Source organism: Devosia geojensis, assembly GCF_000969415.1.
Lineage (GTDB): Bacteria > Pseudomonadota > Alphaproteobacteria > Rhizobiales > Devosiaceae > Devosia > Devosia geojensis.
This window is the reverse complement of record NZ_JZEX01000113.1, coordinates 1-57,671: the sequence shown is the minus strand read 5'-3', so window position 1 is coordinate 57,671 and position 57,671 is coordinate 1. Positions and strand designations below refer to the sequence as shown.

Annotated in this window: 49 protein-coding genes and 3 tRNA genes (1 of these 52 running past the window's edge); 28 read left to right on the top strand and 24 right to left on the bottom strand. The window is 65.8% G+C overall.

The features are described 5' to 3' along the window. Positions 1–1,148, top strand: partial view of a single-stranded-DNA-specific exonuclease RecJ gene (gene recJ / locus VE25_RS12280; RefSeq protein WP_046108918.1) — the 3' portion only. It extends 640 nt beyond the left edge of the window; 1,148 of the gene's 1,788 nt are visible here — the last part of the coding sequence; the start codon falls outside the window, past its left edge; its stop codon occupies positions 1,146–1,148. Between the two features lie 160 nt (positions 1,149–1,308). Beyond that, a complete protein-coding gene (locus VE25_RS12275; protein ID WP_083988902.1) occupies positions 1,309–2,544 on the top strand; it encodes an SAM-dependent methyltransferase in 1,236 nt (411 codons plus the stop codon). A 54-nt stretch (positions 2,545–2,598) separates the two neighbouring features. On the opposite strand, the gene VE25_RS12270 is transcribed toward VE25_RS12275, so the two are convergent. Beyond that, entirely contained in the window at positions 2,599–3,504 is a 906-nt protein-coding gene (locus VE25_RS12270) for an ABC transporter substrate-binding protein (protein WP_046108917.1), read from the bottom strand. Between the two features lie 159 nt (positions 3,505–3,663). On the opposite strand from VE25_RS12270, the gene VE25_RS12265 reads away from it, so the two are divergent. The 8 genes from VE25_RS12265 to VE25_RS12230 all read left to right on the top strand — a co-directional run bounded on the left by VE25_RS12265 (position 3,664) and on the right by VE25_RS12230 (position 13,163). Then, positions 3,664–4,623: an ABC transporter substrate-binding protein gene (locus VE25_RS12265; RefSeq protein ID WP_046108916.1), complete on the top strand. Its 960-nt coding sequence runs from the start codon at positions 3,664–3,666 to the stop codon at positions 4,621–4,623. Positions 4,624–4,704: 81 nt separating this feature from the next. After that, complete coding sequence (locus VE25_RS12260; protein WP_046108915.1) at positions 4,705–5,670, top strand: ABC transporter substrate-binding protein; 966 nt, start codon at positions 4,705–4,707, stop codon at positions 5,668–5,670. Beyond that, positions 5,670–6,701 (top strand): FecCD family ABC transporter permease, encoded by a 1,032-nt coding sequence (locus VE25_RS12255; RefSeq protein ID WP_046108914.1) that lies wholly within the window; start codon positions 5,670–5,672, stop codon positions 6,699–6,701. Before VE25_RS12260 ends, VE25_RS12255 begins: the two co-directional genes overlap by 1 nt. Beyond that, on the top strand, positions 6,701–7,753 hold the full coding sequence (locus VE25_RS12250; protein ID WP_046108913.1) for a FecCD family ABC transporter permease: 1,053 nt from the start codon (positions 6,701–6,703) through the stop codon (positions 7,751–7,753). The genes VE25_RS12255 and VE25_RS12250 overlap by 1 nt, the downstream gene beginning before the upstream one ends. A gap of 5 nt (positions 7,754–7,758) precedes the next feature. Further along, complete coding sequence (locus VE25_RS12245) at positions 7,759–8,589, top strand: ABC transporter ATP-binding protein (RefSeq protein ID WP_046108912.1); 831 nt, start codon at positions 7,759–7,761, stop codon at positions 8,587–8,589. Between the two features lie 250 nt (positions 8,590–8,839). Next, positions 8,840–10,564 (top strand): ABC transporter ATP-binding protein, encoded by a 1,725-nt coding sequence (locus VE25_RS12240; protein ID WP_046108911.1) that lies wholly within the window; start codon positions 8,840–8,842, stop codon positions 10,562–10,564. A gap of 11 nt (positions 10,565–10,575) precedes the next feature. Continuing rightward, complete coding sequence (ilvA, locus tag VE25_RS12235; RefSeq protein ID WP_046108910.1) at positions 10,576–12,099, top strand: threonine ammonia-lyase, biosynthetic; 1,524 nt, start codon at positions 10,576–10,578, stop codon at positions 12,097–12,099. Positions 12,100–12,338: 239 nt separating this feature from the next. After that, positions 12,339–13,163 (top strand): inositol monophosphatase family protein, encoded by an 825-nt coding sequence (locus VE25_RS12230; RefSeq protein WP_046108909.1) that lies wholly within the window; start codon positions 12,339–12,341, stop codon positions 13,161–13,163. Between the two features lie 8 nt (positions 13,164–13,171). On the opposite strand, the gene VE25_RS12225 is transcribed toward VE25_RS12230, so the two are convergent. The 9 genes from VE25_RS12225 to VE25_RS12185 form a co-directional block, all read right to left on the bottom strand. Further along, positions 13,172–14,023 carry a glycerophosphodiester phosphodiesterase gene (locus VE25_RS12225; protein ID WP_046108908.1) on the bottom strand — a complete coding sequence of 284 codons (852 nt, stop codon included), beginning with the start codon at positions 14,021–14,023 and terminating at the stop codon, positions 13,172–13,174. Further along, positions 14,016–15,107 (bottom strand): ABC transporter ATP-binding protein, encoded by a 1,092-nt coding sequence (locus tag VE25_RS12220; RefSeq protein ID WP_046108907.1) that lies wholly within the window; start codon positions 15,105–15,107, stop codon positions 14,016–14,018. The genes VE25_RS12225 and VE25_RS12220 overlap by 8 nt, the downstream gene beginning before the upstream one ends. Before the next feature lie 18 nt (positions 15,108–15,125). Further along, complete coding sequence (locus tag VE25_RS12215) at positions 15,126–15,953, bottom strand: ABC transporter permease (protein ID WP_439328908.1); 828 nt, start codon at positions 15,951–15,953, stop codon at positions 15,126–15,128. A 2-nt stretch (positions 15,954–15,955) separates the two neighbouring features. Beyond that, entirely contained in the window at positions 15,956–16,840 is an 885-nt protein-coding gene (locus tag VE25_RS12210) for an ABC transporter permease (RefSeq protein ID WP_046108905.1), read from the bottom strand. After that, positions 16,837–17,985 (bottom strand): extracellular solute-binding protein, encoded by a 1,149-nt coding sequence (locus VE25_RS12205; protein WP_046108904.1) that lies wholly within the window; start codon positions 17,983–17,985, stop codon positions 16,837–16,839. Before VE25_RS12205 ends, VE25_RS12210 begins: the two co-directional genes overlap by 4 nt. A 335-nt stretch (positions 17,986–18,320) precedes the next feature. Next, positions 18,321–19,736, bottom strand: coding sequence for a CehA/McbA family metallohydrolase (locus VE25_RS12200; protein WP_244466913.1), 1,416 nt, complete (start codon positions 19,734–19,736; stop codon positions 18,321–18,323). 8 nt (positions 19,737–19,744) lie between these two features. Further along, positions 19,745–20,590, bottom strand: a complete 846-nt coding sequence (locus VE25_RS12195; protein ID WP_046108903.1) for a carbohydrate ABC transporter permease — start codon at positions 20,588–20,590, stop codon at positions 19,745–19,747. Position 20,591: 1 nt separating this feature from the next. Continuing rightward, positions 20,592–21,470, bottom strand: coding sequence for a carbohydrate ABC transporter permease (locus tag VE25_RS12190; protein WP_160299984.1), 879 nt, complete (start codon positions 21,468–21,470; stop codon positions 20,592–20,594). Between the two features lie 68 nt (positions 21,471–21,538). Continuing rightward, positions 21,539–22,873: an extracellular solute-binding protein gene (locus tag VE25_RS12185; RefSeq protein WP_052731927.1), complete on the bottom strand. Its 1,335-nt coding sequence runs from the start codon at positions 22,871–22,873 to the stop codon at positions 21,539–21,541. 266 nt (positions 22,874–23,139) lie between these two features. Here VE25_RS12185 and VE25_RS12180 point away from each other — a divergent pair, with 266 nt between their 5' ends. Continuing rightward, on the top strand, positions 23,140–24,207 hold the full coding sequence (locus VE25_RS12180; RefSeq protein WP_046108901.1) for a LacI family DNA-binding transcriptional regulator: 1,068 nt from the start codon (positions 23,140–23,142) through the stop codon (positions 24,205–24,207). 4 nt (positions 24,208–24,211) lie between these two features. Next, positions 24,212–26,158 carry a DUF5054 domain-containing protein gene (locus VE25_RS12175; RefSeq protein WP_046108900.1) on the top strand — a complete coding sequence of 649 codons (1,947 nt, stop codon included), beginning with the start codon at positions 24,212–24,214 and terminating at the stop codon, positions 26,156–26,158. 188 nt (positions 26,159–26,346) lie between these two features. Here VE25_RS12175 and VE25_RS12170 read toward each other — a convergent pair whose 3' ends face one another. From VE25_RS12170 to VE25_RS12135, 8 genes are all read right to left on the bottom strand, one after another. Next, the gene (locus VE25_RS12170) at positions 26,347–27,594 is read right to left on the bottom strand and encodes an OpgC family protein (protein WP_201776082.1); all 1,248 of its coding nucleotides are present in this window, start codon (positions 27,592–27,594) and stop codon (positions 26,347–26,349) included. After that, positions 27,591–29,324 (bottom strand): glucans biosynthesis glucosyltransferase MdoH, encoded by a 1,734-nt coding sequence (gene mdoH, locus VE25_RS12165; protein ID WP_046108899.1) that lies wholly within the window; start codon positions 29,322–29,324, stop codon positions 27,591–27,593. Before mdoH ends, VE25_RS12170 begins: the two co-directional genes overlap by 4 nt. A 176-nt stretch (positions 29,325–29,500) precedes the next feature. Beyond that, a complete protein-coding gene (locus VE25_RS12160; RefSeq protein WP_046108898.1) occupies positions 29,501–31,114 on the bottom strand; it encodes an OpgD/OpgG family glucan biosynthesis protein in 1,614 nt (537 codons plus the stop codon). 319 nt (positions 31,115–31,433) lie between these two features. Then, entirely contained in the window at positions 31,434–31,805 is a 372-nt protein-coding gene (locus VE25_RS12155) for a SpoIIAA family protein (protein WP_046108897.1), read from the bottom strand. A 165-nt stretch (positions 31,806–31,970) separates the two neighbouring features. Next, positions 31,971–32,045, bottom strand: a tRNA-Glu gene (locus tag VE25_RS12150). Positions 32,046–32,105: 60 nt separating this feature from the next. Then, positions 32,106–32,180: transfer RNA gene (locus VE25_RS12145), tRNA-Glu, on the bottom strand. 73 nt (positions 32,181–32,253) lie between these two features. Beyond that, entirely contained in the window at positions 32,254–32,718 is a 465-nt protein-coding gene (locus VE25_RS12140; protein ID WP_046108896.1) for a YcbK family protein, read from the bottom strand. A 129-nt stretch (positions 32,719–32,847) separates the two neighbouring features. Further along, positions 32,848–33,264, bottom strand: a complete 417-nt coding sequence (locus VE25_RS12135; RefSeq protein WP_046108895.1) for a VOC family protein — start codon at positions 33,262–33,264, stop codon at positions 32,848–32,850. A gap of 201 nt (positions 33,265–33,465) precedes the next feature. On the opposite strand from VE25_RS12135, the gene VE25_RS12130 reads away from it, so the two are divergent. After that, positions 33,466–34,086: a cold-shock protein gene (locus VE25_RS12130; RefSeq protein ID WP_046108894.1), complete on the top strand. Its 621-nt coding sequence runs from the start codon at positions 33,466–33,468 to the stop codon at positions 34,084–34,086. A 119-nt stretch (positions 34,087–34,205) separates the two neighbouring features. Next, entirely contained in the window at positions 34,206–34,691 is a 486-nt protein-coding gene (locus VE25_RS12125) for a DUF192 domain-containing protein (RefSeq protein WP_083988898.1), read from the top strand. A gap of 196 nt (positions 34,692–34,887) precedes the next feature. On the opposite strand, the gene trhA is transcribed toward VE25_RS12125, so the two are convergent. Then, a complete protein-coding gene (gene trhA / locus VE25_RS12120; RefSeq protein WP_046108893.1) occupies positions 34,888–35,580 on the bottom strand; it encodes a PAQR family membrane homeostasis protein TrhA in 693 nt (230 codons plus the stop codon). Between the two features lie 240 nt (positions 35,581–35,820). Here trhA and VE25_RS21880 point away from each other — a divergent pair, with 240 nt between their 5' ends. From VE25_RS21880 to VE25_RS12110, 3 genes are all read left to right on the top strand, one after another. Then, positions 35,821–36,246, top strand: a complete 426-nt coding sequence (locus tag VE25_RS21880) for an ArsR/SmtB family transcription factor (RefSeq protein ID WP_052731925.1) — start codon at positions 35,821–35,823, stop codon at positions 36,244–36,246. A 172-nt stretch (positions 36,247–36,418) separates the two neighbouring features. Continuing rightward, complete coding sequence (locus tag VE25_RS22995) at positions 36,419–36,559, top strand: hypothetical protein (RefSeq protein WP_160299983.1); 141 nt, start codon at positions 36,419–36,421, stop codon at positions 36,557–36,559. A gap of 131 nt (positions 36,560–36,690) precedes the next feature. Next, positions 36,691–37,680: a serine hydrolase domain-containing protein gene (locus tag VE25_RS12110; RefSeq protein WP_046108892.1), complete on the top strand. Its 990-nt coding sequence runs from the start codon at positions 36,691–36,693 to the stop codon at positions 37,678–37,680. 203 nt (positions 37,681–37,883) lie between these two features. Here the strand turns inward: VE25_RS12110 and VE25_RS12105 are convergent, their stop codons facing one another. Together VE25_RS12105 and VE25_RS12100 are read right to left on the bottom strand one after the other, a co-directional pair. After that, positions 37,884–38,942 (bottom strand): Gfo/Idh/MocA family protein, encoded by a 1,059-nt coding sequence (locus VE25_RS12105; RefSeq protein ID WP_046108891.1) that lies wholly within the window; start codon positions 38,940–38,942, stop codon positions 37,884–37,886. Between the two features lie 27 nt (positions 38,943–38,969). Further along, positions 38,970–40,463: a GMC oxidoreductase gene (locus tag VE25_RS12100; RefSeq protein WP_046108890.1), complete on the bottom strand. Its 1,494-nt coding sequence runs from the start codon at positions 40,461–40,463 to the stop codon at positions 38,970–38,972. Between the two features lie 147 nt (positions 40,464–40,610). On the opposite strand from VE25_RS12100, the gene VE25_RS12095 reads away from it, so the two are divergent. Then, a complete protein-coding gene (locus VE25_RS12095) occupies positions 40,611–41,501 on the top strand; it encodes a sugar phosphate isomerase/epimerase family protein (protein WP_046108889.1) in 891 nt (296 codons plus the stop codon). Between the two features lie 3 nt (positions 41,502–41,504). Here VE25_RS12095 and VE25_RS12090 read toward each other — a convergent pair whose 3' ends face one another. From VE25_RS12090 to VE25_RS12080, 3 genes are all read right to left on the bottom strand, one after another. Next, positions 41,505–42,365: a sugar phosphate isomerase/epimerase family protein gene (locus VE25_RS12090; protein ID WP_046108923.1), complete on the bottom strand. Its 861-nt coding sequence runs from the start codon at positions 42,363–42,365 to the stop codon at positions 41,505–41,507. A gap of 42 nt (positions 42,366–42,407) precedes the next feature. After that, positions 42,408–42,484, bottom strand: a tRNA-Arg gene (locus tag VE25_RS12085). Positions 42,485–42,551: 67 nt separating this feature from the next. Next, the gene (locus VE25_RS12080) at positions 42,552–43,616 is read right to left on the bottom strand and encodes a LacI family DNA-binding transcriptional regulator (RefSeq protein WP_046108888.1); all 1,065 of its coding nucleotides are present in this window, start codon (positions 43,614–43,616) and stop codon (positions 42,552–42,554) included. Between the two features lie 217 nt (positions 43,617–43,833). On the opposite strand from VE25_RS12080, the gene VE25_RS12075 reads away from it, so the two are divergent. From VE25_RS12075 to dnaE, 10 genes are all read left to right on the top strand, one after another. Then, a complete protein-coding gene (locus VE25_RS12075) occupies positions 43,834–45,075 on the top strand; it encodes an ABC transporter substrate-binding protein (RefSeq protein ID WP_046108887.1) in 1,242 nt (413 codons plus the stop codon). 89 nt (positions 45,076–45,164) lie between these two features. After that, entirely contained in the window at positions 45,165–46,103 is a 939-nt protein-coding gene (locus VE25_RS12070) for a carbohydrate ABC transporter permease (RefSeq protein ID WP_083988896.1), read from the top strand. Next, on the top strand, positions 46,100–47,041 hold the full coding sequence (locus VE25_RS12065) for a carbohydrate ABC transporter permease (protein ID WP_046108886.1): 942 nt from the start codon (positions 46,100–46,102) through the stop codon (positions 47,039–47,041). Before VE25_RS12070 ends, VE25_RS12065 begins: the two co-directional genes overlap by 4 nt. A 4-nt stretch (positions 47,042–47,045) precedes the next feature. Next, entirely contained in the window at positions 47,046–48,140 is a 1,095-nt protein-coding gene (locus VE25_RS12060; protein ID WP_046108885.1) for an ABC transporter ATP-binding protein, read from the top strand. A 187-nt stretch (positions 48,141–48,327) separates the two neighbouring features. Continuing rightward, positions 48,328–49,074: a sugar phosphate isomerase/epimerase family protein gene (locus tag VE25_RS12055; protein ID WP_046108884.1), complete on the top strand. Its 747-nt coding sequence runs from the start codon at positions 48,328–48,330 to the stop codon at positions 49,072–49,074. Between the two features lie 6 nt (positions 49,075–49,080). Continuing rightward, the gene (locus tag VE25_RS12050; RefSeq protein ID WP_046108883.1) at positions 49,081–50,223 is read left to right on the top strand and encodes a Gfo/Idh/MocA family protein; all 1,143 of its coding nucleotides are present in this window, start codon (positions 49,081–49,083) and stop codon (positions 50,221–50,223) included. Between the two features lie 388 nt (positions 50,224–50,611). Beyond that, entirely contained in the window at positions 50,612–51,667 is a 1,056-nt protein-coding gene (locus VE25_RS12045; RefSeq protein WP_046108882.1) for a sugar phosphate isomerase/epimerase family protein, read from the top strand. A 15-nt stretch (positions 51,668–51,682) separates the two neighbouring features. Then, positions 51,683–52,834 carry a Gfo/Idh/MocA family protein gene (locus tag VE25_RS12040; RefSeq protein ID WP_046108881.1) on the top strand — a complete coding sequence of 384 codons (1,152 nt, stop codon included), beginning with the start codon at positions 51,683–51,685 and terminating at the stop codon, positions 52,832–52,834. A 187-nt stretch (positions 52,835–53,021) separates the two neighbouring features. Continuing rightward, positions 53,022–53,429, top strand: a complete 408-nt coding sequence (locus VE25_RS12035) for a GFA family protein (RefSeq protein WP_083988895.1) — start codon at positions 53,022–53,024, stop codon at positions 53,427–53,429. Positions 53,430–53,778: 349 nt separating this feature from the next. Then, entirely contained in the window at positions 53,779–57,234 is a 3,456-nt protein-coding gene (gene dnaE, locus VE25_RS12030; protein ID WP_046108879.1) for a DNA polymerase III subunit alpha, read from the top strand. Positions 57,235–57,671 lie beyond the last annotated feature (437 nt).

Sequence of the window (57,671 nt, the reverse complement as noted above, 5' to 3'; positions counted from 1 at the left end):
CCGGGGTGACGTTCATGGTGCTGGTCGCCGTCAACCGGCTGCTGCGCCAGCGCGGCGACACCAACCTGCCGGATCTGATGGGCTTTCTCGATCTCGTGGCGCTCGCGACGGTCTGCGACGTGGTGCCGTTGACCGGGCTCAACCGCGCCTTCGTCCTGCGCGGTCTCGAGGTTGCGCGCTCCGGCCGCAACCGGGGCGTTTCGGCTCTGGCTCTCGCCGCCCGCATCAATGGTCCGCTCAATCCCTATCACCTCGGCTTTCTCATCGGCCCGCGCATCAATGCCGGCGGGCGCATCGGCGATGCGGCGCTCGGTGCGCGTCTGCTGAGCCTTGACGACGAGCACCAGGCGCTGGCCATCGCCGCCCGGCTCGACGAGCTCAATGTCGAGCGCCAGCGCATCGAGGTCGAGGCGGTCGAGGAAGCTGCGGCCGCCGCCGAGGCCGAGATCGGAGGCGGGGAGGGGCCGCCGGTCCTCGTTTTGGCCTCCGCCAACTGGCATGCCGGCGTGGTCGGCCTTGTCGCCTCGCGCCTGCGCGAACGCTTCGAGCGGCCGGTCGTCGCCGTCGCCCTCAATCCGGATGGCACCGGCACCGGCTCGGGCCGCTCCATGCCGGGGGTCGATCTCGGCCGGGCGATCATCGACGCGGTCGAGACCGGCCTCATCGCCAAGGGCGGCGGGCACGCGATGGCTGCGGGCGTGACGCTGCGCAACGGGGAGCTCGCGGCTCTGCGCGCCCATCTCAATGCGGCTCTCGCCGAGGCCGTCGCCGCCGCTCGCGCCGCCACGGCCCTGAAGATCGACGCGGCGCTGACGGCTCGTGGCGCGACGCCCGAGCTCGTGCACGAGATCGAGCGGGCAGGGCCTTATGGCGCCGGCAATCCGACGCCGGTCTTTGCTTTTCCCGCCCATTGGATCCGTTTCCCGCAGGTCGTCGGCAAGGGCGGGCACGTCAGCTTCTCGCTCGGCAGCGACGACGGCGCCAGGCTCAAGGCCATCGCCTTCCGCGCCGCCAACAACGCCATCGGCGATGCCCTGATGCGCGGCCCCGACGGCGGCCCCCTCCACGTCGCCGGCACGCTCTCGCTCGACCACTGGCAGGGCCGCGAGCAGGTCCAGGTGCGGGTCGTCGACCTCGCGAAGCCGTGAAAGAGCGTCTTGCATATCCGTTTTCGGGAGCTAAACTATTGGAAGGCATGACACCGGCAGCGTCCGCGGGGCGCGGGCCATGGTGCCTTTCGCCGCCCCTGTAACTCCAGCGGCTGCCACATTGAAGGCGGCGCCGCGCAAGTTCGGACCCGTCAGCAGTATGACCAAGACAGCCGTAGACCAGTCTCGCAGCGGCACCTCGCTTTGGACGCACCTCTTCTCGCGATTCGTGGAATGGGCGGGCCTGCGCCTCATCGGTAACCCGAAATACGGCGCAGTGACCGTCATTCTGCCCAACGGACGCACCCGCACGCTGGGCAACCCGGCCACCGGGCAGCATGCGGTCCTGCGTCTCAAGAACTTCCGCGTGCTCTCCGAAGCCATGAAGCGCGGTACGGTCGGTTTTTCCGCCGCCTACATGAACGGCGATATCGAAGTCGACGACCTGACCGCGCTGTTCCGGTTCTTCCTGCAGAACCGCGACATGTTCGACAACGCCAATCCCGGCTTCTTCCGCAAGGCCGCCCAGGACCTGCACTACCACATCTCGCGTCGCAACACACTCGAAGGGTCCAAGAAGAACATCGCCGAGCACTACGACCTCGGCAACGACTTCTACGGCCAGTGGCTCGACCCTTCGATGACCTATTCGTCGGCCGTCTTCACCTCCGGCGACCAGAGCCTCGAGGAAGCCCAACTCGTCAAATACCGGCGCGTGGCCGACATGGCCGGCGTGACCGAGGGCTCGACGGTGCTCGAGATCGGCTGCGGCTGGGGCGGGTTCGCCGAAACGGTGGCGCGCCACTACAAGGCGAAGCTGCGCGGCATCACCCTTTCGGCCGAACAGCTCAAGTTCGGCCTCGAACGCCTAAAGAGCCAGGGCCTCGACAAGTTCGCCGAGCTGGTGTTCGAGGACTACCGGCATACAGAGGGCCAGTTCGACCACATCGCTTCCATCGAGATGATCGAGGCGGTGGGCGAGGATAACTGGCCGAGCTACTTCCAGACGCTCCATGACCGTCTGAAGCCCGGCGGCACCGCCGCCATCCAGGCCATCACCATCAACGAGGCCGATTTCGAGCACTACCGCAGCGGTCCCGACTTCATCCAACGTTATATCTTCCCGGGCGGCATGCTGCTGACCAAGACGGTGATGAAGGAGTTCGGCGAGAAGGTGGGGCTGGTGCTGGAGAATGCCGAGAACTTCCGGCTCTCCTATGCGCGCACGCTGGCCCTCTGGCGCGAGCGGTTCCTGGAGCGCTGGCCGATGATCGCCCCGCTCGGATACGACGAGCACTTCAAGCGCAAGTGGGTCTACTATCTCAGCTACTGCGAGGCGGGCTTCACCGAAGGGTCGATCGACGTCGGCATCTACCAGTACCGCAAGCCGGCCTGATCAGGCCGGTCGCGCGAGTGAATGAGGGCGGTCCCCCGTGGACCGCCCTTTGCTTTATGGTGCGGGAACGCCGTAGGCGCGCGCGATGTCGTCGAGCAGCAGGTGCGCGCAATAGATGCCGATGCCTGCGTTCCAGATCAGGTTGTCCGCCGCATGCGCCTTGCCGGCCTCGACAGCTGCGAGCGATTGCCAGAGCGGCTCACCGGTCCAGTCGGCGAGATAGGCGACCGAATCCGCATCGGCGTCCGAGAAATAGAAGATCCGGTCGCCCGCCATGTCGGAGATGCGCTCCTTGCCGATCTCCTCGCCGACGCCCGGCTTGTCCTGCGCCGCCGGGCGCGTGAATCCGATCTCGGCAAGGATCACGCCGGGGAAGTTGTCGCGGAAATAGAGCCGCGTGCGGCCGGGCGAGAACCGCACCAGCGAAATCTCCTCCTCGACCGCCGGCCCGAGTTCTTCGCGCAGGCGCTCCACCCGCGCATCGAACGCGGCGAGGTCCGCCGTCCCCTTCTCGGCAAGACCCAGCGCATCGGCATAGAGCTCGTAGTTCTCCCGCCAGACGCCGCCTATGGTCTGCGAGAAGACCGTGGGCGCGATGGCCGAGAGCTGGTCGTAAAGCTTTTCCTGCCGGACCTTGGAGCCGATGATGAGATCGGGCTCGAGCGCGGCGAGCCGCTCGAGATCGACGGCGGTTTCCGTGCCGAGCGGGACGGTCTCGGCCAGGCCGGCGGCGATATGCTCGTACCAGGGGTCGGCGTACCAGGATTGCACCGCACCGACCGGCGCCACACCCAGATGCACCACAGCCTCGGTGCCTTCATTCGTCAACACCACGACGCGTTGCGGATTGTCCGGCACGTCCGTGACCCCCATGGCATGGGTGATCTCGCGCGCCTCTGCGGATGCGGTGAAGGTGGCGGCAATCATCAGCGTCGCCAGCGTCGTGCGGGTCGTGGGCATTGCATTCTCTTTCCGGTCTGGGCGGCAAACACAGCCAAAGTTAATATGACTGTCAACATCCGCTTATTGAAGCGTCGTCGGACCGCAGGCGGCTTGACAGGTCCGGTGCGGACCGGAATAGGTGCGAGGAATTCTTGTGCTCGACAATCAGGTTTGACAATGCAGCATCGGACCCTCCTCGCCGCCGCCATGGCCGCCGCCGTCGCGCTTTCATCGGCTGCCCATGCGCAGTCCTGGAGCTATACGGACGACTCGGGTCAGACCGTCACCCTCGACGAGGTGCCGACGCGGATCGTCGCCAGCGCCGACGCGGCCGCGGGGCTCATTCCGCTCGGCATCCGCCCGGTCGGCATCTATGCGGACAGCGCGGTCGCCGACAGCAAGCCGCTGCAGGGGCTTGACCTCGCCGGCATCGAGATCGTGGGGCAGGCCTGGGGCGAGATCGACATCGAGAAGGTCGCGGCGCTGGAGCCGGACATCGTCATCGCCGAATACTGGCCGCTCGACGACGCCTGGAGCGGCGGACCGGGCGTGACCGGGGCCGAGAGTCCGTTGCGCGCCCTGGCGCCAATCACCGGCCCGACGGTCGGCGATTCGATCCTTGCCCTCGTCGAAGACTACGAGGACCTCGCCACGAGCCTCGGCGCCGACCTCAGCGAACCGCAGGTCGCCGCCGACAAGGCGGCGTTCGAAGAGGCCCGTGCCGCTTTCGAGGAGGCCGTCGCCGCAAAGCCGGGCCTAACCGTGCTCGCCGTGTGGGCCGGCGCCGACGCACTCTATGTTGCCGCGCCTGCCGGCGCCTCCGAACTGGTGGATTTCGAGCGCTGGGGACTCGACATCATCACGCCCGAGGTGGCCGACGACCGCGGTTACTTTGAAACGCTGAGCTGGGAGCAGGCCGACAAATACCAGCCGGATCTGATCCTCGTCGACAACCGCTCCGCCACCACGCTCGAGACTGCCCTCGCACAGCCGACCTGGACGACGATCAAGGCGGCGCAAGCCGGCGCGGTCGCCGAATGGCCCGCCTACTGGCTGCGCAATTACGGCGCCTATGCCGGCGAACTGGAAAAGCTCACCGCCGCGATCAGCGCCGCCGACGAGAACCTGACCGACTAGGAGCACGACGCCTGTAACATGACTTGACTATTCATGTTTGGGCTCGATAGGTGAGGCGATCGCCCAGCCATGGAGGGCTCGATGGCCTCTCGTCGCTACCTCGTTCCGCTCATTGCCACCCTGCACCTCGCGCTGGCGGCTTCCGTGCAGGCCCAGCAATGGAGCTATATCGACGGGTCGGGCGCGACCATCACGCTCGATGACGTTCCTCAGCGCCTCATCACCAGCGCCGTTGCCGCCGCCGCGCTGATCCCGCTCGGCATCCGTCCGGTCGGCATCTTCGCCGATAGCCCCGCCGAAGAGAACAAGCCGCTGCAGGGGCTCGATCTCACCGGCATCGAGATGGTCGGCACCGCTTTCAACGAGATCGATATCGAGAAGGTCGCCGCGCTCGATCCGGACCTCGTCGTCGCCGAGTTCTACCCGATCAACAGGACCTGGGCCGGCGGCAAGTCCGTGACCGGGGAGGGCAGCCCCCTGCGCGACCTGGCTCCCGTGACCGGCCCGGCGCAGGCCGACAGCATCGTCACCCTCATCGAGGATTACGAGGAGCTGGCCGAAAGCCTCGGCGCCGATCTCTCGGCGCCGCAGATCGCCGCCGACAAGGCTGAGTTCGAGCGCGCGCGTGACGCCTTCCAGGCGGCCGTGGCGGCGAAGCCTGGCCTCACGGCGCTGGCGGTCTGGGCCGGTACCGACGCGTTGCACGTCGCCGCGCCTGAAGGCGCTGCCGAGCTCATGGACATGCGCGACTGGGGACTCGACCTCATCACGCCCGAGACCGCCAACGACCGCGGTTATTGGGAAACGGTGAGCTGGGAGAACGCCGACAAGTACCAGCCGGACCTCGTCCTCATCGACAACCGTGTCGCCAGCAACCGCGACGACGCCTTCGCCCAGCCGATGTTCACCGCCATCAAGGCGGCGGAAGCCGGCGCAGTGGGCGAGTGGCCCGCGTTCTGGCTGCGCAATTATCGCTCCTACGCCGAGCAGCTCGACAATCTCACGGCCGCGATCGAGGCCGCCGACGAGAACCTGGTCGCGCAGTGATGGAGGCGTCCGTCCGTCCCACGGTGATGCGCTACCAGGCGACGCTCGCTCTCGGCCTTCTGGGGCTGGCGGTGATCGTTGCCATGGTGGCCTTCCTGTCGATGACGGTCGGCGCGCGCGCCATTCCGCTCGACATGGTGTGGACGGCACTCACCGCTTTCGATCCGGATTCCACCGACCACCGCATCATCTGGGACCTGCGCCTGCCGCGCACGCTGATCGGCCTGCTGGTCGGCGCCGCCCTCGGCCTCTCGGGCGCCGTGCTGCAGGGCGCGACGCGCAACCCCCTCGCCGACACCTCGATTCTCGGCATCCACGCCGGCGCGGCCGTCTTCGTGGTCATGGGCATCACGCTCTTCGGCATCACTCAACTCAGCATCTACGTCTGGCTGGCCTTTGCCGGGGCGGGGGTGGCGATGTTCGTCGTCTACGGCATCGCCTCCATCGGACGCGAGGGTGCGACCCCGGTGAAGCTCGCCCTCGTCGGCGCCGCCATGACCGCGGCGCTCACCTCCGTCGTCAGCGCCGTGCTGCTGATGAGCCCGACGACCTTTGATCAGTTGCGCTTCTGGCAGGTCGGCTCGCTCGCCGGTCGCGACATGGCCGTGCTCATGCAGGTGCTGCCGTTCCTCCTCGCCGGCATCGTGCTGGCGCTCGCTACCGCCCGTATGCTCGATGGCCTGTCGCTCGGCGAGGACGTCGCCCGCTCCCTCGGGCAGAACGTCAAAATCTCGCGCGCCATCGCCGGACTTGCCGCTGTGATCCTCGCCGGCTCGGCGACTGCGGCGGCCGGTCCGATAGCCTTCGTCGGCCTCACCGTGCCGCATGTCGCGCGCGCTGTCACCGGGCCCAACTACCGCTGGATCCTGCCTTATTCCATGCTGCTGGCGCCGATCCTGCTGCTGGGTGCCGACATCATCGGGCGCGTCGTGGCGCCGCCCGGCGAGGTGCAGGTCGGCATCGTCACCGCCGCCATCGGCGCGCCGTTCTTCATCGCGCTGGTGCGGCGCCGGAAACTGGCGACCCTGTGATGACGACACTTGTAGAAGCCAGCGGCATCTCCGCCATCCGCCAGTCCCTCGCGGCGCGCCGCCGGCGTGTCACGACACTGCTGGTCGTCGCGCTGCTCGCCGCCATCGCCGCCTCGCTCTATCTCGGTGACTATCCCGTCGCCCCGGATGCGATCGTGCGCTCGCTGCTCTCGCCGCTGACCGGCGAGGTCAACCGCGGCGTTGATTTCATCGTCCTCAACGTGCGCCTGCCGCGCACGACGCTCGCCATCCTCACCGGCGTCGCCTTCGGCCTTTCCGGCGCCATCTTCCAGACGCTGCTGCGCAATCCGCTGGCGAGCCCCGACATCATCGGCATCTCGCACGGGGCGAGCGCGGCGGCGGTGATCTGCATGCTGGTCTTCGGCATAACCGGCGTCGGCGTCTCCCTGGGCGCGCTCGCCGGCGCCATGCTCACCGCCTTCGCCATCTACGCGCTTGCCTGGCGCGGCGGCGTCACACCCTACCGCGTCGTGCTCGTCGGCATCGCCATCGCTGCGATCATGGGCGCCATCATCAGCTATCTCTTCACCCGCGCCCGCCTGCAGGAAGCCCAGGAGGCGCTCGCCTGGCTGGTCGGCAGCCTCAATGCCGCCAACCTCAACGATATCCTGCCGCTCGCCGGGGCGCTGGTGCTGCTGATCCCGGCGACCGTCTATCTCGTGCGCTCGCTCGATGTCCTCCAGCTCGGCGACGACGCGGCCACGGCCCTCGGCAACCGGGTGGAACCCACCAAGCTTGCCCTCATCGTCGTCGCCGTCGCCCATGCCGCCTTCGCCACCGCCGCGGCGGGACCCGTCGGCTTCGTCGCGTTCGTCGCCGGCCCCATCGCGCGCGCACTCCTCGCCGGGGCCGGCGGCGGCTTCCTGCAATCGGCGCTTGTCGGCGCCATCGTCATGCTGGGGTCCGACATGGTCGCCCAGCACGCGCTGCCGGCAACGCAACTGCCCGTCGGCGTCGTCACCGGCATTTTCGGGGCCGGATTCCTGCTGTGGTTCCTGGCGGCCGCCAACCGGCAGGGACGGGGAGGGTAGAAGAAATGACCGGAGCCAAGCCCATGACCACCCGCCACACCCTCGCGGCCACCGGCATGCACCTCGCCTATGGCACGCGCGAGGTCGTCAGCAACCTCGATATCGCCATCCCGCCCGGCAAGCTGACAGTGATCGTCGGCGCCAACGCCTGCGGCAAGTCGACCATGCTGCGCGGGCTTGCGCGTCTGCTGGCGCCGACCCACGGCACTGTGCTCCTCGACGGCAAGTCGATCCACGCGATGTCGACGCGCGAGGTCGCGACCATTCTCGGCGTGCTGCCGCAGTCGCCGACCGCGCCCGAAAGCATCGTCGTCGCCGACCTCGTCGGGCGCGGCCGCTATCCCCACCAGGGATGGTTCCGCCGCTGGACCGCCGAGGACGATGCCGCCGTCGCCGAGGCGCTTGCCGCGACCGACACCCTCGAGCTCGCCGACCGCCCGGTGGACGAACTCTCCGGCGGCCAGCGCCAGCGCGTCTGGATCGCCATGGCTCTCGCCCAGAAAACGGACCTGCTGCTGCTCGACGAGCCGACGACTTTCCTCGACATCAACCATCAGGTCGAGGTGCTGGATCTCCTCACCGACCTCGTGCGCGGCGGGCGCACTGTCGTCGTCGTGCTGCACGACCTCAATCTCGCCTGCCGCTACGCCGACCATATCGTCGCGATGAAGGCCGGCCGGCTTGTTGCCGAAGGGCGGCCGGTGGAGGTGGTGACCGAAGAACTGGTGCGCGACGTCTTCTCGATGGACTCGCGCGTGGTCGTCGATCCCATCTCGCAGACGCCCATGATCGTGCCGATCGGGCGGCATCATGCGCAGGCGCGGGAGAACGCGTAGGGTTCGTTGAAGGCCCCCTCACCCGGCGGCTACGCGCCGACCTCTCCCCCGAGGGAGAGGTGGTGGACGCCCAGGCGAAGTGCCCTCTTCACCTCTCCCTTTGGGGGAGAGGTCGCCCGAAGGGCGGGTGAGGGGCCTTTCATTCACTAAAGCTGATCAACCTGATCATCTTTCAAGCTGACCTTGCGGAACGATGGTGCTAGGGGGTAGGGCAATTGCATTGCCCTGACGCGCGCCTGTTGCAGAAAAAATGATCCGCCAGTTCTTCGCTTACTATGCGCCCTACAAGGGGCTGTTCTTTCTCGATTTCGGCTGCGCCATCGTCGTCGGCCTGCTTGAGCTCGGCTTTCCCATGGCCGTGCAGGTCTTCATCGACCGGCTGCTGCCAAGCGGGGATTGGGCGTTGATCCTGCTGGCGGCCGGCGCGCTGCTCGCGATTTACGCCGTCAGCGCAGGATTGCAGGCGATCGTCACCTATTGGGGCCATGCGCTCGGCATCGGCATCGAAACGGACATGCGCCGCAAGGCCTTCGATCATTTGCAGAAGCTCTCGTTCAGCTTCTTCGACAATCACAAGACCGGCCACCTCATCACCCACGTCACCAAGGACCTGGAGGAGGTGGGCGAGGTCGCCCATCACGGGCCCGAAGATCTCTTCATCGCGATCATGACCTTCATCGGTGCCCTGGCGCTGATGATCTCGATCAACTGGCAGCTGGCGCTCATCACCGCAACGGTCGTGCCGTTCATGACGTGGCTCGCCAGCCGCTATGGCGCGCGCATGACCTCGGTCTGGCGGCAGGTGTTCGGGCGCGTCGGCGATTTCAACACCCGCATCGAAGAGAGCATCGGCGGCATCCGCGTGGTCAAGGCCTTCGCCAACGAGGACCACGAGCGGGTGATGTTCGAGGCCGACAACCAGAGCTACAGGCGCACCAAGCTCGAGGGCTACCGCGCCATGGCCGCCTCGACCACCATGACGTACCTGGCGACCCGCCTCATCTATGTCGTGGTGATGGTCGCCGGCACCTGGTTCGTCATGGACGGCAGCCTCTCCTATGGCGGGTTCGTGAGCTTCCTCCTCTTGATCAACGTCTTCTTCCGGCCGATCGACAAGATCACCAGCGTGCTCGAAACCTACCCCAAGGGTGTCGCCGGGTTCCGGCGCTACCTCAACCTGCTGGCGACCGAGCCGGACATTGCCGACCGCAAGGGCGCGCGGGCGGTCGATCACCTCGACGGCGACATCGTCTACGACAATGTGAGCTTCGGCTATACCGGCGAGCGCAAGGTATTCAGCGGGCTCAACCTCTCGGTCAAGGCCGGCGAGACGCTGGCTTTCGTCGGCCCGTCGGGCGCCGGCAAGACGACGATCTGCTCGCTGCTGCCGCGCTTCTATGAGATCGACGAGGGCGCGATCACCGTCGACGGCATCGATATCCGCGACATGACGCAGATGTCGCTGCGCAGCCAGATCGGCATCGTCCAGCAGGACGTGTTCCTCTTCGGCGGCACGCTGCGCGAGAACATCGCCTACGGCCGCCTGGGGGCGAGTGACGAGGAAATCATGGATGCCGCCCGCCGCGCGCGGCTGGAGCCGGTCATCGCCATGCTTCCGGAGGGCCTCGACACGATCGTCGGCGAGCGCGGCGTCAAGCTCTCGGGCGGACAGAAGCAGCGCGTCGCCATAGCCCGCATGTTCCTGAAGAACCCGCCGATCCTCATCCTCGACGAGGCGACCTCCGCGCTTGATACCGCCACCGAACAGGCCATCCAGAAGTCTCTCGGCGAGCTGGCCGAGGGCCGCACGACGCTGGTCATCGCCCACCGGCTGGCGACCATCCAGAACGCCGATCGCATCGTCGTCGTCGACGAGACCGGTATCGTCGAGCAGGGCACGCACGAGGAGCTGCTGGCCCGGGGCGGCGCCTATGCGCACCTCTACCGCGCCCAGTTCGGCTCGCTGGTGGCGTGAGGAGAAACCGAGTGGAACCCGACTATATCCGCCGCATCCTCTCCGCCTCGGTCTATGACGTCGCCGTCGAAACGCCGCTCGAGCGCATGAAGCGCCTCTCCGAACGTCTGGGCGTCGATGTGCTCCTGAAACGAGAGGACCTGCAGCCGGTCTTCTCGTTCAAGATCCGCGGCGCCCACAACCGCATCGCCATGCTCACGGAAGATGAGAAGGCGCGCGGCGTCATTTGCGCCTCGGCCGGCAATCATGCCCAGGGCGTAGCGCTCTCGGCCGGCCGGCTAGGTGTGCGCGCTGTGATCGTCATGCCCAAGACGACGCCTTCCATCAAGGTCGAGGCGGTGCGCGCCATGGGCGGCGAGGTCGTGCTCTTCGGCGACAATTTCGATGCGGCCCGTGATCACGCGAACGGGATTGCCGAGCGCGAGGGACTGGTCTTCATCCACCCCTTCGACGATCCGGACGTCATCGCCGGCCAGGCGACCATCGGCGTCGAGCTCCTGCGCCAGCACTCGGGCCCGCTCGGCGCCATCTACGTGCCCGTCGGTGGGGGCGGGCTCGCGGCGGGAATCGCCGCCTACGTGAAGTTCCTGCGTCCGGACATCAGCGTCATCGGCGTCGAGCCGGAGGATGCGGCCAGCATGAAAGCGGCCATCGCCGCCGGGCATCCGGTGGAGCTTGAGCGCGTCGGCATCTTCGCCGACGGCGTCGCCGTGCGCAAAGTCGGCGAGGAGACGCTGCGCCTCTGCAGGGAGCTTCTCGACGGCATCGTGACCGTGACGACCGACGAAATCTGTGCGGCGATCAAGGATATCTTCGACGATACCCGCGCCATCGCTGAGCCGGCCGGCGCGCTGGCGCTCGCGGGCCTGCGCAAGCACGTGGCCGAAGGTGCGGCCCCACAGGGCCCGCTCGTTGCCATCAACTCCGGCGCCAACGTCAATTTCGACCGGCTGCGGCATGTCGCGGAACGCGCCGAGATCGGCGAGCGCGCAGAGGCGCTGCTTGCCGTCACCATTCCCGAGCGGCCTGGCAGCTACAAGGCGTTCATCCGGCTCCTGGGCGACCGCGCCATCACCGAGTTCAACTACCGCTACGCCACCGGCAGCGCCGCGCAGATATTCGTCGGCGTCAAGCTCAAGGCCGGAGACCGCGAGAAGCAGCAAATCCTCGACTTGCTGGCGGCCGAGGATCTGCCCGTCGTCGACATGACCGACAACGAGCTCGCCAAGCTCCACGTGCGCTACATGGTCGGCGGCCGGGCCGCCGATGCTGGCGATGAGGTGCTCTACCGCTTCCAGTTCCCAGAGCGCCCCGGCGCGTTGCTCGACTTCCTCGAGGGCCTGCAGCCGGACTGGAACATCTCGCTTTTCCACTACCGCAACCACGGCTCGGACTACGGCCGCGTGCTCGCCGGCATCCAGGTGCCGGTGGCGGAACGGCCTGCGTTCCTCGCTGCGCTTGACAAGCTCGGCTACGACTATTCGGACGAGACCGCCAATCCGGCGTATCGGCTTTTCCTGGATAGTCGCAGTTGAAGGCCTATTCCCGCTCATCCACCGGGTCATTCCCGCGAAAGCGGGAACCTCTGTTTTAAGCTTCCGGATCGCAAACGGAGGTCCCCGCTTTCGCGGGAATGACTCGGGTGAGTGTGAAGCAATTGCTTTCCGGCAAGATCGTGAATTGGCAGAATCTTCGTCGCAAAATCGCCGTCCAACCCCTTGCGCTGAAACGACTTTCATGACCGCATGGGCATAGCCGACAGGGGGAGATTCCAATGCCGATTTCTTATGACGTCGTGCTCGCCGATATGGTTGCAGCCGCGCGCGAGGCGGGTGCGCTGACGCAGAGCTATTTCGCCCGCTTCCGCGAGCTCGAGATCGGCGTCAAAGGACCGGCCGACTTCGTCTCGGATGCCGACAAGGAGTCCGAGCTCCTCATCCGCAAGCGTCTGATCGGCAAATATCCGGACTGGAGCTTTACAGGCGAGGAGTTCGACCCCGTAACGGTCGCCGATGCCGAGCACCGCTGGCTGGTCGATCCCATCGACGGCACGACCAACTTCATCAACGGCATGCACTACACCATCTCGATTGCGCTGCGGCGCGGCAGCGAGACGGTGTGCGGCGCGCTCTACAACCCCGTCGCCGACGAGATGTTCACCGTCATCAAGGGCGAGGGCGCCTATCTCAACGGCGAACGGCTCTGGGTGAGCAAGCAGGCGGACCCGAAGTTCTTCGCCGTCGGCACCGGCCTGCCGACCAGCAACCTCTTCCTCTATCCCGGCGCCTACGATCGGCTCGACCGCATCCGCGACCCTATCGGGGCGGTGCGCATCGTCGGCTCGAGCGCCAACAGCTGCGCCTATGTCGCCTGCGGCCGGCTTACCGGCTACTTCGAGGAATCGGGCCTCGTCGACTGGGCCGTCGGCGTGCTGCTGGTCGAGGAAGCCGGCGGTGTCGTCACCGACTGGTGGGGGCGTGGCCCGGAATTCTACGAGAGGTCCGGCGCCGTGATCGTCGCCAACCGCGAGTGCCACGCGTACCTCTTGGAAAAGCTCAAGGACGCGCCGAGGAAGGATACTGGCAAGGGGATCCGGTAAGGGCGTGGCTACGCCGTTTCCGTCTCTCGCGCCAACGCCGCTCCCAATCCCTCCGGATCGTCCGTGGTGATCTGGTCGACCTTCAGCGCCAGCAAGCGCTCGGCGACCGCAACGCCGCCGTCGTCGGCGCGCTGGATGGTATAGGCGTCGATCCGTCGGCCGGCGGCGTGGAAAGCCGCGATGAGGTCGAAGCCGCGCGCCTCGGCTTCCAGCACGGCCGGGTAGGCGAGATAGATGAGATCGGCGCGCGGCGAGGCGGCGACGGCTTCGGCGACGAACCCGGCGAAGTCGCCGGTGGCGCTGAGGCGTGCCAGGGCATCGCCGTGGCACGGGTCATAGCCGATGTTGAGATCGGGCAGGTTGGCCGAGAGTAGGTCCACAGCCTCCGCATCGCCCGACGAGAGGATGAAGTTCTGCCCGACCGGCGCCAGCGCCGTCGTGAAGCTCGCGATCGTCTCTGGATCGAGCGCGCCCGCGTCCTCCTTGTAGTCGAGCTGCAGCAGCGCATCCGGGTGCGACCCGTCGCGCGCGAGGAGCGCGGCGAGGTCTTCGAGCAGCATCACCTTGTCGGGAAGCGGCGCGCCATCGTTGCCGCGCAGGTTGAGCGACCGCAGCACTTCGGCTGATGTCTCGCGCACCAGACCAGCGCCCGTTGTCTCGCGCTCCAGCGTCAGGTCGTGCAGCACGGCCATGCCCTTGTCGGCATGAACGACGAGGTCGACTTCGACGCTGGCGCCGGCCGCCATCCCCTCGAGGATGCGCCGGCCGGTGAATACGGGATCGCTGCCGCGGCGGCGCGCGCGATGCCACTTGAGCCACGTCCGGTGGCCGTTCCGCTCGATATAGATGTCGCTATGCATGGACTGTACTGCGGGTCTTTCGTGCGGGTTTGGCCAGTGCGAGAGCGGCATCGGCGCGATAGATGACGCCGTTGTCGCGATAGAGCGCGAAGGCGCCCGGCACGAGGTCGACCTTCTGCATGGGCGTCCATTGATCCGCCGTCGGCATCATGGATTTCAGCCGCTCGCCGTCCGGCAGCTCGACGTCGATCATGGCGTGCGTGCCGTAGTCGGTGACCCGGTGAACATGGGCCATGCCGGCGCCGGAAGCCGGCGCTATGGCGAGCGCTTCCGGTCGGACCGCGAGCGTTGCCGGCCCGTCAGCGACGGCGGCCGGCACATTGAAGGCCGAGTGCCCGAAGCGGCCGTCAGCAACGACGCCCGAGACGAGGTTCATCTGTCCGATGAAGCCGGCAACGAACGGGGTCGCCGGCTCGCGATAGACTTCGGCCGGCCGGGCGATCTGTTCGGTGCGCCCGTCGCGCAGCACGACGATCCGGTCGGCGACCGAAAGCGCCTCGTCCTGCGCGTGGGTGACGAAGAGGGTCGTGATCTTCAGGCGCTGCTGGATGTCGCGCACTTCCTCGCGCAGCCGCTCGCGCAGGTGCTGGTCTAGGCTGGCGAAGGGCTCGTCGAGCAGCAGGATCTTGGGCTCGAGCACCAGCGAGCGGGCGAGCGCGACGCGCTGCTGCTGGCCGCCCGAGAGCTGGTGCGTCAGGCGCTGCCCATAGCCGGAGAGCCCCACGAGCTCGAGCACCGCCTCCACCCGACGCTCGATCTCGGCCTTGGGCAGGCGACGCAGCTTGAGGCCAAAGGCGATGTTTTTGAAGACGTTCATGTGGCTCCAGAGCGCATGGCTCTGGAACACCATGCCCGTCGGGCGCTTCTCTGGGGGCAGGTGGATCACCTCCTCGCCGTCGATGGTCATCGAGCCGTAGGTCGGCTTCTCGAAGCCGCCGATCATGCGCAGAAGTGTCGATTTGCCCGACCCTGAAGGCCCCAGAAGGCAGACGAGCTCGCCGTCCTCGACGGTGATGGAAAAGTCGTCGACAGCCTTGGTGCTGCCGAAGAGCTTGGAGACGTTGGCGATGTCCAAACGAGCCATGGCCGGGACCTTTCTATTCTAGCCGCCGAAGCCGCGCGCGAACGCGCCGCCGCCGATGACCCGGCGTGCGAACATCAGCGCGATGAAGGAGGGCACCCAGAGCAGCACCGAGAGCACGGCCCCGTACTGGATGACCATCTGATTGTTGATGAAGGTGATCATCAGCACCGGCATGGTGCGGATGCCCGGCGCGCCGATAAGCCAGGCGCCCTCGGTCTCATAGAACGTGCCGACGAACGAGAGCAGCACCGCCGCCGCAATCGTCGGCCCCGCCTGCGGCAGGGTGATCGACCAGAAGACGCGGAGCGGCGAGGCGCCGACGTCGCGCGCCGCTTCTTCCATCCGCCGGTCGACCGACTGGAACGCGGCGACCGGGATCCAGATCATGAAGAGGAGGGTGCCCACGAGTTGGATCAGCACCACGCCCCAGAACGTGCCGATGAGGTTCAATTGCAGGAAGATCGCGGCGATGGCGACGAGGAGCCCGAACTTGGGGAACGCGTGGCCGGCAAGGAACGAGAAGAAGAGCACATTCCGCCCGGGAAAGGTCATGCGCGCGAAGGCATAGGCCGCCGGCAGGCAGATCGCCGCCGAGAGCAGGGTGACGACTGTCGACAGTTGTAGGCTGAGCGTCAGCGCCGACCATACGTCCGCCCGGGAAAGGGTCTGGTTCCAGAACCGCAGCCCGAACTGCTGCGGCACGATGTTGGGATAGCGCCAGACTTCGGTGAATGCCCAGGTGCCGACGACGATCAGCGGAAAGATGATGGCGACGGAGAGGGCGATCGCAAAGCCGATGCCGACGAAATCGATCCGGCCGCGTGGAGCGGGAAGGGTCGCGGCCATGCTCATTTCCCCTGGTTGCGCGCGACCGAGCGCACGTAGAAGAGGCCGAAGACAATGCAGAAGCCGAAGGTGATGACCGCCTGGGTGATGGCCATCTGCGGATCGTTCACGTCGCGGAAGGTACGCTGCATGAAGGGGCCCATCATCTCGGGCGCCGCCGGCCCCAGCACATAGGGCAGGGTGAAGGACGAGAAGATGCCGAGCACCGAGAAGGAGAGCGCCACGAGGATCGAGTTGCCGATCCGCGGCAGGATGATGTGCCAGAGCACCTGGCCCCAGCGCGCGCCGACATCCCGCGCGGCTTCGATCGCCTGGTTGGAAACGTTCCCCAGGCCCGAAAGCAGGATCAGCACAGTCAGCGGAATATTGTCCCAGACGAGGCCGATGACCGGCCCCCAGGGCGTGAGATAAGGCGTCCTGATCTTGGGCAGGCCCACCGCATTCAGCAGGATGTCGACCATGCCGTTCGGCCCCAGCACGCGGATGAACGCGTAGGAGAGGATGATCGAGGGCACGAACATCGGGAAGATCGCGAGGCTCTGCACATAGGCAGGCAGGCGCCCGGCCGAAAAGCGCAGGTAGAGCGCGATCGGCAGGCAGATGACGAAAAGCAGGAGCGCGCACATGCCCGTCGTCCACAGCGTCACCGTCAGGTTGTCGAGGCTGTAGCGGTCGGAAAAGAAGAAGAGGTAGGTGTCGAGCGTGAACTCGATCGCACCCTCATCGCTGCGTTGGAAGAGGGTGCGGCCGACGGCCGAGACGATCGGCCAGATGACGAGCCACGCGACCAGCAGTACCGGCGCGGCGACGAGCAGGAGGCCATATGGCCTCCTGCGGTTTTCGCCCTGGTCGAGCGGCCGGGCGCTGGCCTGCGAAACGGCGGTCACGCGTTGCGATCGACGTTGGGAGCCACGTTCCGGTACCACCCGTCGCTGATGGCCGTGTCCCACTGGCCGCTGGGGAAGGTCGGGATGGTGTTCGGAACGATATCGGCGAAGCGCTCGCGCAGCTCGGCCGAAACGTGGTCCCAGGAAACGCCGGGGAAGCCGCCGAGCTCGGTCAGGATCGCCGACTGTATCTCCTCGGACAGGATGAAGTCGGCAAGCTTGAGCGCTGCGTCGCGGTTGACGCCGTTGTCGAGCACGATCGAGCGGGTGAAGCCGCCGCAGAGCGCCAGGTCCTGGAGCTGGACGAGGCCGGTTTCGGCGGGCAGCACGCCCTGGTCGATGGCCTGCAGCACCTGGTCGGACCAGACGGGCACCATGGTGACCACACCCTGCGCCAGAAGCTGGATCGACTGGGTGTTGCCCGAGGAATAGGCGCCGTTGTCGTAGAGCGAGGGGGCGATGTCGGAGAGGATCGCCCACGCCTTGCCCAGGGCTTCGTCGCCGAACTCCTGCGTGTAGTTGTCGACGGTGAAGAGCGACGGATCGAGGCCGTTCGCCTGGTGGATGGCGCGGCGCACGAAATTGCCGCCCGAGCCGCCCTTGTCCGGACGGTTGTAGATGAACTGGCCGGGGTTGGCCTTGATCCAGGTGATGAGATCGTCCCAGTTCTTGGGCGCGTCGGCGGCGGAGAGCTTGGTGCTGTCATAGGCCAGCAAAACCTGCGAGCCGCGATAGGGAAGGCTGTAGTCGCTCTCGATGGCGAGCGGGTTCACCTTGCTGTAGTTGGAAAGCCCCGCTTCCTTCATGTTCACGTAGATGCCCGCATCGATGGCCCCCGACGGGAGCTTCGCATCGGCGGATTCGAAGAAATCGGCCTGCGGATCGGTATTGGTCTGCTTGGCTGCGATCGCCCGCTCGGCAATGGCCAGAACCCCGGCGCCGTCGCCCGCGTCGACCAGATTGATGGTGACGCCCGGATTGGCGGCCTCGAAGGCGGGCTTAACGGTATTGGCCCAGAAGTCGAGGATGTTGGAGTCCGAGCTCGTGTACCAGTCGATACGGCCGGCTTCGGCGAATGCGAGGCGGGGCAGCATCGTGGCGCCGGCGACCGCACCGGCCGCAAGCATGAATTCACGCCGTTTCATTGTAGTTCTCCCTTGTTCCTTCGAACATTTGTTCCAAATGGCGGACCATTCCGCCACCTGATCTCGACCGATCTTCCGCCGGTCTTCACTCGTTAGAGTATGGACCGGTGAACGCCGGCTGCAAGCTGAAAATGCAGGATTCTGCCGGCAGCGGTGGACGCGGACAAAACACAAATCCAAGACACTATTGTTACACCACCTCATCTTTCGTTCGCTTGCCGCCCGGAAATGCGGTTTCCTGAGCTAAAGGTTCGGATTTCTGCTTCAACCAATTGTGATTGATGCTGTTTCCTTGTTTAGAACATATGTTCCAGTTTTAGCGGAGGTTCCACCGATCAATCGTCGATATAGATCGGGTTGGCCAGTGCGCGCCGTAGCGGTCGGGTTTCGAGGTCGGCCTGCGAAATTCCCCAGGGCAGCGGCTTCTCGCCGAGCGCGGCGGCAAACTCCGCCATCAGCCGCGGCCTGCTGGCCTCGGCGATGATCTCGGCACGAAGGAAGCGCGAGGGCGTGCCGGTGAACTCGGCTTTCCGGAAATCGCCTTCGATCGTCTCCTCGCCGACGACCCCGGTAGCGTCGATCCATACCAGCCTGTCGCCGGCCGCGCCGTTGACCTCCGCTTCGGCGGTCACCGTCCTGCCCGGCACCGCAGACCCCATCGGGTGCCCGGCGATGGTGACGGCGAGGTGCGGACCCGTCGGACTCTCGGTCACATAGCCGCGTCCGGCCTTCATCGCCGCAAGCACCGCGTCCTCGGAAAGCTCGGGCAGCCAGAGGACCGTCGTCGGCCGCGCCAGCACGAACGGACCTTCCGGCAGCAGCCGGTCGGGCTGATGGTAGTCGGAACTGCCGATGGCGCTGATCCGCAGCCCCGAGGCCAGGCGCTGCTGGTACGTCTCGAGCGAGACCCAGTTCCAGTTGAACCAGTTGGCCTGCCAGACCTCCATGCAGTCGATGGCCGGCAGCTCGTAGCTCCAGGGGATCGGCGGCTTGTCGTGGTTGATCGAGAGCAGCCCGCCGCGCTCGTGCACCAGCCGGGCGAGGGTGTGCGCGTCGGTCGGCCGCGTCATGCGGAAATCGATCCAGTCGTCGACGCCGAAGACGTTGGCGTGTCCCTCGGCGGTCGTCACCTCCATGCCGCGCACGAAGACGAGGTCCGGCGAGGAGTGCGGATGGAAATAGCGCCGCTGCGTGATGGTGTTGTGATCGGCGACGGCGAGGAAATCGAGACCGGCCTGCTTTGCCGCCGCATGCAGCAGCTCGGGCGAGCCTTTGGCGTCCGAGTGCCAGGTATGGCAATGCAGGTCCCCGCGATACCAGCCAGCACCCTTGCGCACCGGGTGCGTCCGCACCGGCTGCGGGGCGAGGGCGCGCGGCGCGTTGTCGAGCGAGACTGTCAGCGTCACCGTCGCGCCCCGCGCCGGTATCTTGTAGAGCCCCAGCACCACCTGCCAGCGGCCGGGCGGGATCTCGCCATGCACATAGCCGGGCGTCGCATCGTCGAGCGCGATGAAGAACCGGTCGCGCGCGCCCCCGCTCCAACCGCGGAAACCCTGCTGGGAGGGGTAGTCCGTCACGCGCGGGTCGAATGCGCCGAGATCGATCACGCAGTTCTCGGCCTTGGGATAGTCCATCACCACGTCGATGCGCGTCGTGCCCGCCGGCACCTCGAACGGCACATAGTAGTAGGGGTTGGCCGCCTGGTCGGCCAGCGTGATGGTGGCGGTGAACATGGCGGGCGCGGTGGGCATTCGGGCGATCATTCCTTGACGCCGCCGAGCGTCAGCCCCCGCACGAGATACCGCTGCATGAAAGGATAGAAAATCAGCAGCGGAATGAGGGCGAGAACGATGGCGGCCATCGTGACGTTGGGAGCGATGAAGTCGTTGGTCGACGTCGAGCTCTCCCCGAGGATCACGGACTGCAACGCGATCTGCAGCGTCACCTTCTGGGGATCGCGGATGAAGAGCAGCGGCTCGATGAAGAGGTTGTACTTATGGACGATCTGGAACGCCGCGACGGTCACGACGCCAGGCAGGGCCAGGGGGAAATAGAAGTCCTTCAACAGCTTGAAGTGACCCGCCCCATCCATGCGCGCCGACTCGATCATGGTCTTGGGCACCTGCTCGAAATAGGTCTTCATCAAGAGGATCGAGAAAGCCGAGACGAGTTCCGAGACGATGAGCGACAGCAGCGTGTTGAGCAGTTGGAACTGCTTGAACACCACGAACAGCGGCACCAGGATCACCTGTGAAGGGATCGTCAGCGTCAGGAGGATGATGCCCGCGATGATGCGCCGGCCGGGCAGTTCCTCATGCACCAGCACATAACCGCCGAGCGCTGAGAGCAGGACGTGCGCGATCGTGCCCACCACGGTCACATAGAACGTGTTGGCGAAGGGCAGGAGGAAGTTGAGCCGCCGGAAAAGCGTATCGAAGCCTTCCAGCGACCAGGGGTTCGGCCAGAGGATCACGCCCGGCTGCAGCGAGCCGAACTTGGTGGAAAAGGCGGTGGCCGCGACCGACCAGAGCGGCACGACCATGGTCGCCGCGAGCGCGATCAGCACCACGAAGGACAGGATGGTGATCGGGCGGCTTCTCAGCATCTCAGGCCTCCCGCTCGCGCAGGATCAGCCGGGCGATGCCGGCGATGATGAGTGAAACGGCGAGCAGCACGACGCCCGCGGCGCTCGCCACCCCGAGGTCGAAATTGAGGATGCCGCGCTCATAGGTGAAGATCGCCAGCGTGCGGATCTGGTCGGCGGTGCGTCCGTTGAGCATCAGGAAGGCGGAGTCGAAAGTGCGCAGCGACCCGAGCAGCGTGATGAGGAACACCACCTTGATCATCGGCATCAGGTGCGGGATGACGATGTCCTTGATCTTCTGCCAGCCGTTCGCCCCGTCGATGTCGGCCGCCTCCAGCACATCCGGATTGAGCGACAGGAGCGCGGCCAGGTAGATCAGCGCATGGAAACCGATGTCCTTCCACACCGTCAGCCCGATGACCATCGGGCGCGCCCAGACCGGACTGGCGAAGAACGTGATCGGCTGCTCGATGAGCCCCGACTGCACCAGCAGCGAATTGACCAGGCCGATGGGCGAGAGCGTGTTCGACCAGATGCCGATGATGATGACCCAGGAGAAGAGATAGGGCGTGTAGATGATCGTTTGCAGCCCGCGCTTCACCCAGTCCGGAAAGACCTCGGCGAGCGCGATGGCGGGCACGATGGGCAGCAGCACGCCGAAGAACGTGATGCCGGCCGAAAGGATCAGCGTGTTCCAGATCGTCTGCCACACCATCGGGGTCGAAAAGACCTTCTGGTAGTTTTCCCAGCCGATGAAACCGACCGGCCCCAGCAGCCCCGCCTTCTGGAACGACAGGAAGACGCCCTGGCCCATGGGGTAGAACAGGAACGCGCAGAAATACGCGATGATCGGCGCGATCAGCACGTAGAGGAACCAGTGGCGCTGGATTTGAGCGAGCATGGGCATTCGCGGCGCGGGTCGCCGCTCCCGCGCGCCTTGGCGGCGGGAGCGGTACGGTTGAGGAGGGTTTATTCGTCGATGAGGCCCGCTGCCAGCAGCTCGTCGCGCATGGCGGCGACGGCTTCGGCGCCGGTCGTCTCACCCAGCATGGCCGGGAAGGCATGCTTGTGGACGATCGCTTCGGCTTCGGCCCATGACGAGGGCAGGTACTCGGTCGTCGCGTGCTCCATGATGATCGCCTGCGCGTCCTCGACGCCCGGCAGGGGCGGGAAGGGCGGCTCCCAGGTGGTCGAGGCGACGCGCGGCGAGCCGTGGTCCATGCCGTGGGCCTGGCCCTGCTCGGTCAGCTCGTACCCGCCGTCCGCGGTGACGGTGTAGTCCACGTCCTTCACGCCGAGCGTACCCATGATGTAACCGGGCTCGGAGTGCCAGAACTCCAGGAACTTGATGGCGTTCTCGGGATGCTCGGCATTGGCGGGAATCATCCAGAGCGAGGCATCGCCACGGCGCAGGATAATGTCGCCGTCGGGTCCCGGCACGCCCGCCACACCCTTGGCCTCGAAGGGCGAATCGGGGTGGTCCGTCGCCATGATGTTGTTGAAGAGGCCCACCCATGCATCCCAATAGGTCACGGCCGCGACGCGATCGGTCATGAAGAGGTTACGGAACTCGGCCGACCCGTTGGTGGTGAAGTTCGGGTCGAGCAGGCCCTCCTCGGAGAGCATGCCGAACCAGTCGTAGATCTCGGCGGCTTCGTCCGAGGCATAGGGGATGGTCCGCTTGCCGTCGACCAGCACATAGCCGGCCTTGACGCCCGCCGCCGACATGAAGCCCTGGATGTCGTAGAGCTTGGAGAGCGACAGGCCGTAGGCGCCTTTTTCTTCCTTGGCACGGCGGAAGAATTCAGTCCAATCGTCGAGGGTCACCGGCGCTTCCATGCCGAATTCCTCGAGCCAGTCCTGGCGGACGGTCGGCAGCGTGCCGCCCTCGAACTTGTTGGGCACGCCCCATTTGCGGCCTTCGATGTCGAAGAGGTCCCACTCGGCTTGCGGAATGACGGCGACGTCCGCCAGCACCGCCGAGCCGGCGACGAGGTCGGTCACGTCCGTGACGGCGCCCTGCTCGACGAGCTGGGGCAGCATCTTGGAGTCGCCGTAGATGAGGTCGTAGCGCTCGCCGCTGGCCAGCGAGGTGAACAGGACATTGTTGTAGTCCGCCGCCGGCTTGACCATCTCGATGTCGAGGCCGAGGTGCTGCTCGAGCTCCTGGACGAAGAGCTCGTGCTCGGCGGCGTCCTTGCCGCCGGTGACGGCGGTCAGGATGCGCAGGTCGGCGCCAAGCGTGGTGCCGGCCATCAGCGCCGTGGCGAGGGCTGCCAGGCTGACGGAATATACCGATTTCATGATGTTTTTCCTCTCCCGCAGGAATGAAATGCCGCGCGGGCCTCGACGGGTCCGTCGCAGCGGCGGCGCCTCCCATACGCCGCTCGCATGACAGTAAAATGAACACGTGTTCATTCGTCAACCCGTATCGTGACAATGAACATGTCATGGAATATTCATGAAAACTGCGTCATATCATCAGGCCGGTAACGCCTGCATGACGTGCGCCAAACCGATCGCAGGCCGGCGATTTCCGATTTTTGTACACGCTTGCATTGAGTGCCGTGATGACTGATCCAAAGCCGGACACGCCGGAGCGGCCTCAGCGCGCCACCGCGGAAATGGTGGCGAGGATCGCCAAGGTGTCGCGCGTCGCCGTATCGCGCGCGTTCAATCCCGATGCGTCCATCAAGCCGGAAAAGCGCGCCCATATCCTCGATGTGGCGCAGACCCTCGGCTACGCGCCCGACCGGGCGGCGCGCGCCCTCGTCACCCGCCGCTCGCACCTGGTCGGCGTTATCGTGCCGGACGTCTGGAGTCCCTGGGAGAGCCAGGAGATCGACGTGCTGACCGCCGCTCTCCAGAACGAAGGATTCGCTACGCTCCTCTTCAAGACCCGCACCGACTACAGCATCGATCCGACGCTCCTGACCTACATGCGCGGGTTCAACCCCGATTCGGTCATCGCCTTTACCGAGAACGTGCGGCCGCGGACCCTGACCAAGGTGCTCGACCGCGCCGTGCCGATCTATATCGACTATCCGCAGACCGCGGGGGACGGGTACTGGGATCGCGAGGACGAAGGTCTGCTCTTCGACAGGCTCAACATCCTGACCCGCGGCGGGATCGAGCAGGCCGTCGCCATGATGCAGGGATACGGTGCGCGCCGCATCGCCTATCTTTCCGGTCTGTCGCGATCGCTGGCGAGCGTCGCGCGCGAGGAGACGCTGCGCTCGATCATGCGCGAGAGGGGCTTGCCCGATCCCGTGCTCTTTCCCGGCGATTTCACCTACGACACCGCCTATTCGGCCACCCTCGACCTCTTTCGCCTCGGCGACGGAGCCGACGCGATCTTTGCCGCCAACGACGTGGGCGCTTTCGGCATCATCGACGCCTTGCGTCACGAATTGAACCTGCGCGTGCCCGAGGACGTGATGGTCGTCGGTTTCGACGACATCCAGCAGGCGCACTGGAAAAGCTACAACCTGACCACCGTCAAGGTGGATATCGATCAGCGCGTGCAAGCCCTCGTCCGCCTCATCCTCAGAAGGCTGAAGAACCCGCACGTGCCCCCCATGGAAGAGACCATAGCCACGCGCCTCGTCGTGCGCGGCACGGTCGGCAAGCGCGGGTAACATATTGAGCGACAGAACCATCCACCTCGTCTTCAAGACCCATCTCGACATCGGCTTCACCGACCATGCCGCCAAGGTCCGCCGGCAGTACCACGAGCAGTTCATTCCGCAGGCGCTGACGACTGGCGAGCACTTTTACGCCGAGGATCCGGACAACCCGCGCTTCATCTGGACGACGGGCGCCTGGCTGATCTGGGACCATTTGCAGACCCAGGACGCCGAGAAGGTAAAGCGCCTCGAGCGCGCCATCGAACGCGGCCTCATCCGCTGGCACGCGCTGCCCTTCACCACTCATACCGAGCTGATGTCGCCGGCGCTCTTCCGGGCGGGCCTGTCGATCGCCCGCGAGCTCGACGAACGCTTCGGCCGGGAGACCATCGCCGCCAAGATGACCGACGTGCCCGGCCACACGCTGGGCATGGTGCCGTTGCTGGCCGAGGCCGGCGTGCGCTTCCTCCACCTCGGCGTCAATACCGCCAGTCCTGTCCCCGACGTGCCGGACCTCTTCCGCTGGCGCGCGCCCACGGGCGAGGAGGTGGTCGTCATGTACCAGAACTCCTATGGCGCGACGCAATTCGCCCCCGGCGGCGAAGTCGGTCTCAGCTTCGCGCACACCAACGACAACATGGGTCCGCAGAGCGTGCCGCAGACCGTGGACGTGCACCGGCACATGGCCCACGAATATCCGGACGTCGCGGTGCGGGCCTCGACCCTCGACGCCTTCGGCCGGCTGATGTGGGAGCGGCGCGAGGAGTTCCCGGTCGTCGACATCGAGATCGGCGACAGCTGGATCCATGGGGCAGGGAGCGACCCCATCAAGCTGGCCCGCTTCAGGCAGCTGCAGCGGCTCTACGACGGATTCGACGTGGAAGGGCTCACGCCCGCGCGCCGCGCCTTCGGGCGAGGCCTCGCGCTCGTTGCCGAGCACACCTGGGGCGTCGACATCAAGTCGTACCTGCGCGACGAGGAGGCCTGGGACCGGCCCGCCTTCGAGGCGGCGCGGGCGAACGACTACCGGTTTGCCTATGCCGAAGCGTCATGGGCCGAGCAGCGCGCGTATCTCGACGCCGCGATTGCCGAGCTCCCCGCATCGGACCGCCGCCTCGCCGAAGACCATCTCGCCGAACTGGAGCCGCCCGTGGCGCCGGATCTTCTCGATGAGCAGATGCAGGTTATGAAGGTGGGCGGCTGGCGGCTCGATCTCGATCCGCAGACGGGCGACGTAATGTCGATCGCATCGCCCACCGGCGCCCGTCTTGCTGGCCGCGACGGACCGCTCATCGCCTATCGCTACGAGAGCTACGACAGCGCCGCGTTGCAGGCGCATCTCGACAGCTATCTCCAGCACCGGGCGGAGTGGGCGATTCTCGACCATGACAAGCCCGGCCTCCATCGCGCCCGCACGGCCCGGCATGCCGCTTTCGCCCCGCGCCGCGTCGGCGGCGGCTGGATCGACGGCCAGCCCGTTGTCGTGCTCGCCATGCCGCAAGAAGCCCACCGGACCCTCGGCGCGCCCGAACGAATCGAGTTGGCTGTCGAGGCGCTCGGCGACACGCACCTGGCTCTGCGCCTGACGCTGCGCAACAAGCCCGCCAACCGCATGCCCGAGGCGAGCTTCGTTTCCCTGACACCGGAAGGCGCTTCCGGCTGGCGCTACCGCAAGATGGGCCTCTGGCAGCCGGGCGAGCGCATCGCGCGCCGCGGCGGTGGTCAGCTCCAGGCGGTCGAGGCGGTTGCAGCAGAACTTGGAACCGGCTCGCTGACCGTCGAGCCTCTCGATTCGCCGCTCGTCACGCCAGCCGGCTCGCCTTTCATGCCGTTCGCGCCCGAGCTGCCGAACCTTTCAGGCGGCATCCGCTTCAACCTCCACAACAACAAATGGGGCACCAACTTCCCTATGTGGTGGGAAGGCGACCTGACGGTCAGATTCGTGCTGGCGGTTGAGGAGTAAGCTGCCTGCAGGAGTCGTGGTGGGTTTCGCCTGCAGCCTGTTTTTCTCAGTTCTGCAACCACCACCGGGTCATCCCCGCGAAAGCGGGGACCTCCGTTTGCAGCGCTGGGAGGGAAACAGAGTTTCCCGCTTTTGCGGGAACGACCCGGTGGTTGTGGATACTTCCAGCACCTAACTGTCTGCACCACCTAGCCGGCCTTCTTCTTGCCGCCGCGCATCTCGTCGGTCTTGAAGAGGCACCAGGCGAGGGCGAGTTGCGCCGCAAGGCCGCCTGCGATCAGCACGCCATCGCTAAGCGGGTTGCCGATCGTGCCGGATTTGACCGCCTGCAGCACCATGCTGAGCACCGAGCCGGTGGCGAAGACCGGCAGTCCGTAGCGGCCGAGCAGGATCAGCGGCTGCGCATAGGCGGTGCCGGCGAACGCCCGTACGCTGGCGAGCGATGCCAGCACGTAGGCGAGCGCCAGGACATGTGAGAGCCGCGGAAGCGAGAGGAACGTCTTGTCGAACCCGACGAGATAGAAAGGCGCGCCGAGATCGCGCAGCCCATTGAGCGCTGCCCAGCCGATCTGGCCGACCGGTGGCGTGCGCGCCCAGATCAGCACCAGAACGAGGTAGCCGACCGCCGCCCAGAACAGCGTCGGATTGAAGGTGAAGAACGTGCGTCCCTGCTTCATCGCCATGCCGGCGAGCAGCCCCGTGACGAAGAGGATCTGCCAGGAGAACGGATTGAAGAACCAGCCGCCTGGATTCGGGAAATTGGGGAAATTGAGGCGGAAGTGGCCGGCAACCGCCCAGAGCAGTACCGAAAGCCCCAGCAGCAGCCAGGGCTTCTTCGCGCCGAGAAGGATGAGGGCAGGGGTGACCAGCAGCAGCGTGATATAGAGCGGCAGGATGTTGAAATAGCCGAGCTGGTGCGTCATCGCCGGAATGCCGATGATCACCGAGAGCGGCTTTTCGAAGAGCGCCGCCACGTTGTTCTTGGCCAGCATCTCCGCCCGGTCGAACCACAAGGCGGCCGCCGCGAAGACGGCGAGCGCCATCACAGTGATGACGATCTGCACCAGATAGAGCTGGCGCGCCCGCGCCCAGACTTTCGCTACCGCCGGCCAGTTGAAGCCGTTGGCGAACCCGCGCGAATAGGCGAGGCCCGCCGCGATCCCCGACATCAGCACGAACGCCTCGGCGGCGTCGGAAAAGCCGAAATTGCGGCTGGTCAACCGCTCGTAGACGGTGCCCGGCACGTGGTTGACGAAGATCATCACCAGCGCCAGGCCCCGGAACATGTCGATGCGCAGGTCCCGGCCGACCGCCAGCGTCGTCGGCACGGCCGGAGGACCGGCGGCTTCCTTGATCGCGGCGTCCGGGATCGGCGCGGCGCCCGCCCTCATGACCGGAGCGAGGGCCGCGGGGATGTCGCGGGACTCCTGCGTCACGAACGTGCCCCCTGCTCGAGGTACGCGGTCCGCCAGTCGTTGCGCACCTTGTCGCGCGCATCGATCGCCGGGGCGACGGAATATTCCTCGGCGGTCATCAGCAGCAGGCCATCGCGGCCGTCCGAGACCATGGAGCTGTAGGCGATGAGGAGCGGCGACAGCCCCATCGGGATGATCACCGGCAGCAGCCAGACCATGAGGTAGGGCGCGAGCGCCATGGCCGTCGCCAGCACCAGGGCGCCGGCCATCACGATCCACGAGCTCGCCTCCCAGGACTGCCGCAGGGTGAGGCTGCGCTCGTCCCGGCTCGTCGCCGGCCAGCCGCCGTCGATGCCGAACAGCACCTGGAACACCGAGCGCGACTGCATGAGAAGCGTGATCGGCGCGATGAGGCTCGAGAACACGATCTCGGTGATGGCCGAGAAGAACACGGCCTTCGTGCCGCCGAACTTGCGGTTCTCGCCGCTCGCCGCACCCCAGGCGATGATGAGGAGCTTGGGCATCACCAGGAGCGAGGTGATGAGCCCGACGAGGCACCAGGCGGCGATGCTCGAGGTCAGCTGCTGGCTGAAGGTGATATAACTCGTGCGCGGCATCGCCTCGGAGATGATGCTGCCGACGAGGAACGCGAGCCACACCGGCGAGCCGAGATAGGCCATGATGCCCTGCAGGAACGTGAACCGGTTCCACCAGTGCAGCCCCGGCGCCCCGAGCAACCGCCCGTGCTGCAGGTTGCCCTGGCACCAACGCCGGTCGCGCTTGGCATATTCGATGATGTTCTCGGGCCCTTCCTCGAAGGAGCCCTCGATCTCGGGGTCGACCTGAACCTTCCAGCCCGCGCGGGCGAGAAGGGCGGCTTCCACGTAGTCGTGGCTGAGGATCAATCCACCGAACGGCGGCTTACCGGAAAGCTTGGGCAGGCCGCAATTGCCCGCGAACGCGGCCATCCGCACGATGGCGTTGTGGCCCCAGAACGGGCCTTGCTCGCCCTGCACCAGAGTAATGCCGCGTGCAAAGATCGAGGAATAGTAGCTGGCGCTGAACTGGATCGCCCGTCCGAAAAACGTGCGCGCGCCGATGATCTTGGGCACCGTCTGCAATAGGCCCAGCCGCGGGTCCGCATCCATGCGCCTGGCGAGCAGCACCAGCGTTTCGGGACTCATCAGGCTGTCGGCGTCGAGGATGACGGCATAGGTGTAAGCCGCGCCCGACCGGCGGATGAAATCCTCGATATTGCCGGATTTGCGCCCGGCATTGTTCTCACGCCGCCGATAGAAGAAATGCCCCTGGGCCTTCGCCTGGCTTGCCAGGCGGTCGAACCAGACGACCTCCTCGGCCGCCACGTCCATGGAATTGGTGTCGGAGAGCACGACGAAATCGAACTGCTCGTGCAGCCCGAGCCGGCTGAGCCCCGCGCTCATCGCCGCGATGCGCGAGAAGGTGGCGACCGGATCCTCATTGTAGATCGGCACGACGACCGCGCAGCGCCCGAGCGGCGGCGTCAGCGGCACGCGCCCAGTGCCTTGGGGGCGATAGAAGAGGCCGGCGACGCCGAGCAGCGCGCCCCAGCTCAGCCAGAATGCGCTGACCGCGACCAGAATCACGCGCAGCCCGTCGACGGCGTTGAAGCCGCCGGGCGTGCTGAACTGGATGAAGAGCCAGGTTGCGAGCAGCGAGATGCCCGCCGATGCGCCGAGCAGTTTGGCCCTGTTGGCTGCGGCGGTATTCATCCTGCCACCTTTCTTCTATCGGGCGGCCGCGTCAGTCGCGGACCGCCAGCAACACCCACAGGGATCGAAGGTGTCCAAACCATGACCTGCGATGCGCCTGCTCGAGAACTTGCGTCGGCATGGGCAAAGGAGCGTCCGGCAACTGATATTCCGGCCTCACGGTCAGATCGCCGAGATCACGCCTCATGCCGCGCCCTCCACTGATAGAGCCAGGTTTCGGTCAATTTGCGACCGGTGTCGTCACGAACGAACGCGAGAAGCTCGACGAGGTCGCTGCCTTCCACGTCCACATCGAGAACCGCGCGCCAGATACCGTTGGCGTCGATCCGCGAAACGGTCGAATGCAGGAGCGTGGCGCCCGAGATCTGGGCGACCAGCTCCGGTTCGGCTTCCGCATCGAGGTCGGCGAGCGGACCGCCGGCGAAGTCCACGACGAACTTGCGCAGGCTCGTCGCGTTCTCCACGCCCGATACGCCGCCCTGGCCGGCGCGGGTCTCCACCACATGCCCCCAGTCGGGGGAATCGGGAAGGATGTCGCCCCAGCGCAACAGGTAGGAGAACTCGCGAGAGCTGCCTGCGGTTGCAGGCTCGGCCGGAACCCAGAACGCCACGATGTTGTCCTCGGCCTCCAGATCGGCCGGAACCTCGATGAGACGGACGGAGCCTTCGCCCCATTCGCCGATCGGCTCGACCCGCAGCGACGGACGTCGCTCGTAGTGCGCGCCGGCGTCCTGGTACTCCTCGAACGAGCGGCCGCGCTGTTCGAGCCCGAAGGCGAGGGGGTTGGTGTCGCCGAAATAGGAGTTTCCGAGCGAGGGCGGGTTGTTGAGCGCCCGCCACATCGGCTCGCCGTTGGCGCGGCGCAGGAACAGCCCATTGCTGTCATGCACCTGCGGCCGGTAGTCGTCGAAGTCCGAGCGGTTGGCCTCGGCATAGAGGAACATCGAGGTCAGCGGCGCGATGCCGAGTTCGGGGATGTCGGCGCGAAAGAACAGTCGCGCGGTCACTTCCACCAGCGTCTCCTGCACCTCCTCGCTCGGCGGCGTGATGACGAAACGGTAGGCGCCCGTCACGCTCTGGCTGTCGAGCGCGGCGTAGATGGTCATCGGCTGGCCGGGCACCGGGCGCTCGACGTAGAAGTCAGTGAAGCGGGGGAATTCCTCGGGGCCTTCGCGCCAGGAATTGATCAGCAGCCCGCGGGCGCTCAGCCCGTAGGAGTTGCCGCGCCCTAGAGCGCGGAAATAGCTGGCGCCGAGGAACGAGATCAGCTCGTCGAACGTCTCGGGCGTGTTGAGCGGATAGTTGAGGCGGAAGCCCGCGACGCCCGGCAGGACCACGCCTGCGGCGGTAGCGGCCACGTCGTCGTCGTAGAACTCGAAATCATCGGCGGTGAAAACGAAGGCGCCTGCCATGCCGTCATGCACCTCGTAGAGATGCACCGGCTCCTTGAAGAGCCATCCCAGGTGATAGGCCTGCAGGTGGTAGGGGCTGTCGCTGTCGGCCCACTTGCCGCGCTCCGCCCGGTAGTTGATGCGCCGATAGGAGTCGTAGTCGAGCTCCTCGACATAGGCCGGAAGGTCCTCGATCAGGGGACGGTACTCGCGCTGGGCGCGCTCGCGGGCCATCTCGGTCAGAATGTCGAACGAGAACTCGAACGGCTCGGCCGCGGCCGGCCCCTCCTGGGCGAAACCCGGACGGGTGAGGGCCGTTGACGCGAGAAGGGCGACGCCGACGCCGAAGGCTTGAAGAAGGCTGCGGCGTGAAAAGGTAGGGGATAGGGTGGTCTGCACGTGACGCTCTTTTTATGTGGCAGGCAGCTTATGCCAGCAGATATCGACTAACTCCGGGATTTATGAAGCGGTTGTTGCATGGCTGATATGCGCTATCTGCATCCGTCGTTCTTTCCCCGTTATCAGTGCGTTAGCCACGTCGGCTGATAAACAGCACAAGCTTCGGCTCGCGCATGGCCGGCGCATTCGCCGACATATGTGTCCGATTTGTGTCAAGGCCTTGGTGTGGCCCGATTTCCGCACACAACGCGCCGCGGCGCTCCCGGTTCCTGGAACGCCTGCGGCGTATTGGCCTACCCGGCGGGCTCTTCATAAGTCCCTAGTGGATATCGGAAACCCAGCGCATTGCCTGGTCCTTCTCGTCTTTCTGGAAGACGCGGGCCTCGACCTGCGGGAAAACCTTGTCGGCAATCTCCGTGGCCGCCTTGATCCATTGCTTGTCGGAGATCACTGCCGCGCGCTTGAAGCGATGCATCTCGCCGAGCTTGCCGAGGCCGTACTGGAAATCGCGCGCCAGCGCGCCGCCGGTCATGTCCTCGAGCCCGGTGAGATCGGCGAGGATGCCGATGTCCTCATGGTTCTGCAGCTTCTCTTCGACCTCGGGGATGATCTTGTCGTAGTCGTCGGCAGTGACCGTGCCGGCCAGATGGAATGCGGCGACGTGCTCGGGTGCTGAAATGACCTGGATCATGTCTCTCTCCGTCCTTGAGAATCACACTGTGGTTGCAAGGGACGCAACGCCTCCCGGGCACTGTCGTTCCCGCATGCGGACCATCGGAGGAGGAAGGCACGACAAAACCGCCGTCCGGTTCCCCGGACAGCTATTCAGGTCGCTACTTCAGGATAATCGAGTGCTTGGCACGCCCAAGGGGAATCGAACCCCTGTCCCCACCGTGAGAGGGTGGTGTCCTGACCGCTAGACGATGGGCGCCTGTGGCAAGCACGGTCTTATATAAGGCCGACGCTCACGGCCGCAAGTAGTAGTTTAGAATGGCACGCCCTAGGGGAATCGAACCCCTCTCTCCACCGTGAAAGGGTGGCGTCCTGACCGATAGACGAAGGGCGCCTGAGCGCTGCGTCCGTATAGTGAGGTTGCCCCTGATGCGCAACCCCATTTGCGGACCGCTTGTGGAGAAAGTTCAGCAGCCACTGAAGGTCACCGGACGCGTGTAGCCGCGCGGCCGATCGCGCACGTCGATGTGGATGAACTGCCGTCCGGGATAGCATCCGAGCCCGCCCACATAGCCGTTGCGCATGGCGAACGCGATGAGCTGTTCCTTGGGTACGCCCGGGATGTGGAAGTCCGCCGCCATGCATTTGGTGTGAAAGGAATCGCTGGCGCCGCCCGCCCTCGAATTGTGGTGGTCGTCCCGGTAGCCCGAGCTCATCACCACCTTCTTGCCGAAGTGCCCCTCGAAGTCCCAGATCGCCAGCCGCAGCTTCGGCGATAGGCAGAGCGCGTTGACTTCGCGGCTGGACACGTAGGTGCCCCAGTCGGAGCGCAGCCCCCGATAGGCCGAGCCGGAACTGTCGGCGAACATGGCGAGCGGCACGCAGCCGGCGAGCGCCAGGACGAGGGCAAGGGCGGAGATGAGGATTCGCATGAGCGTCTTCCCAGTACCGGGTGTGGCCGCGGCGCAACAAAGGCCGGCCGGTCTGTCGAGAACGCTAAAATACGATGAGTTTCGCTAACCAGCGGCTAATCCTGCTGGTTAGCGAATGGTTTACACCATTTACCAGGCGCCGGTGTTGGGCATCGAAGCCCAGGGTTCCTGCGGGGGCAGGTGCCCGTCCTGGATGAGTTCGACCGAGATGCCGTCCGGCGAGCGCACGAACGCCATGTGGCCGTCGCGCGGCGGCCGGTTGATGGTCACGCCCATGTCCATCAGGTGCTGGCAGAGCCCGTAGATGTCCTTCACCCGGTAGGCGAGATGCCCGAAATTGCGCCCGCCGGTATAGGTCTCCGGGTCCCAGTTGTAGGTGAGCTCCACCTCGCCGCCGGTATCGCCGGGCGCGCGAAGGAAGATGAGGGTGTAGCGGCCCTTCTCGTTCTCGGTGCGCCGGACTTCCTCGAGCCCGAGGCCCTCGCAATAGAAACGCAGGCTCTCCTCGATATCGGTGACGCGCACCATAGTGTGCAGGTACTGCATGACGTGCTCCTTGCTTGCGGGCTGACGTGGCCGAACCTCTAGCAACCGCAGCCGGGCCGGGCAACCGAGGCCGTCGTCGGGGAGCCCCAAACAAATTGTCAACACCTCCTTAACTTTTGCCGCTGAATCGGACAAAGTGACATGTGGTCGTGTGGAGTACCCCGCCATGGCGGGGCGAGTTCGGAAAAGGCATTGGGGACGATGGGGGGCAAGCAGACGGACAGCGGCGAACGGCCGGAATTCCGGACCGATACCGCCGATGGCAAGGGAGCGGCGACGTCCGCCGGGGGCGCCGAGCATACCCAGGACGCCATCGAGATTTCCGGCACCATCAAGTGGTTCGATGCCGGCAAGGGCTTCGGCTTCATCGTGCCCGACAACGGCATGCCCGATGTCCTGCTGCACGTTACGTGCCTGCGCCGTGACGGCTACCACACCGCCTATGAGGGCGCGCGTATCGTCGTCGAGGCGCTGAACCGCCCCGGCGGGCTGCAGGCCTTCCGCATCCTTTCCATGGATGAAACGACCGCGCGCCATCCCTCGCAGATGCCCGCCCCGCGCACCCACGTCACCGTCGAGCCGACCTCCGGCATGGTGCGGCTCGAGGTCAAGTGGTTCAACCGCATCCGCGGCTTCGGCTTCCTCTCGGCCGGGGAGGGTACGCCCGACGTCTTCGTCCATATGGAAACTCTGCGCCGCTTCGGCATCACCGAGCTCCGCCCGGGCCAGCACGTGCTGGTGCGCTACGGACAGGGCCCCAAGGGCCTGATGGTCGCCGAGATCCGGCCCGACGGCTGGGGCGACGCGCCGTCCTCGCACTGAGGCCCTCCGGTCACATCCGCTCAAATCCGGCCGAATCGGATTGAACCGACGCTGCGTCGCGGGCATTGTCGCGCCGTCCGGCCACGCCGGCACTGCAATGACTTGACGGGAATCTCACCATGAATGTCGGTAACTGGCGACTAGCGATCGCGGGGCGGACGGCGCGGGCAGGGATGATGGCGGGCGTCGTCCTCGCCATGCTGCCGCTTGCCGCCTGCAGCGACGAGGGACGGCTGGTGCTCAATACCGCGACCGGCGCTCATACCTTCAATGTCGAGGTGGTCGACACCCCCGAAACCCGCGCCCGCGGCCTGATGTTCCGCGAGGAACTGGCGGACGATGCCGGCATGCTCTTCGATTTCGAGACGGAGAACACGGTCTCCTTCTGGATGATGAACACCCTCATTCCGCTGGATATGATCTTCATCGGGGCGGACGGCGTGGTCAAAACCATCCACGTCAATGCCCGCCCGCAGGATCCCACTTCCATTCCCTCGCGCGTGCCCGTGCGGTTCGTCCTCGAAATCCCTGGCGGCCGCTCGCGTGAGATCGGCCTCGAGCCCGGCGACACGGTTGAGCACCCGCGGATCGGCGCGGGGCAGTAGCTCCCGCTGTTCCCGTTCTGCACATGAGCCACAACACACCCGGACGTCACCCCGGCGAAAGCCGGGGGCACCCTGAAATGCCGTGCTAGCCGCAAGGTGTATGACCGAGCAACAACGCTCCGGGCGCATGGATGAGTTCAGCGCTGGATCCCGGCTTCCGCCGGGATGACACCTGTTGAGGCGACTGAAATCGCCCCTACAACCGGTTGATCACCATGCAGTCGATCACTGCCCAGAGGTGGAGGCTCGCGCCGAGGACCACGAACGTATGCCAGAGCGCGTTCTGGTATTTGAGCCTCTCCCAGAGATGGAAGACGATGCCGAGCGAGTAGACGATGCCGCCGGCCAGCAGCAGCCAGAGCGTCGTGGCGGGCAGGGCGGTCGCCAGCGACTGGAACACCAGCACGCCGCTCCACCCGATCCCGAGATAGAGGATGATCGCCAGCCGGCCGAACCGCTCCGGCACGATGAGCTTCAGCGCCACCCCGACGAGCGAGGCGCCCCAGACGAGGCTCGCGAGGACGACGCCCGCGGGTGTCGTTCCGATGACGGCGAGGAACGGCGTATAGGTGCCGGCGATAAAGAGGAAGATCGCCGCCTGATCGAGCCGCGCCAGCAGGCGCTTGGCCGGCGAGACCGGCCAGAGGTTGTAGGCGAGCGAAACGCCGAGCACCGCGATCAGCGTGCCGACGTAGACGATGAGGGCAGGAACCTCCTCCTGCGCCGTATGGCGGATGGCGTAGAACAGCAGGAACGCCCCCGCGATCGTCGCGAGCAACAGCCCGACCGCGTGGACAATGCCGTCCGCGACCAGTTCGCCCAATGTGAAAGGACGCTGTTCCCGGCTCCACCAGGAGTAGCGCCGTGCTGCCTGTCGCCGGTATGCCATTCGTGCTTCCTCTCACATCAAGTTGGCGAAACTTGGTTACGGGACAAGGCTACGCGCACAGATTTCGCGAAATGTCGTGAAATGTCGGCAAATCGTTACGGTTTACGGGCCGTTTGCTCCGCTAGCCTAGGCAGGCGCGAACGGCGTCGGTTTCATCGGAAAACCCGTTCGCACGCTTGCCGCGGCGGCTCGCGCCCGCTAACAGGCGGCAGATCAACCGTAACCCGTACGTTACCTCACATGTCCCTGCATGCTCTGCAGTTCGCCGCTCTGGGCGACCCGACCCGCTGCCGCATCGTCGAGCTCCTGGCCGGCGAGGCCATGCCCGTCCATGCGCTCGCCGGCCGCTTCGACATCAGCCGCCCGGCCATCTCCCGGCATTTGCGGGTGCTGCGCGAGGCGGGGATCGTCCGCGAGGAGAAGATGGGGCGCGAGAACCTCTATGCCCTGCGCCGCGAACAGCTCGGCCCGGCACGGGACTGGATCGCCGGAGTCTTTCCTTCCGGAACCGCCAAGCGCGTGACCAGAGAACCCGCAGCCTCCCGGACCGTCCCGAAGACCATTCCGGCCAAGAAGGCTTCCAAGGCCGCTTCGCCCAAAGTCCGCGCCGCTCCCGCTCCACCCTCCGAAAGCGCGGGGGAGAAGCAAATGGAGTTCGATCTTTGATCGAACTCGATTAAATTCCGATTATGACAGATATTGACCATAGTTGAGGTGCATTTACGCGCTGGCAGGGGTGCCGAATATTTCTGAAGTGATCTCGCCTTCGGGCCACGTGGACAACCATGGGGAGACTCCGATTGGTCTATCGGATGAACCGGCTGGAGCGGACGGCCTGATGCATCGGACCCTGCTGGAGTGGCTGAGCGCAACTGCCGATTTCTTCGTGCAGCGCCGGCTGCTGGTCATCGCGGCATTGGCAGGGTTGTCCTGGGCCTTCTTCTGGTCTCTGTTCTGGCTCGCCTCCCTCGTCGGCTGAACGCCGCGGCCCACCGGCTCACCATCACGTAAACGTCAGCATATCCGCCGGTTTTTTGCCGCGAACTGGCCGGCAACCTCCGGCTGGCGGTCCGCGACGGGCGCCATGGTTTCCGATTCGATGAGGCTCAAATGGTCACACGCCGCAGCTTCACCGCCCTGCTTGCAGGCGGTCTGGCAGTCCCCTTCGTTCACCGCGCCCACGCCCAGGCGGTCGATGATCTGAGCAGCACCATCGACGGCATGACGCAGTTGCACTCGCTGCAGGTGCAGCGCGGCGACGAGGTGCTGTTCGCCCAGGCTCCGCGCGGAGCGGGACTGGATGGCCCGGCCAACATCAAGTCCTGCGCGAAGAGCGTCGTGGCGCTGCTGCTCGGGGTCGCCATTGACCGAGGCGAGATCACCGGCGTCGATGCGCGTCTCGGCGACGTGGCGCCCGGAATCATCCCATCCGATGCCACGCTCGGTGCCGCCGATATCACCATGGCGGATCTGGCCAGCCTGCAGGCGGGGCTCGAGCCGACCTCAGGGCCGAACTACGGCAGCTGGATCAGTTCGAGCAACTGGCTGGCGGATGCCCTGCGCCGTCCCATGGTCGCAGCTCCTGGCAGCCGCATGCTCTATTCAACCGGCACCACCCACATCCTCGGCGCCGCGCTCGTCGAGGCGACAGGGGAGAGCCTGCTCGCCCAGGCCCGCAGCCGGCTCGGCGCCGTCATGGATTTCGAGGTTTCGCCCTGGACCCGCGACCCGCAGGGCTACTATCTCGGCGGCAACGAGATGGCGCTGACCCCGAGGGCGATGCTCAAGCTCGCCGTCATGCTGCGCGACGAGGGCCGTTACGAGGGGGAGCAGGTGGTCTCCGCCAACTGGATGACCGCTTCGCTCGCGCCCCGGGTCCGCTCGCCCTTTTCCGGGATGCAGTACGGGTATGGCTGGTTCCTCTCGGACACCGGCTTTGCCCTGGCGCGCGGCTATGGCGGGCAGATCATCGCGGCGCATCCGGAGCGCGCACTGGCCGTCGCCATCACCTCCGACCCGACGCTGCCCGCCCGCTCGGAGGGCTACTTCGGCGAGCTGATGCAGCTCCTCGACGGCCCGATCCTCGCCATGGCTGGGTAGGGGGCTGCGGGTCGTTCACCCCACGATGTCACCCCGGCGAAGGCCGGGGCCCATCCTGAGACGGCTCGCCAGCCGCAAGGTGTGTGAATGGGGCACGGAAGCCTTAAGCAGCTCTCTCAGTGAGCGTGGATGACATCAGGGCTGGATCCCGGTCTTCGCCGGGATGACAGCCGGTGGGTGGAGCCACTATTCCTGAAAGCCCCCTAGAGACGCACGGCAAGGCCCGTCCGCACGCTCTCGTCGGCCGCGAGGCAAATCCGCAGCGACGTCACGGCGTCGTCCATGTGGCGGGTGAGGTCCATGTCCTCCGTCACCGCGCGGTAGACGAAATCCTGCTCGCGGTCGCACAGCGCCTGGTGCCCCGGCTCGCCGGCCATGTCCAGCCACTGGTCGGGCTGCCGGAACGCGCCGGCGGCATCGGTTTCGGCGCGGTGCACCAGCAGGCGCGAGGTCTGGGTATGCGCGTCGAGGCTCGCCGAGTCGGCGCCTTCCGACATCACGATGGAAACGGCCCCGCGCGGCGAGATCACGTCCTTTACGAAGAACGCCGTCTCCGACATCATCGGGCCCCAGCCCGCCTCGTACCAGCCGACGCTCCCGTCCTCGAACAGCACCTGGAAGTGGCCGTAGTTGTACATGCCGGCCGGCAGGCCGCTGGCGAGGGGAACGCCCATGCCGCGCACCTCGACGGGCCGGGAATCGGTGATCTGGCACATGACGTCGACATAGTGGACGCCGCAATCGACGATCGGCGACGTCGTCTGCATGATCGACTTATGGATGCTCCAGGCATTCCCGTGCGACTGCTGGTTGAGGTTCATGCGGAAGACATAGGGCCCGCCGAGATCGCGCGCCTCCTCGATCAGCCGCATCCATGAAGGGTGATGCCGCAGGATGTAGCCGATGACGAGCTTGCGCCCGTTGGCCTTGGCCGCCGCCACCACCCGCTCGGCATCGCGCACATTGGCCGCCAGGGGTTTTTCGACGAAGACGTGGGCGCCCCGCTCGAGCGCGGCCACCGCGTAGTCGGCATGCACGTCGGTATGCGTCGCGATCGACACGACGTCGGGGGAGAACTCGGCGAGCGCCTCCAGATACTGATTGCGCAGCGGATATCCCGCCAGCTCGTCCGGCAGCGCCGGCGTCGACCGGTTGACGAGCCCGGCGATCTCGAAGCCGGGGTGGGTGTGATAGGCCAGCGCATGGCTGCGACCCATCTGGCCGAGCCCGACGACCAGCACCGACAATCGCTTTTCTGGCATAGAATTCATTCCGTTCGTATCGAGGGCTCAGGCGGCCTGGCGCTGGCGCCCTTCGCGGGCGACCTGGCGCGCGCCGAAGGTGGCGAGGGCAACCGAATACAGCGTCGGATTGGTGGCGGTCACGGTGGGGATGACGCCATTGCCCGCGACATAGAGATTATCGAACCCCCAGACGCGGCTATTGCGGTCGCAGACGCTGGTGCCGTCATCCCTCTCGCCCATCCGGACCGTGCCCTGATAGTGCAGGGAACTGCCGACGGGCTGCACGAAGGTAGCAAAGCCAGGGGCGGGCCGGCCAATGATTTCGGCGACCTTGAGGGCTGTTTGCTTGGCCCATTCGAGGCGCTCCCTATCGCCCTCGGACTGGGTCCAGCGGATGGAAATGGCGGGCAGGCCGCGCCAGTCGAGTTTGGCATCGTCGAAAGCAACGTGGTTTTTCTCGTCGATATCGGCCGGGCAGAAGACGCCCATGCCGATGGGCTGGCCGCCCAGCTCGGAAGATTTCGGCATGGTGTGGAGGCTCGCTGGCGCAATGGTGACCGAGAAAGGCAGTTCATTGGTGGCTGGAATCCAGCTCATCGCCCGCATCGGCACATCGGTGTCGAGTTCGGCGATCTGCGAGACGATGTAATGATCGTTGATATAGCGCCCCAGCGCGGCCGGGCGGATGCCCGAGGCGTGCAGCAATTGCGGGGTGTGGAGAGCATCGCAGGCGACGATGACGGTGCCGGCGGAAAGGGTCCAGGTCGCGTCTTCGCCGGTGCGGGCCAGAACCACGCCTGTGGCGCGGCCGTTGTCATGATTGATCCTGCGGCAGGTGGTTTCGGCCAGAATGCGGAAGCTCGTGTCCGGCTCTTTCACGAGGTCGCCGAGGATGACGTCGGTGCCGTGCCAGCGGGGGCCGTTGGGGCCGGGCGTGGCGGCCATGGGCATGGGCTGGACGAAGCGGTCGGGCGAGCGGCCGGGGTTGAATGCGGCGCCAAGGCGCTCGCGCATGGCGGCGGCAATGGGGTCGGGGCCGCGCGGGTCCTTGTGGGTGCCGAGCAGGCCTTCGGCGACGCGCAGGGCTGCGTCAAGTTCGTCCGCGGCGATGAAGGGGACACGCTCGGCCTGGGACGGGGTCGGCGTGCCGGTCGACCATTTGGTGCCCATGCCGCCGACATTGGCGGCGGAAAAGCCGGCAAAGAGCCCATCGCCGTCGTCGCCTTCATTGGCAATGAAAAGGCCGGAGCGGCGGAGTAGAGACGCGTCAAAACCGCCGGCGCGGCGGGCTTCCCATTCTTCCTTGCTGATCGAGAGGCGCGGACTGCGGTCGCCGCCCTGGGCGAGGATTTCGAGTTCGGCGCGCTTGTCGAGATCGAGCACATTGTCCAGGTGCCCGCCGATTTCGGGCAAGATCTGCGGACCGGCCTCGACCATCAGGATACGGGCTTCGGGCCAATCGCGGCGGATGATCCGCGCGTATGCGGAACCCGTCGGACCGCTGCCCACGATCACGACATCGGCGTTCTGGTCGATCATTTCAGGAAGGCCTGCTGCTGACTACCAATCTAATACCAGATGGGAAAACACGTTGCCTCTCTTGTCAATAGCAACTTCCATCCGCCCCTCGTTGACAGTTCGGACCGGCCTCTCCGATGATGCCGCGACCGCTGATCAGGAGGCCCCATGCAGCTCGGACTGAGTTCCTACAGTTTCTTTCCGCTCCTCAAGGATGGTTCGCTGAGCATCGAGGACATGTTCCGCTGGGTGAAGGCCCAGGAAGGCGAGCACGTCGAGATCGCCGCCTTCACGCTCGCGCCTGCCGGCGCCGACGCCAATCACGAGCTCGGCAAGGATGTCGAAACCGTCGAGCGCATCGAAGCCGCGGTGCGCGAAACCGGCATCGTCGTCTCGGGCCTTTGCATCGGCGCGAACTTCATCGACATCGGCCCGGACGAACGGCGCGAGCAGATCGAGCGCGTCAAGCGCTACATCGAGCTTTGCGACCGGCTGGGCGCGCGCTTCCTGAGGCACGACGTGGTGACCTGGTCCCGCCGGCTCAACGACATCGCCGAACTCGAGCGCGAGTTTGCCGGCATTGCCGAAGCGTGCCACGAGATCGCGACCTTCGCCGGCCGCTACGGCGTGACGACGAGCGTTGAAGACCACGGGTTCTTCATGAACTCCAGCGAGCGGATCCGCCGCCTGTTGCACGCGGTCGACCTGCCCAATTTCCGTCTGACCGTGGACGTCGGCAATTTCCTCTGCGTCGACGAGGATCCCCTGATCGCCACCCGCGCCTGCCTGCCGCATGCCAGCGTCGTGCACCTCAAGGACTTTTACGTCCGCCATCACCGTCCAGGTCCCGGGTGGCTGGAAACCGTGGGCGGCCAGTACATCCTCGGCTCGATCTTCGGCTTCGGGGACCTCGATGCCCCGGCACTCGTCAAGAGCGTCGTCGATTCGGGATTCGACGGCTTCGTCTCGCTCGAATTCGAGGGCAACGAGCCGTCGCTGTTCGCCTGCGAGACCGGCCTCTCCAATATCCGCCGGCTGTTCGCCGAAGTGGCCGGCTAGAGCTCAGGCCGCGGCGATCTTTGCCATCCGCTCCCGGATCGCGGCCAAGCGGTCGCGGTCCCCTCCCGGCACCTCAGCGGACACCCAGCCGGAATAGCCGATACCGGCGAGCGCCCTGTTGACGGCCGGCCAGTCGCAATCCCCGTCGCCCAGCTCCACCTCGAACCCCTTCCACGGGCCTTCGGCGTTCATCCTGGCAAGGCTGAACTCCTTGACGTCGACCTTGAGGATTCGATGGCCCAGCGCCTCGATCCAGTGGGCGGGCCGTCCGTAGCGCAGCACATTGCCGACGTCGAAATACCAGCCGATCAGCGGATGGTCGAACGCATCGACGAAGCGGGCGGCTTCCAGAGGGCTCAGCAGGAAATCGTTCCACACGTTCTCCAGGGCGATCGCGACACCCGTCTCCTCGGCGTGGGGAACGAGCTTGCTGATCTCCTCGATCGCGCGGTCGTAGGCCTGGGCATAGCTCGTGGTGGCGTTGACGACCCCCGGCACCAGAAGGACGGTGCTGGCGCCACAGCGCTTCGCATCATGGAGGGCGGTGACCATCGACTCGACGCACGCCGCGCGCACCGCCGGATCGGGATCGGTCAACGGAACCTTCCAGTGCCTGGAGTTGACGACGCCGGGAATGGCAAGCCCCGTCCTGTCGCGCGCCTCGATCACCTCGTCGAGCGGCAGATCGTTGGGGGAATCCAGCTCCACTCCGTCGAATCCCAGGTCCTTCAGGAGTTGGAATTTCTCGAGGATCGAGAGCGGGCCGGCTTCGACCATGCCCCACTTGAGGCTGACCCTGGCCATCGGACGGGCCGATGCGCTCGCATGCGACGCCACGGGTGTGCTGGATGGCTGGTCGTTCACGTTCTTTCCCTCGAGGCCGCCGGCGCGGCGAAACGCGATGGATGGCGATCCCGGCAGGACTCGAACCTGCGACCAACAGCTTAGAAGGCTGCTGCTCTATCCAGCTGAGCTACGGGACCATAGCGGAGCGCTGCGCTTCCTTTACCGCAAGCGCGGGCGCAACCCAACCCTTGTGATGCAGCCGCGTCAGCGGCGCAGGCGCGGGGCAGGGGCCTCCGCCGCGCCGGGAAGGGGGGCCGTGCTCGACCGCACCACCAGGTCGCAGCGCAGGATGATTCGCACCGGTTTTGCCGGATCGCGCATGCCCTCGACGATGTCGAGCAACGCCGCCGTGCTGATGGCGCCGAGCTCGGCGCGCTTCTGGCGCATGGTGGTCAGCGGTGGCGAGACGTACTGGGCCATGTCGGTATCGTCGAACCCGATCACCGAAACGTCCTGAGGGCAGCGCAGCCCGGCCTGCTGCACGCGCGAAATGAAGCCGATGGCCATCTCGTCGTTCGCGCAGACCATCGCCGTCGGCCGCTCGGCAAGCGTGAGGAATGCCGAACCGGCGCGGTAGCCGCTGTCCATCCGGTGATCGCCGGGAATGATCCAGTCCTCGCGCAGCGGCAGCCCGTTGCGGCCCATCGCCTGGCGGAATCCCAGCAGGCGCTCGTTGGGGTAGTCGTGCATGGTCGGGCCGGTCACGAACCCGATGTTGCGATGCCCCAAACCGACGAGGTGCTCGACGGCCCGGCCGGTCGCCTCGCGGTTGTCGCTCGTCACCAGGTTGATCCCTGGCTCGACCATCTCGTCGCCGACGACGACGATGGGCAGGTTCCCGTGCTCGGTCATGAAGCGGCGCATGCTGGCGATGTCGAGCGTCAGGTCGAAGAGCAGCAGCCCGTCGGCGCGGCTCGACTGGAAGTAGTCGCGCAGCCACACCGTCGGATCGCCCTGGACGCGGTTGGAGACCAGCACGCCGTAGCCGCGCGAGCTGGCCTCGGCCAGCACCGAGTCGAGGATGGACGAATAGTAGGGGTTCCCCGCGTTCGGTATGGCCATGACGATGGTGCCCGCGCGCTGACGGCGCAGCGAGCGGGCGGCCTGGTTGAGCGTGTAACCGGTGGCCGCGATCGCCGCCTCGATGCGCTCGCGGGTGGCCTGCGAAACGCGATCGGGCGTCGACAGCGCACGGCTCACCGTTGCCGTGGAAACTCCGGCTTCACGCGCAACATCTTGAATTGTCGGTGATTTTCTGGTCACCGTCATGGCTGCCAGCGCCCCTCTCGCTGTCAGGAAACTGGAATTGAATAAATCGATCTTGACAGAAGCGCAACAACTGGCTGAAACTCATGAAATCGATTGCAGAGGGTATTGGACGGATAAATGCAATCGATTACATGCGGCCGGCACAAACGCATCCTGAAGGATGGCTGGCGGCTTCGCGGGAGCGCTTGGCTCCAAGTGAACGTTGGGAGGACTACTTATGAAAAGATTTGCGGTGGTCGCCGCCATGGCGACCGCTTTCCTTGGCTCAACCGCCATCCACGCGGCCGAGCTTGAAGTCACCCACTGGTGGACCTCCGCGGGCGAGGCGGCGGCTGTGGCCGAATTCGCCCGCGTCTTCGAGGAAGAGACCGGGCACACCTGGGTGGATAGCGCTCTCGGCGGCTCGGGCACCGGCGCCAACCCGGTGATCATCAGCCGTATCATCGGCGGCGACCCGATGGGCGCCACCCAGATGAACACCGGCCGCGACGCCGAGGAGCTCATCCAGGCCGGCCTGATGCGCGATCTCACCGACATCGCCGAAGAGATGAACATCAGCGAGTTCTACGTTGATCAGTCGCTCCTCGAGCCGTGCACCTACGAGGGCCGCATCTACTGCTTCCCGATCAACATCCACTCCTGGGACTGGCTGTGGCTCTCCACCGCCGCCTATGAGACGATCGGCCAGCCCGTCCCGACCACCTGGGACGAATATGTGGCCTCCTGGCCGGCGCTCCAGGAAGCGGGCATCCTGCCGTTCGGCCTTGCCACTGGCTGGCCGTTCGCGGGCATTCCGGGCGTGCTGCTCGCCGGCATCGGCGGCAGCGACCTCATCATCGCCATCAACCGCGACAAGGATGTCGAGGCTGTCCGCAGCCCCGAGTTCCGCGAAGTGGCCGAGGCCCTGGACGGCATCCGCCAGGTCGTCTCTCCGGAGACGATGGTCCCCGCCTTCGCCGACGTCGGCAACCAGCTCCTCGAGGGCGAGGCGGCCGGCAACATCCACGGCGACTGGCTGCAGGGCGACCTGCAGATCGCCGGCGGCGTGCCGGGCGAGGACTACGAGTGCCTGCCGGCCCTCGGCCTCAACGACCAGCTCACCGGCGGCGGCGACGCCTTCTACTTCCCGGTCCTGCCTGAAGGCACGGATCCGGCGGTGATCGAGGCCCAGACCGAGCTCGCCAGGATCCTGATCTCGCCCGAAGCCCAGCTCGCCTTCAACCTGAAGAAGGGCTCGATGCCGATCCGCACCGACATCGATCTGTCGCAGGCCAACGCCTGCATGCAGAAGGCTCTGGTCCTGCTCGAGAACGGCCTGCTGCCTTCGGGTGACTTCGCCCTGTCGAGCGACACCCAGCAGCAGCTCCAGGACCTCAACATCGAGTTCCTGGGCGACGACAGCATCACGGTCGACGCCTACATCGAGCGCTACGCCTCGATCATCGAGTCGGCCGACTGAGCGGTCCGACCTGATGGCTTTTGATCTCGAGTGACATCGCAGCGGCCGGCCTGGACCTCCAAGCCGGCCGCTCACTATGGAGACGCATCATGGCGGACTATGCGGTCCAGGCGCGAAAGAGCGCCGGCGGCGGACTGACACGCTTCCTCTACAATACCTTCATCCGCAATCTCTCGGCCAAGATCGCGGCGACGCCGATGATGGCCACGGTGCTGGTCGTCTTCGTCGGCTGCACCTTGTGGACAGTCTGGTATTCCTTCACCAATTCCCGGCTCCTGCCGACGGGCGAGTTCGTCGGCTTCGACCAATACCGGCGCCTCTTTGCCACCTCGCGCTGGAACACCTCGGTCAACAACCTGGTGATCTACGGCTCGTTTTCGCTGGTGTTCACCCTGGTGTTCGGCTTCATCCTCGCCGTGCTGATGGACCAGAAGATCCGCTTCGAGAGCGCCTTCCGCACCATCATGCTCTATCCTTTCGCCCTCTCGTTCATCGTCACCGGCCTCGTCTGGCAGTGGATCATGAACCCGACGCTGGGCCTGCAGGGCACGATGCGCAACATGGGCTGGGCGAACTTCACCTTCGACTGGCTCAACAACCCGCGCATGGTGCTCTACGCGCTGCTGATCGCCGGCCTCTGGCAGGGCGTCGGCTTCGTGATGGTGCTGATGCTGGCGGGCCTGCGCAGCGTCGATGATGAGATCTGGAAGGCGGCGCGCGTCGACGGCATTCCCACATGGCGCACCTACGTATCGATCGTCCTGCCGATGATGCGCGGCGTTTTCGTCACCGCCGTGGTGCTGGTCGGTTCGGGCATCGTGCGCCTTTACGACCTCGTCGTCGCCATGACCGACGGCGGCCCGGGCATCTCCTCGGAAGTGCCGGCCAAGTACGTCTACAACTACATGTTCGGCGCCGGCAACATCGCCCAGGGCCTTGCCGCTTCCACGATGATGCTCATCACCGTGCTCATCATCATCGTGCCGTGGGCCTATCTCGAATTCGGCGGAAAGGGCCGTCGCTCATGACCACGACCGCAACCGTTTCTTCCTCCGCACAGACCGAGGCGACCGACGTTAAGAGCCGCGTGGACCCGCGCGGCCCGCGCCCGAAGCCGTTCTTCACGCCGCGCAAGATCATCATCTACTCGATCCTGTTCTTTGCGTGCCTCTATTTCCTCTTCCCGCTCTACGTGATGATCGTCACCTCGTTCAAGACGATGCCCGAGATCCGCTGGGGCAACATCTTCGCCCCGCCGATCGAATGGACGGGCGAGGCCTGGACCAAGGCCTGGACCAGCGCCTGTACGGGCCTGACCTGCCAGGGCCTCAGCCCCGGCTTCTGGAATTCGGTCAAGATCACCGTTCCCTCGACCATCGTCTCAATCTTCATCGCCGCCATCAACGGCTATGCGCTGATCAACTGGCGGTTCAAGGGGTCGGAGATCTTCTTCTCGATCCTCATCTTCGGCTCGTTCATCCCTTATCAGGTGATGCTCTATCCGCTGGTGATGCTGACCCGGGAGATGGGCATCTTCGGTAGCCTCTGGGCCGTCATCCTCATCCACACCATCTTCGGCATGCCGATCCTGACGCTCCTTTTCCGCAACTATTTCGCGGCGCTTCCGGTCGAGCTCTTCAAGGCCGCGCGTGTCGACGGGGCAGGGTTCTGGCGCATCTTCTTCGAGATCATGCTGCCCATGTCGCTGCCGATCTTCGTGGTGGCGCTGATCCTGCAGATCACCGGCATCTGGAACGACTTCCTGTTCGGCGTCGTGTTCGCGGGCACGCAGAACTATCCGATGACCGTGCAGCTCAACAACATCGTCAACTCGGCGCAGGGCAGCCCCGAATACAACGTCAACATGGCCGCCACGATCCTCACCGGCCTCGTGCCGCTGATCGTCTACTTCGTGTCCGGACGCCTGTTCGTCCGCGGCATCGCCGCCGGCGCGGTCAAGGGATAGTCATATGCAACACAGCGTTTCCATTCGCGACCTGTCGCTCAACTTCGGGCACGTCAAGGTGCTCGAGCACCTCAACCTCGACATCGCGGAGGGCGAGTTCATCGTCCTCCTCGGGCCCTCGGGCTGCGGCAAGTCCACCTTGCTCAACTGCATCGCGGGCCTCCTCGACGTCAGCGACGGCCAGATCTTCATCAACGGCAAGAACGTCACCTGGGAGGAGCCCAAGGACCGCGGCATCGGCATGGTGTTCCAGTCCTACGCGCTCTATCCGCAGATGACCGTCGAGCGGAACCTGTCCTTCGGCCTGCGCGTCGCCAGGCTCCCGAAGGACGAGGTCGAGCGGCGCGTGAAGCGCGCCGCCGAGATCCTGCAGATCGAGCCGCTCCTGAAGCGCAAGCCCGTCGAGCTCTCGGGCGGCCAGCGCCAGCGCGTCGCCATCGGGCGCGCCCTGGTGCGCGACGTCGACGTCTTCCTCTTCGACGAGCCCTTGTCCAACCTTGACGCCAAGCTGCGCTCGGACCTGCGCGTCGAGATCAAGCGGCTGCATCAGCGCCTGAAGAACACCATGATCTACGTCACCCACGACCAGATCGAGGCCCTGACGCTCGCCGACCGCATCGCCATCATGAAGAACGGCGTCATCCAGCAGCTCGCCGACCCGCACACCATCTACAACAAGCCGGTCAACCTCTACGTCGCCGGCTTCATCGGCTCGCCCACCATGAACTTCCTCGAAGGGGAGGTGGTCGGGGGTGCCGAACCGGTCTTCAAGGCGAACGACGGCACCGTCATCCCGGTCAAGACCTACGAGTTCTCGCAGGCGCCCAACGGGTCGGCGGTCAAGGGCGTGCTCGGGGTGCGTCCCGAGCACATCGCCATCGGCGAGGCGGCCAAGACCATGCCGTTCGCGACCGAAGTCGAGATCGAGATCGTCGAGCCCATGGGCTCGGACACGCTCGCCTATACAAAGGTCGCCGGCCAGGCGATCGCCTTCCGCGCCGACAGCGACGTCCATCTCGCCAGCGGCCAGACGGTGCTGATCGGCTTCGATCCGGCGCGCGGGTCGATCTTCGACGCCGCATCGAGCAACCGCATCTAGGCTCTGCTCACCACGCTTCGTGCCGGCGCCACGGCGCCGGCATCGCTCGCCACGCCGGACGGTTCAGCGTCGATATTACTTTTGCGCAAGTCGACCTGTCCCCGAGGCGCGACGGCTCCCCGAATTCACGCTACGTCCTGCTGCTCGCAGGCAGAACCCCAAGCCGCGATACGACATAGAGGCACCAATGGACCTTTCATTCCAGCTTTACAGCGCCCGCAACTTTCCCCCGCTCGACGATTTCCTCGGCAAGCTCGCTGCCCTCGGCTACACGCAGGTCGAAGGCTTCGGCGGCCTCTATTCGGACCCAGCCGCTTTCGCCGAACTGCTGCGCAAGCACGGCCTGACCATGCCGACCGGCCACTTCGGCCCGGATCTCCTGAAGGACAAGGCCGCAACGCTCAAGATCGCCGAGACCATCGGCGTCAAGACCATCTTCGCGCCCCACATCAACCGCGAGCTCTTCGGCAATTCCGACGCCAAGTGGACCGAGTTCGCCGAGACGCTGGCCGGGTTTGCGCAGACCTACAAGGCCGAGGGCTACGGCTTCGGCTGGCACAACCACCACTTCGAGTTCTGGAAGACCGAGGACGGCTCCACCCCGATGGAGATCATCCTCAACACCGGCGCCGACCTCGAATGGGAAATGGATGTCGCCTGGGTGGCAAAGGGCGGCGAGGACCCGCGCTCCTGGATGGACCGGTATGGCGATCGCATCACCGCCGTCCACGTCAAGGACATTGCCCCCGAAGGCGAGAACGCTGACGAGGACGGCTGGGCCGACGTCGGCTACGGCATCATGGACTGGAACAACCTCATCAACGACGTGAAGGCCAAGACGAAGGCGAAGTACTTCGTTGCCGAGCACGATAACCCCTCCGACGCCGAGCGCTTCGCGCGGCGTTCCATCGAGACGGCCAAAGCCTGGAAGTAAGCGAAAATGACCAAGACCTATGGCGTCGGCATCATGGGTGCCGGCAATATCTCGGCGGCTTATCTCAAGCTCGCTCCGCTCTTTAAAGGGCTGGACGTGCGCGCCGTCGCCGATATTCTCCCGGAAGCGGCCAAGAAGCGCGCCGAGGAATACGGCGTCGCCGCCCAGACCCCGGATGAGCTGCTGAAGAACAGCGAGGTCGACGTCATCGTCAACCTCACCATCCCCGCCACCCACTACAAGGTGTCGATGGATGCGATCTCGGCCGGCAAGCACGTCTACTCGGAAAAGCCGTTCGTGCTGACCCTCGAAGAGGGCCTGGCGCTCCGCAAGGCGTCGAGTGAAAAAGGCCTCGCCGTCGGCAGCGCGCCCGACACCTTCCTCGGCGGCGCCCACCAGCAGGCCCGCGAGATCATCGACAGCGGCAAGCTCGGCAAGATCACCTCGGGCACCACCCACGTGATGAGCCGCGGCATGGAGCACTGGCACCCGAACCCGGATTTCTTCTTCCAGGTCGGGGCAGGGCCCATCCTCGATATCGGGCCCTATTACGTCACCGACCTCATCCATCTCATCGGCCCGGTCAAGCGCGTCACGGCCTTCGCCAACATGGCGCGCGCCGAGCGTGAAGTGACCGCCGCCGGACCCTACCAGGGCACCAAGATCAAGGTCGGTACGCCGACCACGGTCCACGGCATCCTCGAGTTCCACAACGGGGCCATCGTCACCATCGGCGCCAGCTGGGACGTGGCGAGCCACGGCCACCACAACATCGAGCTCTACGGCACCGAAGGCACCATCTACGTGCCGGACCCGAACTTCTTCGGCGGCGACCTCGTCATCACCGACCCGGGCGGCGAGAAGCAGCCGGTCGAGCCGTGGAACCACCCGTTCGGCATCTTCAACCAGGACCTCGACAAGCCCAATCCGCGCGCCAACTACCGCACGGCCGGCCTTGCCGACATGATGGCATCGCTCGAGAACGGCCGCGCCGCCCGCTGCGGGCTCGACGTCGCGCTCCATGCCGTCGACGTCATGACCTCGCTGCTGAAGGCGGCCGAATCCGGTCAGGTGCAGACCTTGCAGACCACCTGCGAGCGCCCGCTGGCGTTGGGGCCCGATGAAGCCAAGGCGCTGCTCAAGGCCTGAGGGTATTTGGGTTTTAGTTGAAGCACATCGGGCGTTTGGGTTGCGATGGAACATCGGCTTCTTCGCCTCCCTCCCCCTTGAGGGGAGGGAATGAGGGTGGGGGTCGTTGTGTGGACCACCGATGGACCCCCACCCCCGACCCCTCCCCTCAAGGGGGAGGGGGCGACTGAACCGAAGGCCTATGTGCAGTTCAGTCCGAAAACCTGAAACGTTTAGAGCATCGGCTTGACAGGGCAGGCCGCTCCAATAAGGTCTCGCCCATACTGATAAACGCGATGGCGGGCCGCTGGGCCCGCCACAGCCGTTTCAACCGGGACTGCCCCCGCGAAGCCGCCTTGAGGTACGTACGCCAGGCCTGCGGCAAGGGCAGCACAAAGAGGAGGTCATCATGCGCACCATCAAGGGGCCGGCTATTTTCCTGGCCCAGTTCGCCGGCGACGCGGCGCCGTTCAATTCCTTTGCATCCATCTGCAAATGGGCAGCCGATCTCGGCTACAAGGGAGTGCAGGTGCCGACCTGGGTCGAAAGCTTCATCGACCTCGAAAAGGCCGCCAACTCAAAGGATTATTGCGACGAGCTCAAGGGCGTTGCCAAAGAGAGCGGCGTCGAGATCACCGAACTGTCGACCCACCTGCAAGGCCAGCTCGTCGCCGTCCACCCGGCGTACGACACCGCCTTCGACGGCTTTGCTCCGGCCTCCGTCCACGGCAACCCAAAAGCCCGCCAGGAATGGGCGGTTGCGACCATGCTCAAGGCCGCCAAGGCGAGCAGGAATCTCGGCCTCAGCGAGCATGCGACCTTCTCGGGCGCGCTCGCCTGGCCCTATCTCTACCCATGGCCGCAGCGTCCCGCCGGCCTCGTCGAGGAAGCCTTCGACGAGTTGGCCCGCCGCTGGACCCCGATCCTCAACGCCTTCGATGAAGCCGGCGTCGACGTCTGCTACGAGATTCACCCCGGCGAGGACCTCCATGACGGCGTGACCTATGAGATGTTCCTGGAGCGCGTGAACAACCACCCGCGCGCCAACCTTCTCTACGATCCCAGCCACTTCGTGCTGCAGCAGCTCGATTATCTCGACTATATCGACATCTACCACGAGCGCATCCGCATGTTCCACGTCAAGGATGCCGAGTTCAATCCGACGGGCCGGCAGGGCGTCTATGGCGGCTTTCAGAGCTGGGTGAACCGGGCAGGGCGCTTCCGCTCGCTGGGCGACGGCCAGGTCGATTTCGCCTCGATCTTCTCCAAAATGGCCCAGTACGATTTCGCCGGCTGGGCGGTGCTCGAGTGGGAGTGCGCCTTGAAGCATCCGGAAGACGGCGCGCGCGAAGGGGCGCAGTTCATCACCAGCCACATCATCCGCGTCACCGAAAAGGCCTTTGACGATTTCGCCGCCTCGGGTACCGATACCGCGGCAAACCGCAAGATGCTCGGTCTGTCATAAGCGAGGGAGAAGAAAATGGCTGAAAACGGCGCAAGGCCCATTCGTTTAGGCATGGTCGGCGGCGGCACCGGGGCCTTCATCGGCTACGTGCACCGCATCGCGGCGCGGCTGGACGGAGACTTTCAGCTCGTCGCCGGCGCGCTCTCCTCGCGGCCGGAGGTCGCAAAGGAATCGGGCAAGAACCTCGGCCTCGCCGAGGACCGCATCTATACCTCCTACGAGGAGATGGCCCGCGCCGAGGCCGCGCGGCCCGACGGCATCGAGGCGGTCGCTATCGTCACCCCCAACCACATGCATGTGGGCCCCGCCAAGGCGTTCCTGGAAGCCGGCATCCACGTCATCTGCGACAAGCCGCTCTCCAACACCCTGGAAGACGCGCGCGCCCTCGCGTCGGTCAAGCCCGCCAAGGGGGCAAAGTTCCTCCTCACCCATAACTACACCGGCTATCCGCTGATGCGGCAGGCCCGTGAGCTGGTGAAGTCCGGCGCGCTCGGCACCATCCGCGTGGTGCAGGCCGAGTATCCGCAGGACTGGCTGGCCGAAGAGGCCGGTGAAGACAACAAGCAGGCCGCCTGGCGCACCGATCCGGCCCGCTCCGGCGCCGGCGGCGCCATCGGCGATATCGGCACCCACGCCTATAACCTCGCCCGGTTTGTGACTGGCCTCAAGACCGAGGCGGTCTCCGCCGACCTCACCGCGTTCGTGCCCGGCCGGCGCGTCGACGACAACGTCCACATCATGCTGCGCTTCGAGGGCGGCGCGCGCGGCATGCTTTGGGCGAGCCAGGTTGCCGTCGGCAACGAGAACGGCCTGCAGCTGCGCGTCTATGGCGACAAGGGTGGCATCGAGTGGCGGCAGGACAACCCGAACCAGATGTGGTTCACCGAGTTCGGCAAGCCCAAGCAGCTCCTCACCCGCGGCGGCGCCATCTCGGGCTCTGCCGCCTCGGCCATGAACGTGCGCATCCCCTCAGGCCACCCGGAAGGATACCTCGAAGCCTTCGCCACCCTCTACAGCCAGTTCGCCGCCGTGATCCGCGGGGAGGGGGCCGACTACGAGGCCCTGCTGCCCACCATGGCCGACGGCGTCGAAGGCATGCAGTTCATCGCCGCGTCGATCAAGTCGAGCGAGGCCGACAGTAAGTGGGTGAAGCTCTCGGACGTGTGAGTTCGCGGCGATCCGCACACATGTGACGAATGGCGGCTCCGGCCGCCATTTGCTTTTCGGCATCCACCAGCCCCGGTCGTCATCGCCCATTTCATGTGAGCGACCCAACGGCCGGCGTCTGCCGGACGAGGGACTCCTCTCGCGCCGCCGACGCGGCGCGGCTAGTTTTGCCCGGACAAGCCGGGCAATGACGACGGAGGCATACGCCATGGCCGATGATCCGCTACCCACCCTGCAAGGCCGCTGCCTCTGCGGCGCCTGCACCTTCGAGCTCACCGGCCCGCCCAACTGGGTCGGCCACTGCCATTGCCAAAGCTGCCGCCGCGCGACGGCATCGCCCTTCACCACCTGGATCGGGCAGGAGAACGGAAGCTGGCGGTTCACCGGAACCGCGCCCGTCGTCTATCAGAGCAGCCCGGGAGCAACGCGCGGCTTTTGCGGAAACTGCGGCTCGCCGATGTTCTACCAGTCGGAGCGCTACCCCAACGAGCGGCACTTCTATGCAGCTCTCCTCGACCATCCGGAACGCGTGGAGCCAACAAAGCATTTCCACGCCGACGAGAAGTTGCCGTGGGTACACCTGTCCGGGGTGTGAGGCCTGTCGTAGGCCGCTCCATCACTCCCACTGCCTGTCATCCCGGCGAGAGCCTCTGAGCCAGCGCCTTAACCCTCCATTAACCGCCAGCCTTTCCCCGCTATCCACACCCCTCGACAGGAACAAACCAGCAACTTATAAGAACAAAACATAAACACAACGGAGGCAACCATGCTCAGCTTCATCAAGGACCTCGCCGCGTTCGTCACCCTCGGAGCCTTCAGCATCGGCTCGCTGACCTGGATGGATGTGATCACCCGACTCGTGTGACATCTGGGGATAGCGGTCGCACGGCGGTTCACGCCGCGACCTTCCCCTGTCACAAGGAACCGTCAGGCAAAAGAGCTTCATGAGCGGTCCAGGTTTCATCCATCTGCATGTCCATTCCGCCTTCTCGCTGTTGGAAGGCGCGCTGCAGCTCGGCACGATTCTGGACCTGGCCAAAGCCGACAAGCAGCCGGCGCTCGGCATCGCCGACACCGGCAATCTGTTCGGCGCCCTCGAATTCTCCGAAAAGGCGGTGAAGAAAGGCATCCAGCCGCTGATCGGGTGCGAACTGCCCATCGATTTCGCCGCCGCCGAGGAGCAGGTCAACGAGCGCGGCTACCGCGGCTGGCAGGGCAAGTCCTCGATCGTGCTGATGGCAGCCAACGAGGTCGGCTTTTCCAACCTGTCGAGCCTTGTCAGCCGCGCCTATCTCGAAGGCGAGAACGGCCTGGCCCGCGCCCGGCTGGACTGGCTCTCCCGCGATACGCTCGATGGCATCCTCTGCCTCACCGGCGGGCCGGAAGGCGCCATCGACATGGCCTTCGCCTTGGGGCAGGAGGCCAACGCCATCCGCCGGCTCGATCGTCTGCGCGAGCTCTTCGGCGACCGGTTCTATATCGAGCTGCAACGCCACGGCCGTCCGCAGGAGGCCCAGGTCGAGCCGCGCCTCGTCGATTACGCCTATCGCCACGACGTACCGCTGGTCGCCACCAACGAACCCTTCTTCCAGTCCGCCGACGATTTCGAGGCCCACGACGCGCTTCTGGCCATCGCCGGCAGCACCGTGCTCGCCCAGACCGAACGCCGCAAGCTCAACGACCAGTACTATTTCAAGACCCGCGGCGAGATGATCGAGCTGTTCGCCGATCTGCCCGAGGCGCTCGAGATGAGCGTCGAGATCGCCCGGCGCATGAGCTACCGGCCGCGCACCCGCGGGCCGATCCTGCCCAAGTTCGCCGCGGCGTCCGACGTCAGCGAGGAAGAAGCCGTCGCCGCGGAAGCCACGGCGCTACGCGAGATGGCGCAGGACGGCCTGTCCAAGCGCCTCGCCGCCGGCATCGCGCCTGGCAAGACCGAGGAGGAATACCGGCAACGCCTGGACTTCGAGCTGGAGATTATCCAGAAGATGAAGTTCCCTGGCTATTTCCTTATCGTTGCTGACTTTATTCGCTGGGCCAAGGCGCACGGTATCCCTGTCGGCCCCGGCCGCGGTTCGGGCGCGGGCTCGCTGGTCGCTTACGCCACCACCATCACCGACCTCGATCCGCTGCGCTATAACCTCCTCTTCGAGCGCTTCCTCAATCCCGAGCGAATCTCGATGCCGGACTTCGACATCGACTTCTGCCAGGACCGGCGCGAAGAGGTCATCCGCTACGTGCAGGAGAAGTACGGCTCCGAGCAGGTGGCCCAGATCATCACCTTCGGTACGCTCCAGGCCCGCGCGGTGCTGCGCGACGTCGGCCGCGTGCTGCAGATGCCCTACGGGCAGGTGGATCGCATCTGCAAGCTGGTGCCCGCCAATCCCGCCGACCCCTGGTCCATCGAGCGCACCCTGAACGAGGTGCCGCAGTTCCGCATGATGGCCGAGGAGGACGAGACTGTCGGCGACCTCGTCGCCATCGCGCGCAAGCTCGAGGGCCTCTACCGCCACGCCTCGACCCATGCCGCCGGCATCGTCATCGGCGACCGGCCGCTCGAGGAGCTGGTGCCGCTCTACCGCGACCCGCGCTCGGACATGCCGGTCACCCAGTACAATCTCAAATGGGTCGAGCCGGCGGGCCTGGTGAAGTTCGACTTCCTCGGCCTCAAGACCCTGACCATGATCCAGTACGCGGTCGAGATGGTGAACCGGGCAGGGGGCAGCCTCGTCATCGACGACATCCCCCTCGACGACGAGGCGACCTACAAGCTCTACGCGCAGGGCGACACCTACGGCATCTTCCAGTTTGAAAGCGCCGGCATGCGCCGGGCGCTGATGGATTTGAAGCCTGACCGCATCGAAGACCTCATCGCCATGAACGCGCTCTATCGGCCGGGTCCGATGGACAACATCCCAAGCTTCATCGACCGCAAGCACGGGCGCGAGCCGGTCGACTACCCGCACCCCAAGCTCAGCGAGGTGCTGGACGAAACCTACGGCATCATCGTCTACCAGGAGCAGGTGATGCAGATCGCCCAGCTCCTCTCCGGCTATTCGCTGGGCGAGGCCGACATGCTGCGCCGCGCCATGGGCAAGAAGATCAAGGCTGAGATGGATTCCCAGCGCATCCGCTTCCGCGAGGGCTCCAGCCCCAACGGGGTGAGCGAGGCGCTCGCCGACCAGATCTTCGACCTTCTCGCCAAGTTCGCCAACTACGGCTTCAACAAGAGTCACGCCGCCGCCTACGCCTGGGTGTCCTACCAGACGGCGTATCTCAAGCGCCACCATCCGCACGAGTTCTTCGCCGCCGCCATGACCCTCGACATGGGCGCGACCGACAAGCTCGCCGATTATCGCCGTGAGGCGGGCAAGAAGGGCATCGAGGTGGTGCCGCCCTGCGTCAACCGGTCGGATGCGCTGTTCTCGGTCAAGGATGGCAAGATCTATTACGCGCTCTGCGCGGTGAAGGGCGTCGGCCGGCAGGTCGGCGAGCATATCGCCGAGGTGCGCGGCAACCGCCCCTTCGCCGACCTCGCCGATTTCGCCACGCGCATCGATCCGCGCGTCGTCAACAAGCGCACGCTCGAAACCCTCATCAACGCCGGCGCCTTCGACGAGCTCGTGCCGCGCCGCGAGCAGGCGTTCGCCGCGATCGACGCCATTGTCGGCACCGCCCAGCGCGCCGCCGCCGACAAGAGCGACGGCATCGTCGACATGTTCGCCGCCGATACGCCCGAGCCGATCAAGCTGCCGGCGGGCGTTGCCGCCTGGTCGGTCGCCGAGCGCGCCGACCGCGAGTTCTCGGCCATCGGCTTCCATCTCTCCGCCCACCCCCTCGACGCCTATTCCGACGTTTTCGAGCGCCTGCGCGTGCAGCGCTGGAGCGATTTCGAGCGCGCGGTCAGGGATGCGGGCGCTTCGGCCGGGCGTCTCGCCGGCACGGTCTCCGCCCGGCAGGACCGGCGCACCCGCAAGGGCACGCCGATGATGATCCTGACCCTCTCCGACCAGTCCGGCAGCTACGAGTGCATCGCCTTTTCCGAGCAGATCAACGAGTTCGGCGGCCTGCTGCAGGTCGGCAACTCGGTCCTGCTGCAGGTCGGCGCCGACGAGCGCGCCGAGGGCGTCAGCCTGCGCCTCCTCGATGCGCAACCCCTCGCACAGGTCGCCGAGAAGGTCGGCCGCCGGCTGACCGTCTTCGCCGCCGACAGCAAATGCCTGTCCCCCATCCGCGCCCAGCTGAAATCCGGCGGGGAAGGGCAGGTGAGCTTCATCGTCATCCGCGACGGCGGCGCGCGCGAATACGAGATCGAACTCCCCGGCAGCTTCCGCATCACCGCCGAGATCGCCGGCGGCATCAAGGCGCTGGAAGGCGTGACGGACGTGCGGCTGCACTAGCGACATCGCGTCAATCCACCTGCACGTATCGGCGTTTCCAGCCCACCCGCTGTATTCCGGGTCCTCGGGGTCGAACGCGGAGATGGGATGATGCGGGCATTATCTCCCCAACCCACCGGCTGTCACCCCGGCGCAGGCCGGGGCCCATCCTGAGATGCTGCACCAGCCGCAAGGAGTGTGAACGGGGCAACGTTTGCGGCACTCCAGTTGTACTGGAAAGTTCCATCTCCCACCGGCTGTCATCCCGGCGAAAGCCGGGACCCAGTAACGGCGCCGCCGATGCCTTGCCGTGAAGCTGATGAGCACTCCTGCGCACGAGCTCTGACCTCGGTGTGTACTGGGTCCCGGCTTTCGCCGGGATGACAGCGGTGGGTGGGGGCACGACGGTGCCGCAAGCACGATGCGTCCCCCTCCCCCTTGAGGGGAGGGGATAGGGG

Excerpts from the sequence above, each read along its gene's own strand:
- VE25_RS12045 (WP_046108882.1), top strand. The coding sequence starts at position 50,612 with ATGCGCACCATCAAGGGGCCGGCTATTTTCCTGGCCCAGTTCGCCGGC.
- dnaE (WP_046108879.1), top strand. The coding sequence starts at position 53,779 with ATGAGCGGTCCAGGTTTCATCCATCTGCATGTCCATTCCGCCTTCTCG.
- VE25_RS12130 (WP_046108894.1), top strand. The coding sequence starts at position 33,466 with ATGGGGGGCAAGCAGACGGACAGCGGCGAACGGCCGGAATTCCGGACC.
- VE25_RS12060 (WP_046108885.1), top strand. The coding sequence starts at position 47,046 with ATGCAACACAGCGTTTCCATTCGCGACCTGTCGCTCAACTTCGGGCAC.
- VE25_RS21880 (WP_052731925.1), top strand. The coding sequence starts at position 35,821 with ATGTCCCTGCATGCTCTGCAGTTCGCCGCTCTGGGCGACCCGACCCGC.
- VE25_RS12220 (WP_046108907.1), bottom strand. The coding sequence starts at position 15,107 with ATGGCTCGTTTGGACATCGCCAACGTCTCCAAGCTCTTCGGCAGCACC.
- VE25_RS12215 (WP_439328908.1), bottom strand. The coding sequence starts at position 15,953 with ATGGCCGCGACCCTTCCCGCTCCACGCGGCCGGATCGATTTCGTCGGC.
- VE25_RS12095 (WP_046108889.1), top strand. The coding sequence starts at position 40,611 with ATGCAGCTCGGACTGAGTTCCTACAGTTTCTTTCCGCTCCTCAAGGAT.
- mdoH (WP_046108899.1), bottom strand. The coding sequence starts at position 29,324 with ATGAATACCGCCGCAGCCAACAGGGCCAAACTGCTCGGCGCATCGGCG.
- VE25_RS12105 (WP_046108891.1), bottom strand. The coding sequence starts at position 38,942 with ATGCCAGAAAAGCGATTGTCGGTGCTGGTCGTCGGGCTCGGCCAGATG.
- VE25_RS12040 (WP_046108881.1), top strand. The coding sequence starts at position 51,683 with ATGGCTGAAAACGGCGCAAGGCCCATTCGTTTAGGCATGGTCGGCGGC.
- VE25_RS12265 (WP_046108916.1), top strand. The coding sequence starts at position 3,664 with ATGCAGCATCGGACCCTCCTCGCCGCCGCCATGGCCGCCGCCGTCGCG.
- VE25_RS12075 (WP_046108887.1), top strand. The coding sequence starts at position 43,834 with ATGAAAAGATTTGCGGTGGTCGCCGCCATGGCGACCGCTTTCCTTGGC.
- VE25_RS12135 (WP_046108895.1), bottom strand. The coding sequence starts at position 33,264 with ATGCAGTACCTGCACACTATGGTGCGCGTCACCGATATCGAGGAGAGC.
- VE25_RS12200 (WP_244466913.1), bottom strand. The coding sequence starts at position 19,736 with ATGCCCACCGCGCCCGCCATGTTCACCGCCACCATCACGCTGGCCGAC.
- VE25_RS12255 (WP_046108914.1), top strand. The coding sequence starts at position 5,670 with ATGGAGGCGTCCGTCCGTCCCACGGTGATGCGCTACCAGGCGACGCTC.
- VE25_RS12080 (WP_046108888.1), bottom strand. The coding sequence starts at position 43,616 with ATGACGGTGACCAGAAAATCACCGACAATTCAAGATGTTGCGCGTGAA.
- VE25_RS12230 (WP_046108909.1), top strand. The coding sequence starts at position 12,339 with ATGCCGATTTCTTATGACGTCGTGCTCGCCGATATGGTTGCAGCCGCG.
- VE25_RS12070 (WP_083988896.1), top strand. The coding sequence starts at position 45,165 with ATGGCGGACTATGCGGTCCAGGCGCGAAAGAGCGCCGGCGGCGGACTG.
- VE25_RS12270 (WP_046108917.1), bottom strand. The coding sequence starts at position 3,504 with ATGCCCACGACCCGCACGACGCTGGCGACGCTGATGATTGCCGCCACC.
- VE25_RS12100 (WP_046108890.1), bottom strand. The coding sequence starts at position 40,463 with ATGATCGACCAGAACGCCGATGTCGTGATCGTGGGCAGCGGTCCGACG.
- VE25_RS12035 (WP_083988895.1), top strand. The coding sequence starts at position 53,022 with ATGACGACGGAGGCATACGCCATGGCCGATGATCCGCTACCCACCCTG.
- VE25_RS12050 (WP_046108883.1), top strand. The coding sequence starts at position 49,081 with ATGACCAAGACCTATGGCGTCGGCATCATGGGTGCCGGCAATATCTCG.
- trhA (WP_046108893.1), bottom strand. The coding sequence starts at position 35,580 with ATGGCATACCGGCGACAGGCAGCACGGCGCTACTCCTGGTGGAGCCGG.
- VE25_RS12180 (WP_046108901.1), top strand. The coding sequence starts at position 23,140 with ATGACTGATCCAAAGCCGGACACGCCGGAGCGGCCTCAGCGCGCCACC.
- VE25_RS12225 (WP_046108908.1), bottom strand. The coding sequence starts at position 14,023 with ATGCATAGCGACATCTATATCGAGCGGAACGGCCACCGGACGTGGCTC.
- VE25_RS12185 (WP_052731927.1), bottom strand. The coding sequence starts at position 22,873 with ATGAAATCGGTATATTCCGTCAGCCTGGCAGCCCTCGCCACGGCGCTG.
- VE25_RS12155 (WP_046108897.1), bottom strand. The coding sequence starts at position 31,805 with ATGATCCAGGTCATTTCAGCACCCGAGCACGTCGCCGCATTCCATCTG.
- VE25_RS12245 (WP_046108912.1), top strand. The coding sequence starts at position 7,759 with ATGACCGGAGCCAAGCCCATGACCACCCGCCACACCCTCGCGGCCACC.
- VE25_RS12190 (WP_160299984.1), bottom strand. The coding sequence starts at position 21,470 with ATGCTCGCTCAAATCCAGCGCCACTGGTTCCTCTACGTGCTGATCGCG.
- VE25_RS12205 (WP_046108904.1), bottom strand. The coding sequence starts at position 17,985 with ATGAAACGGCGTGAATTCATGCTTGCGGCCGGTGCGGTCGCCGGCGCC.
- VE25_RS12065 (WP_046108886.1), top strand. The coding sequence starts at position 46,100 with ATGACCACGACCGCAACCGTTTCTTCCTCCGCACAGACCGAGGCGACC.
- VE25_RS12250 (WP_046108913.1), top strand. The coding sequence starts at position 6,701 with ATGACGACACTTGTAGAAGCCAGCGGCATCTCCGCCATCCGCCAGTCC.
- VE25_RS12110 (WP_046108892.1), top strand. The coding sequence starts at position 36,691 with ATGGTCACACGCCGCAGCTTCACCGCCCTGCTTGCAGGCGGTCTGGCA.
- VE25_RS12195 (WP_046108903.1), bottom strand. The coding sequence starts at position 20,590 with ATGCTGAGAAGCCGCCCGATCACCATCCTGTCCTTCGTGGTGCTGATC.
- VE25_RS12260 (WP_046108915.1), top strand. The coding sequence starts at position 4,705 with ATGGCCTCTCGTCGCTACCTCGTTCCGCTCATTGCCACCCTGCACCTC.
- VE25_RS12055 (WP_046108884.1), top strand. The coding sequence starts at position 48,328 with ATGGACCTTTCATTCCAGCTTTACAGCGCCCGCAACTTTCCCCCGCTC.
- VE25_RS12125 (WP_083988898.1), top strand. The coding sequence starts at position 34,206 with ATGAATGTCGGTAACTGGCGACTAGCGATCGCGGGGCGGACGGCGCGG.
- VE25_RS12240 (WP_046108911.1), top strand. The coding sequence starts at position 8,840 with ATGATCCGCCAGTTCTTCGCTTACTATGCGCCCTACAAGGGGCTGTTC.
- VE25_RS12140 (WP_046108896.1), bottom strand. The coding sequence starts at position 32,718 with ATGCGAATCCTCATCTCCGCCCTTGCCCTCGTCCTGGCGCTCGCCGGC.
- VE25_RS12275 (WP_083988902.1), top strand. The coding sequence starts at position 1,309 with ATGACCAAGACAGCCGTAGACCAGTCTCGCAGCGGCACCTCGCTTTGG.
- VE25_RS22995 (WP_160299983.1), top strand. The coding sequence starts at position 36,419 with ATGCATCGGACCCTGCTGGAGTGGCTGAGCGCAACTGCCGATTTCTTC.